Annotated in this window: 49 protein-coding genes (2 of these 49 only partly in view); 25 read left to right on the forward strand and 24 right to left on the reverse strand. The window is 72.4% G+C overall.

Annotated features, from left to right (window positions below; translation table 11 throughout):
• Positions 1–336 carry the 5' portion of a PIG-L deacetylase family protein gene (locus AB0J76_RS10970; RefSeq protein WP_352323889.1) on the reverse strand. It extends 384 nt beyond the left edge of the window, so the window shows 336 of its 720 coding nt (coding positions 1–336); its start codon is at positions 334–336; its stop codon lies off the left edge, out of view.
• Between the two features lie 125 nt (positions 337–461).
• On the opposite strand from AB0J76_RS10970, the gene pcrA reads away from it, so the two are divergent.
• Complete coding sequence (gene pcrA, locus AB0J76_RS10975) at positions 462–2687, forward strand: DNA helicase PcrA (protein ID WP_352323913.1); 2226 nt, start codon at positions 462–464, stop codon at positions 2685–2687.
• Between the two features lie 121 nt (positions 2688–2808).
• Here pcrA and AB0J76_RS10980 read toward each other — a convergent pair whose 3' ends face one another.
• The 3 genes from AB0J76_RS10980 to AB0J76_RS10990 form a co-directional block, all read right to left on the reverse strand.
• Positions 2809–3699 (reverse strand): L,D-transpeptidase, encoded by an 891-nt coding sequence (locus tag AB0J76_RS10980; RefSeq protein WP_352323888.1) that lies wholly within the window; start codon positions 3697–3699, stop codon positions 2809–2811.
• Between the two features lie 176 nt (positions 3700–3875).
• The gene (locus tag AB0J76_RS10985; RefSeq protein WP_352323887.1) at positions 3876–4508 is read right to left on the reverse strand and encodes a response regulator transcription factor; all 633 of its coding nucleotides are present in this window, start codon (positions 4506–4508) and stop codon (positions 3876–3878) included.
• On the reverse strand, positions 4505–5713 hold the full coding sequence (locus tag AB0J76_RS10990) for a PspC domain-containing protein (RefSeq protein WP_352323886.1): 1209 nt from the start codon (positions 5711–5713) through the stop codon (positions 4505–4507). Before AB0J76_RS10990 ends, AB0J76_RS10985 begins: the two co-directional genes overlap by 4 nt.
• A gap of 114 nt (positions 5714–5827) precedes the next feature.
• Here AB0J76_RS10990 and AB0J76_RS10995 point away from each other — a divergent pair, with 114 nt between their 5' ends.
• From AB0J76_RS10995 to AB0J76_RS11030, 8 genes are all read left to right on the forward strand, one after another.
• Entirely contained in the window at positions 5828–7558 is a 1731-nt protein-coding gene (locus tag AB0J76_RS10995; protein WP_352323885.1) for a PspC domain-containing protein, read from the forward strand.
• Positions 7548–7751, forward strand: a complete 204-nt coding sequence (locus tag AB0J76_RS11000) for a hypothetical protein (protein ID WP_352323884.1) — start codon at positions 7548–7550, stop codon at positions 7749–7751. Before AB0J76_RS10995 ends, AB0J76_RS11000 begins: the two co-directional genes overlap by 11 nt.
• Before the next feature lie 71 nt (positions 7752–7822).
• Complete coding sequence (locus AB0J76_RS11005) at positions 7823–8305, forward strand: (2Fe-2S)-binding protein (protein ID WP_352323883.1); 483 nt, start codon at positions 7823–7825, stop codon at positions 8303–8305.
• 50 nt (positions 8306–8355) lie between these two features.
• A complete protein-coding gene (locus AB0J76_RS11010) occupies positions 8356–10701 on the forward strand; it encodes a xanthine dehydrogenase family protein molybdopterin-binding subunit (protein ID WP_352323912.1) in 2346 nt (781 codons plus the stop codon).
• Complete coding sequence (locus tag AB0J76_RS11015) at positions 10698–11552, forward strand: xanthine dehydrogenase family protein subunit M (protein WP_352323882.1); 855 nt, start codon at positions 10698–10700, stop codon at positions 11550–11552. Before AB0J76_RS11010 ends, AB0J76_RS11015 begins: the two co-directional genes overlap by 4 nt.
• A gap of 75 nt (positions 11553–11627) precedes the next feature.
• Positions 11628–12323: an SRPBCC family protein gene (locus AB0J76_RS11020; RefSeq protein WP_352318783.1), complete on the forward strand. Its 696-nt coding sequence runs from the start codon at positions 11628–11630 to the stop codon at positions 12321–12323.
• 89 nt (positions 12324–12412) lie between these two features.
• On the forward strand, positions 12413–15046 hold the full coding sequence (locus AB0J76_RS11025) for a CDP-glycerol glycerophosphotransferase family protein (RefSeq protein WP_352318782.1): 2634 nt from the start codon (positions 12413–12415) through the stop codon (positions 15044–15046).
• Positions 15043–16104 carry a glycosyltransferase gene (locus AB0J76_RS11030; protein WP_352318781.1) on the forward strand — a complete coding sequence of 354 codons (1062 nt, stop codon included), beginning with the start codon at positions 15043–15045 and terminating at the stop codon, positions 16102–16104. Before AB0J76_RS11025 ends, AB0J76_RS11030 begins: the two co-directional genes overlap by 4 nt.
• On the opposite strand, the gene AB0J76_RS11035 is transcribed toward AB0J76_RS11030, so the two are convergent.
• The 3 genes from AB0J76_RS11035 to AB0J76_RS11045 are packed head-to-tail and all read right to left on the reverse strand — an operon-like array spanning position 16101 to position 19517.
• Positions 16101–17132 carry a sulfotransferase gene (locus tag AB0J76_RS11035; RefSeq protein ID WP_352318779.1) on the reverse strand — a complete coding sequence of 344 codons (1032 nt, stop codon included), beginning with the start codon at positions 17130–17132 and terminating at the stop codon, positions 16101–16103. The genes AB0J76_RS11030 and AB0J76_RS11035 overlap by 4 nt on opposite strands.
• 21 nt (positions 17133–17153) lie before the next feature.
• Positions 17154–18011: a CDP-alcohol phosphatidyltransferase family protein gene (locus tag AB0J76_RS11040; protein ID WP_352318778.1), complete on the reverse strand. Its 858-nt coding sequence runs from the start codon at positions 18009–18011 to the stop codon at positions 17154–17156.
• Positions 18012–18059: 48 nt separating this feature from the next.
• Positions 18060–19517, reverse strand: coding sequence for a glycosyltransferase (locus tag AB0J76_RS11045; protein ID WP_352318776.1), 1458 nt, complete (start codon positions 19515–19517; stop codon positions 18060–18062).
• Positions 19518–19656: 139 nt separating this feature from the next.
• Between AB0J76_RS11045 and AB0J76_RS11050 the strand changes: the two genes are divergently transcribed.
• Together AB0J76_RS11050 and pseI are read left to right on the forward strand one after the other, a co-directional pair.
• Complete coding sequence (locus AB0J76_RS11050; protein WP_364389307.1) at positions 19657–20166, forward strand: GNAT family N-acetyltransferase; 510 nt, start codon at positions 19657–19659, stop codon at positions 20164–20166.
• Positions 20163–21206, forward strand: a complete 1044-nt coding sequence (gene pseI / locus AB0J76_RS11055) for a pseudaminic acid synthase (protein ID WP_352318772.1) — start codon at positions 20163–20165, stop codon at positions 21204–21206. The genes AB0J76_RS11050 and pseI overlap by 4 nt, the downstream gene beginning before the upstream one ends.
• On the opposite strand, the gene AB0J76_RS11060 is transcribed toward pseI, so the two are convergent.
• Positions 21199–22173 (reverse strand): hypothetical protein, encoded by a 975-nt coding sequence (locus tag AB0J76_RS11060; protein ID WP_352318770.1) that lies wholly within the window; start codon positions 22171–22173, stop codon positions 21199–21201. The two genes, pseI and AB0J76_RS11060, sit on opposite strands and share 8 nt — an antisense overlap.
• Entirely contained in the window at positions 22170–22925 is a 756-nt protein-coding gene (locus tag AB0J76_RS11065) for a glycosyltransferase family protein (RefSeq protein ID WP_364389310.1), read from the reverse strand. Before AB0J76_RS11065 ends, AB0J76_RS11060 begins: the two co-directional genes overlap by 4 nt.
• A 78-nt stretch (positions 22926–23003) precedes the next feature.
• Here AB0J76_RS11065 and pseB point away from each other — a divergent pair, with 78 nt between their 5' ends.
• A complete protein-coding gene (gene pseB, locus AB0J76_RS11070) occupies positions 23004–23981 on the forward strand; it encodes a UDP-N-acetylglucosamine 4,6-dehydratase (inverting) (protein ID WP_352318767.1) in 978 nt (325 codons plus the stop codon).
• Complete coding sequence (locus AB0J76_RS11075; protein ID WP_352318765.1) at positions 23981–25108, forward strand: aminotransferase class V-fold PLP-dependent enzyme; 1128 nt, start codon at positions 23981–23983, stop codon at positions 25106–25108. The genes pseB and AB0J76_RS11075 overlap by 1 nt, the downstream gene beginning before the upstream one ends.
• A gap of 9 nt (positions 25109–25117) precedes the next feature.
• Here AB0J76_RS11075 and AB0J76_RS11080 read toward each other — a convergent pair whose 3' ends face one another.
• The 3 genes from AB0J76_RS11080 to AB0J76_RS11090 are packed head-to-tail and all read right to left on the reverse strand — an operon-like array spanning position 25118 to position 29597.
• Positions 25118–26998: a glycosyltransferase family 2 protein gene (locus AB0J76_RS11080; RefSeq protein WP_352318763.1), complete on the reverse strand. Its 1881-nt coding sequence runs from the start codon at positions 26996–26998 to the stop codon at positions 25118–25120.
• A 29-nt stretch (positions 26999–27027) separates the two neighbouring features.
• Entirely contained in the window at positions 27028–28665 is a 1638-nt protein-coding gene (locus tag AB0J76_RS11085; protein WP_352318761.1) for a hypothetical protein, read from the reverse strand.
• Positions 28662–29597, reverse strand: a complete 936-nt coding sequence (locus AB0J76_RS11090; RefSeq protein WP_352318760.1) for a hypothetical protein — start codon at positions 29595–29597, stop codon at positions 28662–28664. Before AB0J76_RS11090 ends, AB0J76_RS11085 begins: the two co-directional genes overlap by 4 nt.
• Before the next feature lie 162 nt (positions 29598–29759).
• Here AB0J76_RS11090 and AB0J76_RS11095 point away from each other — a divergent pair, with 162 nt between their 5' ends.
• The 10 genes from AB0J76_RS11095 (at position 29760) to AB0J76_RS11140 (ending at position 41084) form a co-directional block, all read left to right on the forward strand.
• Complete coding sequence (locus tag AB0J76_RS11095) at positions 29760–30008, forward strand: acyl carrier protein (protein ID WP_352318758.1); 249 nt, start codon at positions 29760–29762, stop codon at positions 30006–30008.
• Positions 29983–30741 carry an SDR family oxidoreductase gene (locus AB0J76_RS11100; protein WP_352318756.1) on the forward strand — a complete coding sequence of 253 codons (759 nt, stop codon included), beginning with the start codon at positions 29983–29985 and terminating at the stop codon, positions 30739–30741. The genes AB0J76_RS11095 and AB0J76_RS11100 overlap by 26 nt, the downstream gene beginning before the upstream one ends.
• Entirely contained in the window at positions 30741–32054 is a 1314-nt protein-coding gene (locus tag AB0J76_RS11105; RefSeq protein ID WP_352318754.1) for an AMP-binding protein, read from the forward strand. Before AB0J76_RS11100 ends, AB0J76_RS11105 begins: the two co-directional genes overlap by 1 nt.
• Positions 32051–33079 carry an acyl-protein synthetase gene (locus tag AB0J76_RS11110; protein WP_352318753.1) on the forward strand — a complete coding sequence of 343 codons (1029 nt, stop codon included), beginning with the start codon at positions 32051–32053 and terminating at the stop codon, positions 33077–33079. The genes AB0J76_RS11105 and AB0J76_RS11110 overlap by 4 nt, the downstream gene beginning before the upstream one ends.
• The gene (locus tag AB0J76_RS11115; protein ID WP_352318751.1) at positions 33079–34347 is read left to right on the forward strand and encodes an acyl-CoA reductase; all 1269 of its coding nucleotides are present in this window, start codon (positions 33079–33081) and stop codon (positions 34345–34347) included. Before AB0J76_RS11110 ends, AB0J76_RS11115 begins: the two co-directional genes overlap by 1 nt.
• A 198-nt stretch (positions 34348–34545) precedes the next feature.
• Positions 34546–36720 (forward strand): hypothetical protein, encoded by a 2175-nt coding sequence (locus AB0J76_RS11120; RefSeq protein WP_352318750.1) that lies wholly within the window; start codon positions 34546–34548, stop codon positions 36718–36720.
• Between the two features lie 105 nt (positions 36721–36825).
• Positions 36826–38076, forward strand: a complete 1251-nt coding sequence (locus AB0J76_RS11125) for a glycosyltransferase (protein WP_352318748.1) — start codon at positions 36826–36828, stop codon at positions 38074–38076.
• A complete protein-coding gene (locus tag AB0J76_RS11130) occupies positions 38063–38761 on the forward strand; it encodes a class I SAM-dependent methyltransferase (protein WP_352318746.1) in 699 nt (232 codons plus the stop codon). Before AB0J76_RS11125 ends, AB0J76_RS11130 begins: the two co-directional genes overlap by 14 nt.
• An 84-nt stretch (positions 38762–38845) precedes the next feature.
• Positions 38846–39520, forward strand: coding sequence for a polysaccharide deacetylase family protein (locus AB0J76_RS11135; protein ID WP_352318744.1), 675 nt, complete (start codon positions 38846–38848; stop codon positions 39518–39520).
• A 28-nt stretch (positions 39521–39548) separates the two neighbouring features.
• Positions 39549–41084, forward strand: a complete 1536-nt coding sequence (locus AB0J76_RS11140; protein WP_352318743.1) for a hypothetical protein — start codon at positions 39549–39551, stop codon at positions 41082–41084.
• Here the strand turns inward: AB0J76_RS11140 and AB0J76_RS11145 are convergent.
• The 4 genes from AB0J76_RS11145 to guaA all read right to left on the reverse strand — a co-directional run bounded on the left by AB0J76_RS11145 (position 41081) and on the right by guaA (position 46175).
• Positions 41081–41545 (reverse strand): response regulator, encoded by a 465-nt coding sequence (locus AB0J76_RS11145; RefSeq protein ID WP_352318742.1) that lies wholly within the window; start codon positions 41543–41545, stop codon positions 41081–41083. The genes AB0J76_RS11140 and AB0J76_RS11145 overlap by 4 nt on opposite strands.
• A complete protein-coding gene (locus AB0J76_RS11150) occupies positions 41542–43164 on the reverse strand; it encodes a CHASE3 domain-containing protein (RefSeq protein ID WP_352318740.1) in 1623 nt (540 codons plus the stop codon). The genes AB0J76_RS11145 and AB0J76_RS11150 overlap by 4 nt, the downstream gene beginning before the upstream one ends.
• The gene (locus AB0J76_RS11155) at positions 43161–44339 is read right to left on the reverse strand and encodes a fused response regulator/phosphatase (RefSeq protein ID WP_352318738.1); all 1179 of its coding nucleotides are present in this window, start codon (positions 44337–44339) and stop codon (positions 43161–43163) included. Before AB0J76_RS11155 ends, AB0J76_RS11150 begins: the two co-directional genes overlap by 4 nt.
• Positions 44340–44627: 288 nt before the next feature.
• Positions 44628–46175: a glutamine-hydrolyzing GMP synthase gene (gene guaA / locus AB0J76_RS11160; RefSeq protein ID WP_352318736.1), complete on the reverse strand. Its 1548-nt coding sequence runs from the start codon at positions 46173–46175 to the stop codon at positions 44628–44630.
• A gap of 97 nt (positions 46176–46272) precedes the next feature.
• On the opposite strand from guaA, the gene AB0J76_RS11165 reads away from it, so the two are divergent.
• Complete coding sequence (locus tag AB0J76_RS11165; protein ID WP_352318734.1) at positions 46273–47226, forward strand: hypothetical protein; 954 nt, start codon at positions 46273–46275, stop codon at positions 47224–47226.
• On the opposite strand, the gene AB0J76_RS11170 is transcribed toward AB0J76_RS11165, so the two are convergent.
• The 4 genes from AB0J76_RS11170 to AB0J76_RS11185 form a co-directional block, all read right to left on the reverse strand.
• A complete protein-coding gene (locus AB0J76_RS11170) occupies positions 47171–48055 on the reverse strand; it encodes an SDR family NAD(P)-dependent oxidoreductase (protein ID WP_352318733.1) in 885 nt (294 codons plus the stop codon). The two genes, AB0J76_RS11165 and AB0J76_RS11170, sit on opposite strands and share 56 nt — an antisense overlap.
• Positions 48056–48094: 39 nt before the next feature.
• Entirely contained in the window at positions 48095–49585 is a 1491-nt protein-coding gene (locus tag AB0J76_RS11175) for a DUF885 family protein (protein ID WP_352318731.1), read from the reverse strand.
• A 10-nt stretch (positions 49586–49595) separates the two neighbouring features.
• Positions 49596–50837: an MFS transporter gene (locus AB0J76_RS11180; RefSeq protein ID WP_352318729.1), complete on the reverse strand. Its 1242-nt coding sequence runs from the start codon at positions 50835–50837 to the stop codon at positions 49596–49598.
• 117 nt (positions 50838–50954) lie between these two features.
• Positions 50955–51953, reverse strand: a complete 999-nt coding sequence (locus tag AB0J76_RS11185; protein WP_352318727.1) for a LacI family DNA-binding transcriptional regulator — start codon at positions 51951–51953, stop codon at positions 50955–50957.
• Positions 51954–52003: 50 nt separating this feature from the next.
• On the opposite strand from AB0J76_RS11185, the gene AB0J76_RS11190 reads away from it, so the two are divergent.
• Positions 52004–52717, forward strand: coding sequence for an alpha/beta fold hydrolase (locus AB0J76_RS11190; protein ID WP_352318725.1), 714 nt, complete (start codon positions 52004–52006; stop codon positions 52715–52717).
• Here the strand turns inward: AB0J76_RS11190 and AB0J76_RS11195 are convergent.
• The 4 genes in view from AB0J76_RS11195 to AB0J76_RS11210 are tightly spaced (at most 23 nt apart) and all read right to left on the reverse strand, a layout consistent with a single transcriptional unit that may run on beyond the window.
• Positions 52692–53678: a pyridoxal-phosphate dependent enzyme gene (locus AB0J76_RS11195; protein ID WP_352318723.1), complete on the reverse strand. Its 987-nt coding sequence runs from the start codon at positions 53676–53678 to the stop codon at positions 52692–52694. The two genes, AB0J76_RS11190 and AB0J76_RS11195, sit on opposite strands and share 26 nt — an antisense overlap.
• A 23-nt stretch (positions 53679–53701) precedes the next feature.
• The gene (locus AB0J76_RS11200; protein ID WP_352318722.1) at positions 53702–54442 is read right to left on the reverse strand and encodes an MBL fold metallo-hydrolase; all 741 of its coding nucleotides are present in this window, start codon (positions 54440–54442) and stop codon (positions 53702–53704) included.
• Positions 54443–54447: 5 nt separating this feature from the next.
• A complete protein-coding gene (locus tag AB0J76_RS11205; RefSeq protein WP_352318720.1) occupies positions 54448–55053 on the reverse strand; it encodes a TetR/AcrR family transcriptional regulator in 606 nt (201 codons plus the stop codon).
• Between the two features lie 2 nt (positions 55054–55055).
• On the reverse strand, positions 55056–56683 hold the 3' portion of the coding sequence (locus AB0J76_RS11210; RefSeq protein WP_352318718.1) for a GMC family oxidoreductase. It continues 31 nt past the right edge of the window; only the last 1628 of its 1659 coding nucleotides appear in the window; its start codon lies beyond the right edge, outside the window; the stop codon is at positions 55056–55058.

Consider the following 56683-nt stretch of genomic DNA (forward strand, 5'->3'; position numbering starts at 1 on the left):
GACCAGGTCGGGGCGTACCTGGCGGATCACCCGCGCGATGTCGCGCCGGAGGTCGAGCGAGGGCACCACCCGGCCGTCGGAGTAGCCGAGGAAGCGCACGTCCGTCACGCCGACGGCCTTGGCCGCGGCGAGCTGCTCGGTCCTGCGGAGCTCGGCCATGCCGGAGTTGTCCAGGGTGCGCTCGTTGCCGCCGGCGTCGCCGTCGGTGACGAGCAGGTACGTGACCTCCACGCCCCGCTCCACGAACAGCGCCACGCTTCCCGCCGCCGCGAAGTCGACGTCGTCGGGATGCGCGGTGACGACAAGTACCCGGTTGATCTCGGCTTCCGGCAGCATGGCTTCCCTTCCTGGACCCTGTACGGAGGACAACCGGCACCCCGCCGGAGTCATTCCGGGCGCCGTTTGTCGGTGGCGCGTCTTAACCTAGGTGGGTGCCGACCCAAGTCTCTGTTGACCACCCCTTGCTCGACGGCCTCAACCCCCAGCAGCGCGAGGCCGTGATCCATCATGGCAGCCCCCTGCTCATCGTGGCGGGGGCGGGGTCGGGGAAGACGCGGGTGCTCACCCACCGCATCGCCTACCTGCTGGCCGAGCGCAACGCCCATCCGGGCGAGATCCTGGCCATCACCTTCACCAACAAGGCCGCCCGCGAGATGAAGGAGCGCATCGACAAGCTCGTCGGGCCGCGTTCCAAGGCGATGTGGGTGATGACGTTCCACAGCGCCTGCATGCGCATCCTGCGGCGCGAGGCCAAGCGGCTGGGCTTCCCGTCCAGCTTCTCGATCTACGACCAGGCCGACTCGCAGCGGCTGATGGCGATGGTCTGCAGGGAGATGGAGCTCGACCCGAAGCGCTACCCGCCGCGTTCGTTCTCGGCGCAGGTCAGCAACTTCAAGAACGAGCTGGTCGACTACGAGACCGCGCTCGACCGGGCGGGCTCGCACCTGGAGAAGACGCTCGCGCAGGCGTACAAGGCCTATCAGCTCAAGCTGACCGAGGCCGGCGCGATGGACTTCGACGACATCATCATGAACACGGTGACGTTGTTCCAGCTCTTCCCCGAGGTGGCCGAGCACTACCGGATGCGGTTCAGGCACGTGCTGGTCGACGAGTACCAGGACACCAACCACGCCCAGTACATCCTGATCCGCGAGCTGGTCGGCCATCCCGAGGTGCGCACCGCCGACGGCGACGTCGTGCGTCCGGGCGCCGACATGTCCGAGTTGTGCGTGGTGGGCGACGCCGACCAGTCGATCTACGCCTTCCGCGGCGCGACGATCCGCAACATCCTGGAGTTCGAGCGCGACTACCCCGACGCCCGCACGATCCTGCTGGAGCAGAACTACCGCTCCACCCAGAACATCCTGGCCGCGGCCAACGCGGTGATCGCGCGCAACGAGGGCCGCAAGCCGAAGAACCTCTGGTCCGACCAGGGCGACGGCCCCAAGATCGTGGGCTACGTCGCCGACAACGAGCACGACGAGGCCATGTTCGTGGCCCAGGAGGTCGACCGGCTCAGCGACGAGGAGGGCGTCAAGCCGAGCGAGGTCGCGGTGTTCTACCGCACCAACGCCGCCTCCCGGGTGTTCGAGGAGATCTTCATCCGCACCGGGCTGCCGTACAAGGTGGTCGGGGGCGTGCGCTTCTACGAGCGCAAAGAGGTCAAGGACCTGCTGGCCTACCTGCGGGTGCTGGCCAACCCGGCCGACGTCGTGTCGATGCGGCGCATCCTCAACGTGCCCAAGCGCGGCATCGGCGAGCGGGCCGAGGCCATGATCGAGGCGCTGTCCTCGCGCGAGCGCATCTCGTTCTGGGACGCGCTGCGGCGGGCCGACGAGGCCTACGGCATGGCGACGCGCTCGCTCAACGCGGTGCGCGAGTTCGTGGCGATGCTGGAGGAGCTGATCGCCAAGGCCGAGGGCGTGCCGCCGTCGACGCTGGCCGAGGAGATCCTGGTGGCCACCGGCTACCGCGCCGAGCTGGAGGCCTCAGAAGACCCCCAGGACGAGTCCCGCCTGGAGAACCTCAACGAGCTGATCTCGGTGGCCTCGGAGTTCGAGGAGGCCAACCCCGAGGGCACGCTGGTGGAGTTCCTGGAGCAGGTGTCGCTGGTCGCCGACGCCGACCAGATCCCCGACGCCGACGGCGGGCAGGGCGTCGTCACGCTCATGACGTTGCACACGGCCAAGGGCCTGGAGTTCCCGGTCGTCTTCCTGACCGCGATGGAGGACGGCGTGTTCCCGCACGTCCGGTCGCTGGGCGAGCCGAAGGAGCTGGAGGAGGAGCGGCGGCTGGCCTACGTCGGCATCACCCGGGCGCAGAAGCGGCTCTACCTCACGCGGGCGGCGGTGCGCAGCTCGTGGGGGTCGCCGTCGTTCAATCCGGCCTCGCGGTTCGTCAACGAGGTGCCGGGGCAGCTCATCGACTGGCGTACCGACCCCGAGAAGTCGGCCTGGAGCGCGGCGACGCGGCGGGAACCGGCCGCGCGGCCGGCGCCCAGGAGCGGCGGCGGGTCGCGGCAGATGTTGTCGCTGACGCCCGGCGATCGGGTGACGCACGACAAGTGGGGGCTCGGCACGGTGGTGGCCGTGGACGGGATGGCGGAGAAGACCAAGGTCAAGATCGACTTCGGCGCCGACGGCGAGAAGACGCTGCTGCTGGCGTACGCCCCGCTGGAGAAGCTCTGACCCTGGGCGTCAACGGGCGCCCACCCTCGACGGAGGCCGGGCGCCCGACGACGGCACCTGGTTTGCGGTGTTCAGGAGCGGGCAGGGCGCTTGGCGGCGGCCCTGCCGGTCCGCTGCGGGGTCAGGGCTTGAGGGCGCTGCCCTGCTTCCACTGGGTCCAGTTGAGCTGCCAGTAGCTCCAGCCGTTGCGCCAGTCGAGCTTGCGCTTGGTCCCGGTGATCTTGACGACGTCACCCCGCTGGGCGATGCCGTAGAACCACTTGGCGCCCTGCGGCGTGGCGCGCACGCAGCCGTGGCTCTGGTTGGAGCGGCCGAGGTACTGGTAGTAGCCGGCGCTCTGGTGCACGTACTCGCCGCTGTCGGAGATGCGCACCGCCCAAGGGATCTCCTCCTTGTAGTAGCGCGGGTCCTTGGGGTCGGTCACCCCCATCCAGGACGACGTCATCGTCTCGACGGACTTCTTGCCCATGGTGAGGTGCGTGCCGCTGGTGGTGAGGTAGACGTCCACGCCGTTGCGCATCAGGCCGCCGCGGCCGGCGCTGATCGCGATCTTCTTGGCGATCTTGCCGTCCCGGTAGACCTTCATCTGGTGCCTGCGGGTGTCGACGACCGAGATGTTCGCGTTGCCGACCGCGAAGCGGCGGGTGACGTCCTTGGCCTTGTTGCCGGGCAGCTGGCTGAGGCGCGCGGTGAACAGCACCTTCTGGTGCGGCTTCCAGTACGTCTTCGTCCGGTAGATGACCTTGCGGGCCGACACCCAGCGCCAGGCGCCCTCGACCGGTTTGTCGGCCTGGACCTCCAGCAGCGCCTCCACGGCGGCCTTGTCCTTCACGTCCCGGTCGAACGTGACGATGATCGGGAAACCGACGCCGACTTTCTCCGCCGTCTCCGCCATGGGCGTGATGTCGGCGATGTCTAGCTTGACCTTCTTGGCCGGGGCCGCGACGTGGGCAGCCGCGGCGACGCCCACGGCGGCGGTCGTCCGGACCGCCGGGGCCTGCGAGGCTGGCACGCCTTCTGCCGAACAGGCCGCAGCCGAGACCAGTGCGACCATGGCAAGCAACCGGGGGACGCGATTCAAGGGGGTTACTCCTGGATTATGTGCTTCTCCTTCCATGTGTGACTACTGAGACGCCTGATTCGTCTACGGATCGCCGTAACGACCTTGTAACGGTCCAGAGAGCAGGGTCAGACGAGGCGGCGCGCGGTGGCCCAGCGGGACAGCTCGTGCCGGTTGGAGAGCTGGAGCTTGCGCAGCACGGACGACACGTGCGTCTCCACGGTCTTGACCGAGATGAACAGCTCCTTGGCGATCTCCTTGTACGCGTAGCCGCGGGCGATCAGCCGCAGCACCTCGCGCTCGCGCTGGGTCAGCGAGTCGAGCTCGGGATCGATCGAGGGCGCCTCGGAGGAGGCGAAGGCGTCGAGGACGAACCCGGCCAGCCGCGGCGAGAAGACCGCGTCGCCGTCGGCCACCCGGCGGATGGCGTCGGTGAGCTCCTTGCCGCTGATGTTCTTGGTGACGTAGCCGCGCGCGCCGCCCCGGATGACGCCGATGACGTCCTCGGCGGCGTCGGAGACCGACAGCGCGAGGAAGCGCACCTGCGAGCCCGTGCTGAGGACGCGGCGCAGCACCTCCTGGCCGCCGCCGCCGGGCATGTGCACGTCGAGCAGGACCACGTCGGGCTGGTGCTCGGCGATGGCCTTGACCGCCGTCTCGACGTCCTCCGCCTCGCCCACGACCTCGATCGAGTCGCCCAGCTCCGCGCGCACGCCGGATCTGAACAGCCGGTGGTCGTCGACGATCAACACGCGTGTCATTGCTTGTCCACCTTCATCGTCAGCATCACTTCCGTGCCCTCGCCGGGCTCGGTGCGGACCCTGGCCGTGCCGCCGTGACGTTCCATTCTCCCGATGATGGACTCCCTGATGCCCATTCTGTCGAGGGGCACCGCCTCAAGGTCGAAGCCCTTGCCGCGGTCCTTCACGAAGATGGTCACCTCCAAGCCCTCCACCTCCGCGTACACGGAGATGGCCGGGCTCTCAGAATATTTGGCCGCGTTGACCATCGCCTGCCTGGACGCCTTGAGCATCGCCGCCAGCTTGCCCTGCGCGTCGAGGTCGATGTCGCCGACGCAGACGACCTCGATGGGCACGCCGTGCGAGTCCTCCTCCTCGGCCGCGATCCGGCGGACGGCGGCGGCCACGGTGGCGTCGGCGTCCTGGGCGGGCTGGTAGAGCCAGTTGCGCAGCTCGCGCTCCTGGGAGCGGGCCAGCCGGGTGACCTCGCGGGGGTCGTGGGAGACGCGCTGGATGAGGGTGAGGGTGTGCAGCACCGAGTCGTGCACCATGGCGGCCACCTCGGCGCGCTCCTCCTGCCGGATGCGCTCGCGCCGTTCGAGCTGCAGCTCCTTCCACAGGCCGGCCAGCCAGGGCGCGGCGATGACCGCGATGCCGCCGACCACGACGACGGTGAACAGCAGACCGGGCCTGGCCTGGGCCAGCTCGCCCTGGGCGTACAGGAAACCGGCCGCGCCGATGACGACCAGCGTCACGCCGAGCAGTGTGCGCACCCGGTTGGTGCGGATGCTCTTGGTGGCGCCGCTGACCCAGTTCTTGCGGCGTTCGGGGTCGGCCTGCTGCCACAGGATGAGCGCGCCGATGCCGCCGACGGCGAACGGCAACATGCCGATCCCGCCCTTCGAGGCCCCGGTCAGCCAGCCGAAGGCGGCCAGCGCCACGCCGATCGCGCTGAACGCGGCGAGCTGGCTCCAGTCGCGCTGCGGCGGCGGCCCCTCGTACGGCTCCCGCGGAGTGATCATCCACAGCACGGCGTACGCCACCATGCCGACCCCGTCCACGACGCTGAGCAGCACGAACATCAGCCTGATCACGACGGGATCGAGGGAGAGCTGCGCCGCCAGCCCCTGGGCCACGCCGCCGAGCAGGCGGCCCTCCATGGGGCGGAGCATCCGGCGATAGGGTCGATCGCCGGCGGGCTCGGCAAGTGTCTTCTGGTCTGCCATAACATCGCCATCGTCACATGTCGCGGGCACTTCGGGCATCAGGGAACAACCCCCAGGGTCGAGTCAGGGGTCTCCCGGATGCGGCCACCCCGCCCGACGGTCCACGATGGTTCCATGACAGAAGCTCCGCCCAGGCAACCCGCCGCCCCGCCCCGGGAGCTGCGACGCAGCAGCGAGGGGCGCTTCCTCATGGGCGTCTGCGCCGGTCTCGGGCGGCACACCGGCATCGACCCCGTGGTGTTCCGCGTGGCGTTCGCCGTGCTCCTGCTCGGTTCGGGCATCGGGATCTTCCTGTACATCGCGGCGTTCCTGCTCATGAAGGAGCCCAACGGCGGGCCGGGCATCATCGAGCAGTGGACCCGCCGCGACCTCGACGCCGAGGCCGTGATGGCGCTGCTGACGGCGGTGCTCGGGTTCGGCCTCGCGCTCAACCTCGCGACCGTCTGGCTCGACACCGGCACGCTGGTGGTCGGCGTGCTGCTGGCCGTCTCGCTGCTGGCGGCCCACTCCAGAGGCGTCGACCTGCTGGGCCTGGCCCGCTCGATGCCCGAGCGGCTCGGTCGCCGGCGCTCCCCCGACGCGGAGCCGCCCGCGCCGCCCTACGCGCCGCCCGTGTCCACGCCTCGGGTGCGTCCCGCCGAACCCGGCTGGTCCGGCCTCGGCGACACCGTGACGGCTCACCCTGAATCCCCGGCCCCGGCCCCCAGGCCGACGGCCGCCGCGCACGCCGAGGCCGTGGCCGCGCGGCTGCGGGCGATGTCCGCCGGCCGGCAGGCCGAGACGCCGCGTACGGACCGGCCCGAAACCCCTGCGGCGGGACAGGCGGAGGCCGGCCGGACGGAGATGTCGAAGATCGAGGCCGCGCAGGCGTTGGAGGCCGCCGGCGCCGTGACGGCGGAGCACCAGCTCCCCGACGACGCGACCCGCCAGGCGCAGACGCCCGGCACGGAGACGCCCGGCACAGGGGTCCACGGCACGGAGGCCCCCGGCACAGGGACCCCTGACGCTGAGGCCGCGCAGCCGCGGCCGCAGGCTCAGGCGGCGTCGCGGCAGGAGCCGCCCGCCTACCGCCCTCAGCCCAGGACCGCGATCGACTACAGCGGCTACGGCGAGCCCTTCGCCCCGAAGGGCCCCTACCGCCCGCTCGACCCGGCCAGGCGGGCCGGCCAGTCGCCCTACGACCCCGCCCTGTACGGCCGCCCGGCCCCCGCCCCGGCACCGCAGAAACGACGCCCCGCGTCGTTCATCGGGGTCATCACCATCTTGCTCGCGATCATAGTGGGAGGGATCGTCGTGGCGGTCCAGGCCAGGTCGGCCGCGGGCGTGAGCCCGACCATCGTCGGCGGCGCGGTGCTCATCACCATCGGCGCCGGCCTGCTCATCGCCGCCTGGTGGGGCCGCGGCGCCGGTCTCGTCGCGGCGGGCACCACGGTCGCGCTGCTGATCGGCGTGGGGCTGATGCTGGGCGGCCTGCCGCGCAACTTCGGCGACTCCACCTGGTACCTGACCAAGCCCGCGGAGGCGGGCAAGGTCTACGACGTCGGCGTCGGCGACGGCCGGCTGGACCTGACGGAGCTGAAGGCGCTGCCGGGGACGAGCCTGACGTTCGACGCCCGGGTCTCCGTGGGCGAGCTGACGGTGATCGTGCCGCCGACGGCCAGGGTCGAGGTGCACGCGATGAACAAGGTCGGCGACATCAAGGTCGACCAGTCGATCAGGGGCGGCGTGGACGTCAAGTTCGACAAGGTGCTGGAGCCCGAGGTCGGGTCCGGGGACGAGGAGTTCACGATCGTGCTGAACCTGCGCGGCGGCCTCGGCGACATGGAGGTGCGGCGTGGCGCGTGACGTCGAGCGGGTCCGGCGCCTGCACCGGACCGACTGGATGGCCCTGCTGAGCGGCACGTTGTTCGTGGTGCTCGGCATCCTGGTGGTGACCCGCGTGCTCACGGACGCGCTGGTCGTGGTCGGGCTGACCGTGGTGGGGCTGGCCTTCGCGGGGGTGGTGGCGATCATCGCTCGGGTGGTCCGCGGCAAGTAACCCTTGACCGGGAAAAACACCGGCGTAGTTTCGGGTGTGTCCGCCTTTCCCCTGCTCCTGAGGGAGGACGTATGCCCCGAATCGCCGTCACCGTCGACGGGATCAAGTACGAGGAGGACGTCGAGCCGCGGCTCCTCCTCGTCCATCTACTACGTGAGCGGCTCGGCAGGACCGGCACCCCGGTCGGCTGCGACACCAGCAACTGCGGCGCGTGCACGGTGCTGCTCGACGGCAAGAGCGTGAAGAGTTGCTCCGTGCTGGCCGTGCAGGCCGACGGCGGCGACGTCGTCACCGTCGAGGGCCTGGGCGCGAACGGGTCGATGCACCCGATGCAGCGGGCTTTCCACGAAGAGCACGCGTTGCAGTGCGGCTACTGCACCCCCGGCATGGTCATGGCCGCGATCGACCTGGTCCGGGAGGACCCGGAGCCGTCGGAGGAGTCGATCAGGCACGGGCTGGAGGGCAACCTGTGCCGCTGCACGGGTTACTGCAACATCGTGCGCGCGGTGAAGCGCGGCGCGCAGGAGATGGGGCAGGCGGTGAGGACGCAGTGAGCGAGCTGAGCCCCGAGGCCGTCGCCGGGCAGATCGACGGCAGCGGCCAGATCAACGAGCCGGCCGGCGTGCACGAGGTGGGCCGGCCGCGCCGGCGCAAGGAGGACGCCAGGCTGCTGACGGGGCGTACGCGCTGGACGGACAACCTCTCCAGGCCCGGCACGCTGCACGTGATGTTCCTGCGCAGCCCGATGGCCCACGCCCGGATCACCCGGGTGGACGTGTCGGCGGCCCGCGGCCTGCCCGGCGTGGTGGCCGCGTTCAGCGGCCAGGACTTCGCCGCCGAGCAGGGCAGCCTGCCGTGCGCGTGGCCGGTGACCGACGACGTCGTCATCCCCGACCACCCGCCGATGGCCACCTCCGAGGTGCGGTACGTCGGCGAGGCCGTGGCCTGCGTGGTCGCGACCGACCGGTACCTGGCGGCCGACGCGCTGGAGGCCGTCGAGGTCGACTACGAGCCGCTGCCCGCGGTGCTCGACATGACCGAGGCGTTGTCGCCGGACAGCCCGAAGGTGCACGAGGCGGGCAACCAGGCGTTCTCCATGAAGATCACCTCGGGGGACCTCGACGCCGCGTTCGAGGGCGCCGCCGTCGTCGTCGACCGGACGTACGTGCAGCAGCGGCTCATCCCGACGGCCATGGAGCCGCGGGCGGTGCTCGTGGACACCGACGGCGACTCGTTCACGATGTGGACCTCCACCCAGATCCCGCACATCCTGCGCGTCATGCTCGCGGTGGTGACCGGCATCCCCGAGCACGACCTGCGGGTGATCGCCCCCGACGTGGGCGGCGGGTTCGGCTCGAAGTTGCAGGTCACCGCCGAGGAGGTGCTCTGCCTGCTGATCGCGCGCCGGCTGGGCCGGCCGGTCAAGTGGACGGAGTCCCGCTCCGAGGGCAACCTGACCGTGCACCACGGCCGCGACCAGCTCCAGCACATCCGGCTCGCGGCCGACGCCGACGGACGCATCCGGGGGCTCCAGGTCGACCTGCTGGCCGACATGGGCGCGTACCTGATGCTGGTGACGCCGGGGGTGCCGCTGCTCGGGGCGTCCATGTTCAACGCGATCTACAAGATGGACGCCTACGAGTTCGGCTGCCGGGGCGTGTTCACCACCAAGATGCCGACGGACGCCTACCGGGGCGCGGGCCGTCCCGAGGCGACGTTCGGCATCGAGCGGACGATGGACGAGCTCGCCGCCGAGCTGGGCCTGGACCCCCTGGAGGTGCGCCGGCGCAACTGGATCAGGCACGAGGAGTTCCCGTACACGACGATCTCGGGGCTGACCTACGACTCGGGCAACTACGAGGCGGCCACGGAGCGGGCGCTGTCGTTGTTCGGCTACGACAAGCTGCGGGCCGAGCAGGCCGACCGGCGGGACCGGGGGGATCCGGTGCAGCTCGGGATCGGGGTCAGCACGTACACGGAGATGTGCGGGCTGGCGCCGTCGAGGCTGCTCGGGGCGGCCAGGTTCGGGGCGGGCGGCTGGGAGCACGGCTCGGTGCGCATGTTGCCCACCGGCAAGGTCGAGGTCATCACCGGCACGTCCCCGCACGGCCAGGGGCACGTGACGGCGTGGAGCCAGATCGTGGCCGACGCGCTGGGCGTGCCGTTCGAGGACGTGCGCGTGCTGCACGGCGACACGGCCGTCGCGCACAAGGGCATGGACACCTACGGCTCGCGCTCGCTGGTCGTGGGCGGCATGGCCGTGCTGCGGGCGTGCGAGAAGGTCAGGGAGAAGGCCAGGAGGCTGGCCGCCCACATGCTGGAGTGCTCGCCGGACGACGTGGAGTTCGACGGCGGCGTGTTCAAGGTGCGCGGCACCGGGTCGGGCCGCACGATCCAGGAGCTGGCCTACGCCGCGTTCCAGGCGCACGACCTGCCCGACGGCGTGGAGGCGCGGCTGGACTCCGACGCCACCTTCGACCCGGACAACTACTCCTTCCCGCACGGCACCCACCTGTGCGCGATGGAGGTGGACACCGAGACGGGCATGACCCGGATCCGCTCGTACGTCGCCGTGGACGACGTCGGCAAGGTGGTCAACCCGCTGATCGTCGAGGGCCAGGTGCACGGCGGCATCGCGCAGGGCGTGGCCCAGGCGCTGTTCGAGGAGGCCGTCTACGACTCCGAGGGCAACCTGCTGACCGCGACCATGGCCGACTACCTGCTGCCGTCGGCGGCGGACCTGCCGTCGTTCACGACGGACCGCACCGAGACCCCCGCGACCGGCAACCCGCTGGGCGTCAAGGGCGTCGGCGAGGCGGGCACGATCGCCTCCACCCCGGCGGTGGTGAACGCGATCGTGGACGCGCTGCGGCCCTACGGCGTCGGCGACATCCGGATGCCGTGCACGCCCGAGCGTGTCTGGCGAGCGCTGGAAGGAGCGCGGCGATGATCCCCGCACCGTTCGACTACGTGCGTCCCGACTCGCTCTCGGCGGCCTGCGCGGAGCTCGCCGCCGACGAGGACGCCAAGGCGCTGGCCGGCGGGCAGTCGTTGCTGCCGTTGTTGCGGTTGCGGCTGGCGTATCCGTCCAAGCTGGTGGACATCGGGCGGCTGCCCGGCCTGAACGGCGTGCACGACCGGGGCGACCACGTCTTCATCGGCGCGCTGGCCACGCACGACGAGGTCATGCGCTCGCCGGTGGTGAACGCCGGCGCCCCGCTGGTGGCGCTGGCCACGGCCAGGGTGGCCGACCCCGCGATCAGGCACCGGGGCACGTTCGGCGGCTCGCTGGCGCACGCCGACCCGGCGGGTGACCTGCCGGCCGTGGTGCTGGCGCTGGACGGCGTGATCGTGGCCGCGTCGGCGCAGGGCGAACGGGAGATCCCGGCCGCCGAGTTCTTCGCCGACTATCTGGAGACGTCTCTGCGCGCCGGGGAGATCCTGGTCGGCGTGAAGGTGCCGAAACTGGGCGAGGGCTGGGGCTTCCACTACGAGAAGTTCCACCGGACCGCGCAGTCGTGGGCGATCGTCGGCGTGGCGGCCGCGGTCAGGCGGGCCAACGGCTCGATCGCCGAGGCCAGGGTCGCGCTGACGAACATGGGCCCGACCCCGGTGCGCGCCCGCGCGACCGAGGACGCGTTGCGCGGCGTCGAGCTCGGCGACCGGGTGCGGCAGGCGTGCGAGGAGGCGGCGGAGGGCACCTCGCCCCCCGCCGACCTGCACGCCCAGCCCGACTACCGCCGTCACCTGGCCCGGGTGCTGACCCATCGGGCAGTGCGCACGGCCGCCGGGACCCCCTGAGTGAGGCGGGGGCGCCTCTTCCGGGCGCCCCCGCCTCGACGTAGTGTCGCAACCAACCTCGGAAGGAGCGGATCGATGGCGATGCGGTTCGAGCACGAGTTCACTGTCCCGGTTCCGGTCGAGCAGGCGTGGGCGGTGCTGCTCGACGTCGAACGGGTCGCGCCGTGCCTGCCCGGGGCGACGCTCGACATCTTCGAGGGCGACGAGTTCACCGGCCGGATGAAGGTCAAGGTCGGCCCGATCACCGTCACCTACCGGGGCTCGGCCAGGTTCGAGGACGTCGACAAAGACGCCCACACGCTCGCCATCCAGGCGTCGGGCAAGGAGGCCAGGGGCTCCGGCACGGCCTCGGCCACGGTCAGGGCGCGCATGACGCCGGCCGAGGGGGGCACGTCGGTGGCCGTGGAGACGACGTTCAACGTGACCGGGCGGCCGGCGCAGTTCGGGCGCGGGGTCATGGCCGAGGTCGGGGCCAAGCTGATCGACAGGTTCGCCGGCAACCTGGCCCAGCTCCTCTCCGAGCCCATGGTGGAGCCGGTCGCACCCCAGGAACAGCCCCAGGAGGAGGAGCGGCACCTGAGCGCGGTGACCGTCCCCGAGCCGGACGTGCGGCCCGCGGGCACGCTGCGGACCTCGCGCACGCCCGACGAGGAGGCGCTCGACCTGATGGAGATCGCCGGGCAGCCGCTGCTCAGGCGGCTGGCGCCGATCGCGGGCGGCCTGCTGGCGCTCACGATCCTCATCTGGGTGGTTCGTCGCCTTATGCGCTGATTTTCAGCAAAAACAGCATAAAGTCCGGTCACTTCCCGCTATCGGGGGGAAGTGCCATTCCCGCAGGTCATTTCTGGGGGGACATGGGCATGCCGGACTGCAGCGTCGTCGTGATCTCGTACAACGACGCGGCCCGCCTGCCCAGGGCCGTGCGCTCGGTGCTGCGGCAGACGTTGCGCGACCTGGAAGTGATCATCTCCGACGACGCGAGCACGGACGGCACGCCCGAGGTGGCCGCGCGGCTCATGGCCGAGGACCCGCGGGTGCGCTACCTGCGCAGGCAGAGCAACAGCGGCGGCTGCGGAGCTCCCCGCAACGACGGCATCGACGCGGCCAGGGCGCCGTACGCCATGTTCCTCGACAGCGACGACGAGCTGCCCAGACACGCGTGCAAGAGCCTGCTCACCGAGATCGAGCGCACCGGCGCCGACTTCGTGTCGGGGCAGATCTCCCGGCTGTTCGAGCGGGACGGACGGCTGCGCCCGTACTATCCGTCGTTGTTCGCCCGGCGGCGGGTGGTCGAGGGCATCCGCGCGGAGCCCGAGCTCTTCCTCGACTCCTTCAGCACCAACAAGCTCTACGACGTCGCCTGGCTGCGCGACAACGTGCTGCGCTTCCCCGAGGACATCCACTACGAGGACCACGTCTTCGCCACCGAGCTGTACGCGCTGGCCCGCCGGTTCGCGATCGTCCCGTGGGTGGTCTACCACTGGCACCGGGCGAGCTCGAACGAGTCGATCTCCCTGAGCATCGACGAGATGGACAACGTGCGGCAGCGGGTGATCGCGGCCCGGCTGAGCGACGACATCCTGCGCGGCTACGGCGCGCACGACCTGGTGCCGCACCGGCAGTACCGGTTCCTGCGGCAGGACCTGCGGGTCTACCTCAACCCGCTGCCCGCCCGCGACCTGGTGTGGGTCAAGGAGTTCGCCTCGGTCGTGCGGCCGTACCTGGAGGAGATCCCCGGCGCGGTGTTCGACCGCATCGAGCCGATGGACCGGGTCTGCTGCCGGCTCATCCTGGACGACCGGATCGAGGACCTGCGCGTGGCGGCCGGCTCGCTGACCGGCCCCCGGGCCGCGCCGCGGGCGGCCGTACAGGTGGACGGGCGCACGTACTGGGGGACCACGGCCGCGCCGGGGCTGGACATCACCGCGCTGCGCCTGGCCGAGCTGCCCTACACCGACTCCCGGCTGCGGCACGAGGTGACCGGCCTGGCCACGAACGGCGAGCGGGTGCGGATGACCGTGCGCACCTACGACCCGTTCGGCGTGCTGCCGGCCGAGTGGGACGCCTTCCTGGAGGCGGGCCGGGAACGGGTGCCGATCCAGCCGGTCCCCTCGGGCGAGGGCGGCTACGTCAGCGAGGTCGTCTTCGCGCCCTGCGGCAGGAGCGACCCGCGCATCGGCTTCCGGCGCCGCTCCGACGGCCACGTCACCACCGACCGGCTGATCGTGGACCCCAACCTGGAGCCGATCGAGCTGCCCGGCTGCACGGTGAAGGCCGAGGGTTACGCCGCCTACCTTTGCGTGCGCACGCATTCGCGCACCCGCTCGGCGCTGCGGCGGGCGCGGCGGCTGCTGCTCAGGAAGCTCAACACGCCGGGCGTCAAGCTGCGCGCGTACAAGCTGCTGATCAGGGTGGTGCCGCGGCGCGACGACCTCGCCCTGTTCGAGTCGGACGTCGGCAAGGGCTACAACGGCAGCCCCCGCGCCATCTACGAGGAGGTGCGGCGGCGCGGCCTGCCGATCGAGGCGGTCTGGTCGGTCGCCAAGGGCCGCAAGAACTTCCCCGCCGACGTGCGGCTGGTCCGCCGGGGAAGCTGGCGCTACCTGTGGACGATGGCCCGCGCCGGGATCTGGGTGGACAGCCACGGCTTCCCGCTGGACTATCCGAAGCCGCCCGGCACCCGCTACCTGCAGACCTGGCACGGGCAGGGCATCAAGTCGATCGGCTTCGACGCGCCCGACCTGCGCGGCGACTTCGACCGGCCGCGCGAGCAGTGGCGGGCCGCCGTCGCCCGGTGGGACGCGCTGGTCTCGCCGAGCGCCGAGTTCTCGCGGGTGTTCCTGCCCTCCAACGGCTACGACGGCAAGGTCTACCGGTGCGGCACCCCGCGCTGCGACGCGCTGGTGCGGGCGGAGGCGGCCGGCGACGTGCGGGCCCGGCTGGAGATCCCGCCGGGGCGCAAGGTCCTGCTCTACGCGCCCACCTACCGCGACCGGGACAAGATGAGCGGCCGTTCGGTACGCGCCGACCTGGACCTCATGGCCAGGGAGCTGGCCGGCGAGTGGGTGGTGGTGCTGCGCACGCACCCGGTCGAGAAGTACGACCCGCCCGAGCGGCTCAGGCACTTCGTGCGGCCGGCCGCGTCCTACCCGGAGATCAACGACCTGATGCTGGCCTCCGACGCGCTGCTGACCGACTACTCGTCCGTGATGTGCGACTACGCGGTGACCGGCCGGCCGATGGTGTTCCTCATCGACGACTGGGACGACTACCGGCTCTCCGAGCGCGGCGTCTACCACGACCTGCCCGCCATCGCCCCGGGCCCGTGCGTGACGACCACGGCGGAGCTGGTGGACGTGCTGCGCAACCTGCCCGAGGTGCACGCCGCCTTCGCCGCCAAGTACGCCGCCTTCCGCGCCCTGTGGTGCGCCGACGAGCACGGGGACGCCTCCGCCCGCATCGTGGACGACTTCTTCGAGGGGCGCACGCGATGACCGTCGTCTTCGCCTGCCTGGAGGCCGACACGCTCGGCGGCGTCCAGCAGGTCACCCACACCCTGGCCCAGGGCCTGGCGGAACGCGGCCACGAGGTGCACGTCGTCGGCCTGCACCGCGCCGCCGCGCCGTTCCACTACGTGGACCGGCCGCTCTACCGGCAGCACGTCGTGGGCGGGCCGCTCGGCGAGCAGGGCCCGCTGGCCAGGCGGCTGGCCGACCGCAGGGTGAAGGAGCTGCTGCGCGGCGTCCGTCCCGGGTACGCGGTGCTGACGTCGCCGTCGGTGGTGACCAGGCTGTCGGGGCTGCTGCCCGCCGGGTTCCGCTCGATCGGGCAGTACCACGGCTCCTACGACCACGCCCGCGACTGCTGGCACCTGGCCTCGATCAAGAAGCACTACCCCGACCTCGATCAGGCGCTCTTCCTCAGCGACGACGACGCCTGGGCCTTCTCCGAGCACGCCTTGCTGCCCAACGCCTGGACGCTGCCCAACCCGCTGGGCGCCTGGCCGCGGGAGACGTCGGCGCTGGACGTGCCGCGGGTGCTGGGCGTCGGGCGGCTGGAGGGCGTCAAGCGGTTCGACCGGCTGATCAGCGCGTTCGCGCGGGCGCAGGCGCCGCCGTCCTGGGAGTTGCACCTGATCGGCGACGGCGCCGAACGCGAGCGGCTGCGGGCGCACGCGGCCCGGGAGGGCGTCGCGGACCGGGTGGTCTTCCGCGGCCTGGTGCCCGCTCACCGGATGGGCGAGGAGTACCTGAACGCCTCGCTGGTGGCGCTGACCAGCGAGCACGAGGGCCTGCCGGTCGTGCTGCTGGAGGCGTGCGCCCACGGGGTGCCGTCAGTGGCCTTCGACGTGTCGGGCGGCGTGCGCTCGGCGGGCCCGGTACGGGTGCCGCCGGGGGACGTGGACGCGTTCGCCGCCGAGCTGGCCGCGCTGATGGGGTCGGCGCGGGAGCGGCGGCGGCTGGGGGCCGCCGCCCGCGCACGGGCCGAGGCGTTCCGCCTCGACCACGTGCTGGACCGCTGGGAGCGGCTGTTCGCGCACATCCAGCGCTAGACGGTCACCTCGGGACGCTGCTGCGGGATGCCGGCCAGCGACTTCTGCGTGGAGGTGAGCAGCGCGCCGACCGGGCTGGGCTCGCGCAGCCGGTTGAAGCGGTCGCGCATGGCCTTGCGCGACCGGCTGGCCTTGCGCTTCTGCATGGTCTTCTGGCAGGCCGTCACGTGCTCCTTGGCCGGCCTGGGCGCGCCGGTCAGCTCGTAGCCGTTGGCCTGGAGGCGCTCGGCGAGGACGTGCTCGCAGAGCGCGATCTCCCAGTCGTCCAGGCGGTTGGCCCAGCTGCCGACCCGGCTGCGGGTGACCTCGCGGTGGGTGTTGCTGTGCCAGACCTTGTGCTGCGGGACGGCCTGGACGGCGGCCTCGCGCGGGGAGATCATCGACGGCGCGAAGTCCTCCTCCAGGAAGTGGCAGAGCTTCTTCATCTCGGTCATCGGGTCGTCGGTGAGGTCTTCGTAGCGCAGCTCGTAGTAGGTGTCGTCGGGCAGCGTGCGCCGCAGCCGCTGGCCGGCGTCGATGGCCTCGGCCCAGGTGGAGATCGCGTGGAAGGAGTCCAGCGTGTACCAGGGCATCTCCTTCAGCGAGGCCACGCAGTCGCGGCCGTCCCTGATCAGGTGGATGAACTGGGCGTCGGGGAACAGGCGCAGCAGCAGGTCGGTCTGCTTGACGTAGCTGGGCCTCTTGTCGCCCCAGCGGGCCTTGTCGAAGCGGTCGGCGTACATGCGGAAGGCGGTGCCGATGACCGAGCCGAGCGAGCCCGGCCCCTCCACGGCCTGCCGGATGAACTCGTCCTTGTCGATCTTGAGTTCGCGGAACTTCGTGCTGCGGTCGGTCGCGATCCACTGCGCCAGTGCCTTGCGCCGCTGAGGGACCCGCAGGTCGCCCCATGTGCGGCGCCGGTAATAAGCGGGAACGAGGAAGCGCGTCTCCGGCGGCACCGCCATGCGCGGGTGCGAGTGGAGCATGAGCTGGAGCATCGTGGTGCCGGACCGCGGGCATCCAATGACGAAGACTGGCCGGTCGGACATTTCGTACTAACCCCCGAAAACTTAGACGAGAACGTGCTCTCGGCTCTCCTGGGAGGGCACGCTGTGCCTGCGCGTGAAGAGCCACATCCGGTAGACAAGGAAGATCTCGTTGGCGAGGAGCAGGAGACCGGCGGCCATGGCGAGCGGGATCAGCGCCCACGCCCCCGCGAGCGGCGCCACCACGAAGACCGCGGCATGGAACTCGATGCCGCTGATCAGGTGCGAACGCACCCGGTGCCTGGCCAGGAACCTGTTGAGGCGCCTGAAGAAGGAAGGCAGCCGCCGCCTGCGACCGCCGGGGCGCGGACCGCGGTCCACGAGCAGGTGCAGGTCGAGGTCCGCGGGCGCGCACTCCAGCGGGACGGTGTCCTCGCCGGGCAGCTCCGGCTCGCCCCGCTCCTCCCTGACCGCCTCGCGCACCCGCTTCATCTGCGGAGCGTTGACGTACCTGAACAGGTCGAGCACGGCCACCGCCGCGCCGAGCAGCACGTAGCGGACATCGTCCGTCAGGACGTACTGCCCGTACGCCAGTCCCCCGGCACACAGGACGACCCTGACCCGGTCCCCCACGTAGTCCAGCCAGAGGCCGAAGGGCGTCCCCGTGCCCTTGAGCCGGGCTATCTTGCCGTCCACGCAGTCGATGGTGAAGCTCAGGTAGAACATCAGGGCGCCGGCGACGAGCTGGTCCAGCGCGAAGCAGGCCGCTGACACCATGCCGAGGACCAGCGAGAACACCGTGAGCCCGTTGGGCGTGATCCGGGTGCGGTTGGCGACGGGAAGGGCGACCCGGCAGGCGACCGGATCCACGAAATACACGGTCCACCAGGAGTCTCTCCGCTTGCGTGTCTCGTAGACGTCATCCAGCGAATAGGTCCTCATGGATCCCAGCATGGCTACGGAACGCCGTCTGACGATTACTGTCTGGAACTACTGGGGGATGTCCATGCCGCTTCTTGACCAACCCTGCAGGGAAAACCGCCACGCACCGTGCGCGTCTCCATCCCTGAACGAGCCCTTGAGCACGAGCCCGCGGGTCTCGGCCTTGACCAGGAGCCGCCAGGTCGGGCCGCCGCCTTCGAGCGCCCTGGGGTCGATGTCGGCCACCACGCCGTACCGTCCGGTGCGCCGGACCTCCAGGGGCACCCGGCGGCGGCCGTCGCTCAGCCACATGTTGACCTTGCCCACCTTGCGCTCGACCCGGTGGATGGCCACCTCGCCGCGCAGGCGGTACGCGGCGCCCGTCCAGGAGCAGTCGTCCACCCTGGCGATCAGCCTGAGCTCGTCGCGGGCGTCGTAGACGTCGTCGGGGATGCCGAGCCGCCGTCGCCGCCGGAAGTAGGGGTAGTCGCCGTACCAGTTGACGGTGCGGAAGCCGCGGGGGCGCACCCGGGTGCCGTCCACGCGGCTGCGGCGGAAGTCGCGGACCGCGCGCAGCTCGTCGATCATGCCGCGCCTGACCAGGTGCAGCTCCAGGCGGCGCAGCGAGGGCGCGCCGGCCAGCGCGCGCGGGCTCAGCTCGTCCAGCCAGGCGTCGGCCAGCCCCAGCAGCGGCACCAGGTCCTCGCCCGCCTCCCGCGCCGACTCCAGCGCCTGGAACAGGAAGACGATGTCCTTCTCCAGCACTAGGGCGTCGAACTCGGGCAGCAGCTCCGGCGCGCCGTCGTCCAGGAAGGCGCGCACCGCGCGGATGGCGGCCAGGCGCTCGTGCAGGTTGGGCAGCTGCGAACGGCGTTGCGTGATCGAGGTCTCCCCCTCCTCACGCCGGCGCCAGTGGTAGACGACGTCGTCCACCATGTCGACGCTGGTGGCCAGGACGTGGGCCTGCATGGCGACCGGCACGTCCTCGTAGATGCCGGCGGGGAAGCGCAGGCCGTGCCGCCGCCAGAAGTCGGCGCGGTAGACCTTGTTCCACACCGTACGGTCCCTGACCAGCACCTTCTTGTCGGTGATGTGGGTGCACAACACCGGCCGCCGGAAGACGCGCTCGTGCAGGATCGACTCCTCCAGCACGCCGTCCACCATGCGCCTGACCGCGCCGCACGCCAGGTCGGAGCCGGTCTCGCCGAGCTTGGCGATCAGCACCTCGTACGCGTGCGGCGGCACGACGTCGTCGCTGTCGGCGAAGGCCAGGTAGGTGCCCCTGGCCCGCCTGACGCCCTCGTTGCGGGCCGGCCCCGGGCCCATGTTCTGCTGTTCGACCAGGGTGAAGCGGGGATCTCGGGCCACGAAGTCGTCGGCCAGCCGCCGGCTGCCGTCGATCGAGCCGTCGTCGACCATGATGACCTCGAAGTCCTCCATGGTCTGGGCGGCCAGCGACTTCAGGCACTCCGTCAGGTACGGCTCCACGTTGTGGACCGGTACGACGACACTGAGCAGGGGGATCATGACGCTCCTTGGCTTTCGTGGAAGGCGGTCGAGGGCAGCATGCCGTGGCCGCCTCGCCTGTTCCGCGTTCGATGCCCGTCCCTGATGAGCTCTTTACCCGGCATCGAATCCGCTACGTTGTGCAATGAGTCGAGCACGAATGGTAGGGGGAGCGGTGCTGAGACGCGTCCGGGACGATGATCTGCCCGTTATGCGCCACTGGCGCAACCATCCGAGAGTGCGCGCCGCCAGCTTCACCGGCCACGAGATCTCCGAGGACGAGCACGCCCGCTGGTGGGCCGCCGTCCGCGCGGACGCGACCAGGCAGGTGCTGATCTACGACCACGCCGGGGCCCGCGCCGGGGTGGTGACGTACTCGGAGCTCGGCGGCGACAGCGCCTACTGGGGCTTCTACCTCGACCTCGACGGCCTCGAACGGTCCGGCGCGGTGCTGAGGGCGTGGGTGGGCCTGGAGCGGGCCGCCATCGACCACGCGTTCGGCCCGCTCGGCCTGACGACCCTGCGCGGCGAGGTGCTGGCCGACAACGAGCCGGTACGGCGGCTGCACAGGCGCTTCGGGTTCGCCGAGGTCGCGACCTACCGGATGCCGGTCGACGGGGTGCCGCGCGAGGTCGTCGCCGTCCAGCTGACCAAGGAGGAACGAGGATGATGTCCATCGCAGGGCGGGCGATCGGGGCCGACCGGCCGCCGTTCGTGATCGCCGAGATGTCCGGCAACCACAACGGCAGCCTGGAACGGGCCCTGGCCATCGTCGACGCGGCGGCGGCCGGCGGGGCGCACGCGCTGAAGCTGCAGACCTACCGGCCCGACACGATCACCGTGGACGCCGACGGCCCCGCCTTCCGCGTGGGCGACGGGCACGAGCTGTGGGGCGGCGAGAACCTCTACCGCCTGTTCGAACGCGCCCACACCCCCTGGGAGTGGCACGAGCCGATCTTCGAGCGGGCCCGCGAGCACGGCCTCCTGGCCTTCTCCGCCCCCTTCGACCCCACGGCCGTGGAGCTGCTGGAGAAGCTCGACACGCCGGCGTACAAGATCGCGTCGTCGGAGATCGTCGACCTGCCGCTGATCAGGCTGGCCGCCTCCACCGGCAAGCCGCTGATCATCTCCACCGGCATGGCCACGGCGGGCGAGATCGAGGCGGCGGTGACGGCGGCCCGCGCGGCGGGCTGCACGCAGCTCGCCGTGCTCTCCTGCACCGCCTCCTACCCCGCCTCCCCCGCCGAGAGCAACCTGCGCTCGTTGCCGCTGCTGGCCGCGCTCACCGGCGCCGAGGTCGGCGTCTCCGACCACACCCCCGGCATCGGGGCCGCGCTGGCGGCGGTCGCGCTGGGCGCGTGCCTGATCGAGAAGCACGTGACGTTGTCGCGGGCCGACGGCGGCGTCGACGCGGCCTTCTCGCTGGAGCCGCCCGAGCTGGCGGCGCTGGTGGAGGAGAGCGAGCGCGCGTGGCAGTCGCTGGGCCGGCCGGTGCTGGGGCCGCGCGAGTCCGAGCGCGAGGGCCTGCGCTTTCGCCGCTCGCTCTACGTGGTGCGCGACGTACGCGCGGGCGAGGCGGTGACCAGGGAGAACGTGCGGTCGATCCGCCCCGCCGGCGGCCTGCCCCCCGACGCCCTCGACGAGGTGACCGGCCGCCGCTTCACCCGCGACGCGCCCCTCGGCACGCCGCTGACCTGGGACCTCATCTGATCCACAGGTCGAGGAAGGCGTCGGCGACGCGTTCCCTGCCCTTGCCGTCGACCAGCCCGCCGCCCCGCCTGCCGTGCTCCTCCCGCAGCGCGGGGTCGGCGAGCAGCCGGGCGAGCACGCCGACGGCCTCGGCGTCGGCCGCCCGGCCCAGCCCGGCGGCCACCCCCCGGCCGACCAGCGCCCGGTAGCCGACGAGCTGGTTGTCGGCCACCCAGCTCAGCGCCGTGGGCACGCCGAGGTGCAGCAGCTCCCAGATGGCCGACCCCGCGGCGGTGATCACGAGGTCGGCGGCCGCCATCAGCTCGGGCAGGCGGTCGGTGGGCGGGATGACGGTGATGCCCTCGCCCGCCTCGAACGGCTCCGGGCTGACCAGCGTCGCCTGGAACGGCACGCCCGTGCAGGCCAGGGCCTCCGCCCAGGCGGGGGCCACGCCAGCGCTGTCGGTGCCGCCGAAGAAGCAGAGCACCCGCGGCACCGGCCCCGGCTGCCGCACCCTGCGCCGCCCCCGGACGCTGTCGCGCAGCAGCGCGTACCGGGTGCCGGCCAGCCGCCAGGAGTCGCGCGGCAGCGGGAAGGGCCGGTCCTCGGCGCCGAGGTTCTGGTCGAGGTAGAGGTCGGCCTCCTGGCCCAGCGGGTCGCCGTCGACGATCGCCAGCACCGGGAAGCCCGCCCCCCGCAGCGCCCCGCCGGTGCCCTCGGCCAGCTCGTAGCTGTCCAGCACGACGGCGTCGAGCCGCAGCTCGCACGCCAGCGCGGCGAGCCGGTCGGGCCGCCCGGGGGCGGCCACCAGCGGCAGGCCGCGGCTCCTGAGCTGGTCCATGGCCCATTCCGAACCGGAGACCGCGCCGAGGAAGACCACCTCGACGCCCCGCCCGCACAGCTCCTCGGCCAGCGCCACGCACCGCACCAGATGTCCGGCCCCGCTCCCCGCCGCGGCGTCGCAGCGCACGCCCACCCGCCCGCTCATGCGTCCTGCAGCTCCTTCTGGCGCACGTGGGCGTTGAGCTGGCAGACCTCGGGCCGGGCCCGCAGCCAGCTCACCAGCGTGCGCACCGGGACGCAGGCGTCGCCCAGCTCCTCGACCACGCGGGCGATGAGCCGCCAGTCGTCGTCGGTGTCGAGGGTGACCCGCAGGTCGTCGGCGGCGGGCTGGTGGGCGAGGCCGAGCAGCCGCGACTCGCCCGGGTGCGCGTAGACGTAGGAGGTCACGTGGGTGCGGTGGAATCCGGTGGCCTCGGCGTCGGCGCGCTCCAGGGCCGCCCGGCCGACGATCTCCACGTCGAGCCCGCGCGGCAGCGTCCTGGCCAGGCTCGTGCTGAGATAGTCGAGGCCCGGGACCGCGCGGAAGACCAGCGCCGCCTCCCTGATCACGACGGGGTCGAGCAGCGGGCAGTCGGCCGTGAACCGCATCACCGCCTCCGCCTCCCGGCCGGCCAGCGCCTGCACGAACCGGGTGAGCACGTCGTCGACGGGCCCGCGATGGCAGGCCACGCCGAGCCGGTCGCACTCGGCCGCCACCGCGTCGTCGGCGGCCTGCGTCGTCGTGGCCACCACGAGGTCGTCGAGCGCCCGCGACTCGCGCGCGGCGCGCACGACCCAGCCCAGGACGGACCGCCCCCCGAGGTCGCGCAGCACCTTCCCGGGCAGCCGAGTGGAGCCCATCCGAGCCTGGATGATTCCGACAATACGCATCAAAACCACATTCCCCCGTGTGACCATACGTGGTTGATCGATCGCGCTATGCTACCGGCCAGCTCTAACGACCACAGTTCGTCAGCGCGATTTTCAGGGGGCCGCGTGAGCATTCTCAGTGGATCGTCCATTCTGATCACCGGAGGCACGGGCTCGTTCGGGAAGGCGTTCATCCGCCACGCGCTCGACTCGCTCGGGGTGCGCCGCCTGGTGGTCTTCTCCCGCGACGAGCTCAAGCAGTACGAGCTCAAGCAGCTCTTCCCCGACGACGACCGGCTGCGCTGGTTCATCGGCGACGTGCGCGACCGCGACCGGCTCACCCGCGCCATGCACGGCGTCGACCACGTCGTCCACGCCGCCGCGCTCAAGCAGGTCGACACCGCCGAGTACAACCCGTTCGAGTACGTCCGCACCAACGTCGCCGGGTCCCAGAACGTGGTCGAGGCGGCCATCGACTGCGGCGTGCGCAAGGTCGTCGCCCTGTCCACCGACAAGGCGTCCAGCCCGATCAACCTCTACGGCGCCACCAAGCTGGTCGCCGACAAGCTGTTCGTCTCGGCCAACCACTACGCCGCCGCCCACGAGACCCGCTTCGCCGTCGTCCGCTACGGCAACGTCGTGGGCAGCAGGGGCTCGGTGGTGCCGTTCTTCCTGCGGCTGGCCGAGCAGGGCGGCAGCCTGCCGATCACCGACAAGCGCATGACCCGGTTCTGGATCACCCTCGACCAGGCCGTGCGGTTCGTGGTCGACTCCTTCGACCTCATGCAGGGCGGCGAGCTCTACGTGCCGCGCATCCCCAGCATGCGCATCACCGACCTGGCCGAGGCGCTGGCCCCCGACAGCCCGGTCTACGAGATCGGCATCAGGCCGGGCGAGAAGCTGCACGAGGAGATGATCGGCCCCGACGACGGCCGCCGCACCCTCCGCCTGGCCGACCGCTACGTCGTCCAGCCCACGATCGCGACCTGGGGCTACCAGGCGCCGCAGACCGGCGAGCTGCTGCCCGAGGGCTTCTCCTACCGTTCCGACACCAACGACCGGTGGTTGTCCGTGCGCGACCTGCGTGACATGGTGGCCGGCTGATGCTGCCCTACGGACGGCAGTCCATCATCGAGTCCGACATCGAGGCGGTGGCTGAGGTGCTGCGCGGCGACTGGCTGACCACGGGCCCCGCGGTCCGGCTGTTCGAGGACGAGCTGGCCCGCTGGACCGGCGGCGTGCCCTGCGTGTCGGTCACGTCCGGCACGGCCGCGCTGCACGTCGCCTACGTGGCGGCCGGCGTCGGCCAGGGCGACGAGGTGATCACCTCCCCGCTCACGTTCGTCGCCACGGCGGCCACGGCCGTGCTGCGCGGCGCGCGGGTGGCCTTCGCCGACGTCCAGCCCGACACCGGCAACATCGACCCCGACTCGGTCGCCGCGCTGGTCACCCACCGCACGAAGGCCGTCACCGGCGTCGACTACGCCGGCCATCCCGCCGACTACGACGAGCTGCGCACGGTCGCCGAGCGGGCCGGCGCGGTGCTGGTGGCCGACGCGGCCCACTCGATCGGCGCGTCGTACAAGGACCGGCCGGTGGGCTCGGTGGCCGACCTGACGACGTTCTCGTTCTTCCCGACCAAGACCGTCACGACCGCCGAGGGCGGCGCGGTGGCGGTGGCCGACCCCGGCCGCTTCGAGCGGGCCGCCCGCTTCCGCAACCACGGCCTGGTCCGCGACCCGGCCGAGCAGCGCGACCCCGGCCACGGCGGCTGGCACCAGGAGGTGCACGAGTTCGGCCTCAACTACCGGCTGCCCGACGTGCTCTGCGCGCTGGGCGTCAGCCAGCTGCGCCGCCTCGAACGGTTCCGCGCCCGCCGCGCCGAGCTGGTCGCCCGGTACGACACGCTGCTGCGCGACGTGCCCGGCCTCACGCTGCCCGGCCGGCGGGCCTACGTCACGCCGAGCTGGCACCTCTACCCGGTCCGGGTGCGCGACGGCCGCCGCCGGGAGGTCTACGAGCGCATGCGCGCCGCGGGCATCGGCGTGCAGGTCAACTACATCCCGGCGTACTGGCACCCGGTGTTCGAGGACCTCGGCTACCGGCGTGGGCTGTGCCCGCGCGCGGAGGCGTACTACGCCGAGCAGCTGTCGCTGCCGCTGTTCGCCGACCTGACCGACGGCGAGCAGGACCTCGTCGTCGAGACCCTCACCTCGATCCTCGGCCGGTGAGCCCGGCGCTCAGCGTTCGGCCAGCAGCAGGCAGCCGTCCTCACTGCGGTCGATGAGGAAGCGCCGGTCGTCCACGGTGGCGACCTGGCGCTCGGCCCGCCGCACCAGCGGGCGGATGGGCCGGCCCTGGTCGATGACCACCTCCCACCACGACTCGCGGCCGACGCTCTCGTCGATGCCGGCCAGCGGCACCCGCGCCGAGAAGTCCTGGCCGGTCAGCGCGACAGGGAAGTACATCTCCTCGCCGTCGCTCTTGCGCCGCAGTCGCACCACCGGCTCGCCGTCGCCGAGGTCGTCGATCCGGCCGGAGAACACCAGGTCGCCGTCGTCCACGCGGCACTCGCCGATGAGCGCCTGGGCGTTGCGCAGCCGCAGCCCCCACCCGCCCTTGGAGCCGCGCGCCGGCACCAGCCACACGCCTGACCTGCGGCGCGGCGCGGGAACCTGCGGCGGCAGCCAGCGCGGCCCGGCCACCCTGGCGTCGAGCCTCAGCCCGTGGCCCCTGAGCTGCACGCGCAGGTCCCAGTGGCCGCGCCGGGCGAGCTGGGCGGGCGTGAACACCGCGGGATCGACCGCGAAGGCGAACGGGAAGGCGTGCTCGGGCGCCTCGACGCCCTCCTCCAGCTCGACGGTCTCCCAGACGGGGGCGCTCTGCTCGTCCGACAGGCGGATGATCTCGCCGGTCGCGCGCTCGGCCAGACAGGCGCGCAGGCGCACCCGGCGCAGCGCGCCGGCGTCGAAGCGGCCCAGCGCGGCCCGGCCCGCGCCGGTCAGCACGCCGTCGCGCCACTCCAGCGACACCAGGCGGGCGGTCAGGGCCAGCTCCTCGGAGACCTCCGACAGCTGCGCCGGGATCGCCGGGTGGCGGCCGTACCAGCGCCTGCGCAGCAGGCCCGCCGGTCTGACGCGGGGTTGCAGCCGGCCCTCGCGGGCCTGCTCGTGCACCCCGGCCAGCTCCTGCAGCCGCCGCCGGTGCAGCAGGTGCACCTGGATCCGGTGCTCGAACGGGACGCTCAGCCACGACTCGCGGGACACGCCGTCGAGGTAGCGGACCATCAGGTCGAGCAGCTCGGGCCGCATCCCCGTGGTGGCGGCCGCCTCGACCGCCACCGTCATGTCGATGTCCAGCGTGTCGCGGTCGAAGTCGGGCTTGAGCCCCGGCGCGTCGCGGGCCAGCAGGTCGGCGGTCTGCAGCACCGACAACATGCGGTCGCGCAGGTTGCCCGGCTCCAGGCGGCGCTGGGTGATCGAGGAGCCAGGCTCGTCGCGCTGCCGCCAGTGGTAGACGACCTTGGACAGCACGTCCACCGAGCGGGCGCCCACGTGAGCGGCCATGGCGACGGGCTGGTCCTCGTACATGCGCTCGGGGAAGCTCAGGCCCAGCCGGTCCCAGAAGGACCGGCGGTAGACCTTGTTCCACAACATGCGGTCGCGGATCAGCAGCGGGTGGCGGGTGATGTGGGTACGCCTCATCGGCGTCGCGAACGCCTCCCGATGGGCCCAGGAGGGGATGAGCAGGTTGCGGTAGAGCCGCATGACGTTGCCGCAGGCCAGGTCGGAGCCCGTGGACTCCAGCGAGGACACCAGCCGCTTGAACGCCTCCCGCGGCACGGTGTCGTCGCCGTCGACGAAGGCCAGGTAGCGGCCGGTGGCCTGGGTCAGGCCGACGTTGCGGGCCTTTCCGACGCCCTGGTTGGGCTGCCTGATGAGACGGATCCGGGGATCGGCCGCCTGCCTGGACTCGACCTCGGCGCAACCGTCGTCGCGGCTGCCGTCGTCGACGCAGATGACCTCCAGGTCGGACATCGTCTGGCCGGAGATGGAGTCCAGGCAGGGGCCGATGTACTTCTCGACGTTGTGGAACGGGACGATCACCGAAAGAACCGGCACATGCACTCCTCAGCGTTGTCGTCGGCTCGTCAGCCGGACAGCAGTCGGAAGACCCGGCGGGCGACCTTGCGCGGACGGGCCAGACGGCGGGAGAGGCGGTACCCGAGCGTGCGCCGGTAGGCGGCGGTCTTGCGCTGGGTCCTGCGCAGCTTGGACCTGGCCCGCACCAGCTCGCGCTCGCGGTAGGAGAGCTTGGTCTCCAGCCGGGAGATCCTGGCCAGGGCGGCGGTGAGCTGGTCGGCCAGGCGGTCGCGGGCGCCGAGCAGGTCACGGTAGGCGGGCGGGTCGGCGTGCTCGGCCGGGTGGCCCAGCTCGGCGTCGAACTTGCGGGCCAGGTCGAGGTCGCCCTGGTCGCAGGGACGCCCGGCCATGCCGCAGAGGGTCAGCGTGAGCTGGTCGGCCTCCAGCGGCCACGGCCACGGATGGTGGTGGCCGGCCGCGAGCAGCCGTACGGCGAACCGCCACAGGACCCGGCACAGCACCACGCGCGGCTCGGGCGGCACGGCCGGCGCGGCGGTCTGGACGATGGCGGCGAACCGCTCGCCGTCGTGGACCAGGCCGTCGGCGGTCACGCAGGGGCCGCCGTCGGCCTCCAGCCAGTCGGCCAGCGCCGACAGCAGCTCGCGCACGGCCCTGGTGTCCTCACGCGCGCACGCCTCGACCAGGATCTCCTCGACCACCCGGCCGGCCGGGACCGGACGCTCGGCGCCGTCGGGCAACCGCCGCATGCCGCCCCTGGTCAGCTCATGGACGACGGCCCCCTCCTCGATCAGGCCGAGCGGCAGCTCGACCGCGCCCTCCGCCCCTTCCGCGCCCGGCGTGTGCGGGGGCGACGGCGGCCGGGTGGCGACGGCGAGCCACAGCGGGGCCAGCTCCTCCCCCAGCCGGTGGCGGAACACCAGCCGGGTCAGCCGCAGCGGGTCGGCCACCAGCAGGCGGTCGCCGCCCTTGGCGCTCAGCGGGAACGTGATCGCCTCCGGCAGGTCGAAGGCGAGCGCCTCGCGCGCCAGCAACGCCCGGGGGGCCTGCCGCCCCGGATAGGCCGCGTAGCAGCGCTCGACGCTCAGCCCCGCCCCCTCAAGGGCGCCGTCGAGCGCGCCGGGCCCGCTCGGATGGCTCGGGTCGAAGCCGTGCGGGGCCCACTGGTCGTCGCCGCCCTCCCGGTCGGCGGGCCTGGCCTCGATGAACCGGTCGACGCCCAGGTCGTTGCGCACGCCCAGCACCAGCCGGCCGCCGGGCGCGACGAGGGCCGACAGCGCGTGCAGCGAATCGATCCACGCCGCCGCCGGCGCCTCGGCCGAGTGCGTGCGCAGCAGCCCGTCGAGCGCCAGCACCAGCTCGTACGGCTCGTCGGCGTCGAACAGGTCGAGCCGCCCGCAGTGGACGGCGAGCCGCGGGTGCCGTTCGCCGAGGGCGCAGGCGTCGGGGTAGGAGCGCAGCAGCACGGCCGTCTCGCCGGCCCGGTCCACCACGTCGTCGACCAGCGCCTGCGGGTGCGGCCCGACCAGCAGCACCCGGCCGGTCGCCGGGATCATGCGGCCGACCAGCTCCAGGGCCGCGCCGCGCCAGTCGGTGACGCCGGCCACGTTGGACAGGTCGGACCACAGCAGCATCTCGCCGCCGATCAGGCGCACGTTCGCGGGCGCCTCGCTCACGCGCTCGCTCATGACGTCACCCCGTGGAGCGTGCCCGGCCGCCCGGCGGCGGTCGCCCTCACCCAGGGCCCGGGACGTCCGGCTCCCGCCGCGCCTCCTCCTGCCGGCGTTCCCCCGGGCACCCGCTTCCATCCGAACATTCGCCGTAGCTCCTCCGGTGTCGCCTGATATTCGAATCCCAGCTCCTGCCGCGCCACCTCGGCGGCCAGCTCGGGATCGACGTGCGTGCCGTGCAGCTCGGGCCAGAGCCGCATGCGGCGCGCCGTGCCGCCGTACTCGGGGCGCTCGTCCTCGTACTGCATCGGGTCTCCGTAGACGGCGACCTCGCAGCCGACGGAGGCGCCGTAGAACAGCGCGCTGCCGAGCCGGTTGGAGGCCACCCTGCGGTGGCGCCGCAACTGGATCAGCTGCCGGCGCAGGAAGTCGCGCCCCTTGCTCTCCCACCGGGAACCGCGCTCGCCGTGACAGATGACCTTGAATCCCCTCGATTCGTACGCCTGCCGAATGTCCGGATTTGCATATTCCAGCCAGTAAAGACAGACGGTTACCGGTTCGGTCTCGACATTTCGGATTTCGTCGGCGAGAAGGGCATGGTCCCCGGTCACGGACGACTTCTCCCAGCCATGAAAGGGATACCAGATCGTACCCTTGCGTTCGGAGACCACGCCGAGCTCAGGCTCCAGGTGAAGCAGGTAGACCCAGGGCGCGCCGATGAGGTAGTGGCCGCGCCTGCCCATCGACCAGCCCCGGCGACGAAGCACGTCAGACCAGATGAAACGGGGATACCCGGGACTACACCAATGGTCGTTCGGGGGAAATCCGTGGAGATAGTTCCATCCGTGTTGAAGGAAGCCCTGGATTCGCTTCGGCGTCTCGTCCGGCAGCTCGCAGTACCTGCCCAGAATGCGCGAGTGCCCGTACCAGTGATTGGATTCGTCCATCATTCCCCCTGTAGCGGTTGGCGCGCCCCTTGGGACATTCCCAGCCCCGAACGACGGCCACGCGCCGTTATACGTTTCCATTACTCACGTCGGGGGTTTGGTTTCTCCTGCCGCCGCGATCCCCGCTACACTGCGTCGTGGCTTGAGGACAGAGAGTGAGACATCATGAGTCATCTCGACCGCCTGCGGGCCGTCTTCCGCACGGCGCTCAACCTGCCGGCCGACGCACACGTCGACGGTCTCGAATACCGCGGCATCCCCCAGTGGGACTCCCTGGCCCACATGGCGTTGATCGCGGCGATGGAGGACGAGTTCTCCATCATGATCGACACCGACGACATGATCGACATGAGCTCGTTCGCCAAGGCGGGCGAGCTGCTGGAGAAGCATGGAATCGGCGCAGGCGCGCTCTGAGGCCCGCGTCGCCCTGGTCACGGGGTCGACGAGGGGCATCGGCCGGGCCGTCGCCACCACCCTGGCCGCCGCCGGCCACACCGTCGTCCTGCACGGCCGCGACGCCGAGCTGGCCGAGAAGGCCGCCTCCGAGGTGGCCGCGGCGACCGGCGGCCGCACGTGGTCCGTCCACGGCGACGTCGCCGACCGGGCCACGGTCGCCCGCCACATGCGCGAGATCGGCCAGCGCCACGAGCGGCTCGACGCCCTGGTGGTCAACGCCGGCGTCTACGCCTCCGGCCCGCTGGCCATGACCCGCGCCGAGACCCTCGACGAGCTCTACCGCACCAACGCCCTGGCCCCGGCCCACACGCTCCAGCTGGCCTTCCGGCTGCTGCTGCGCGGGCAGGACCCCGCCGTCGTGCTGGTCTCCTCGCTCATGGGCCGCGCGGGCGGCGCCAACCAGGCGGCCTACTCCGCGACCAAGGCGTCCGTCATCGGCCTCGCCGTGGCCGCCGCCAGGGAGATGGGCCCGGCGGGCATCAGGGTCAACGCCGTGGCCCCCGGCTACGTCGAGACCGACATGCTGAAGACGCTGCGGCCCGACGACCGCGAGGCGGCGATCTCGGCGACCCCGCTGCGGCGCATCGGCCGGCCCGACGACGTCGCCCAGGCGGTGGCGTTCCTGCTCTCGCCCGGCGCGTCGTACATCACCGGCCAGGTGCTCGGGGTCGACGGCGGGCTGGTGCCGTGATGTTCCCATCCCGGCAGGCCGGGCTCGTCGTCGCCGGCGACCAGGAGGGGCTGGCCGGCGACGAGCTGGCCCGGCGCGTCGCCCGCGTGGCCGAGGCCCTGTCCCGGCTGCGGCCGGGGCCGCTGTTCTGCGGCATGCGCAACAACCTGGCGTCCGTGCTGCGCTACCTCGCCGCCTGGCAGACCGGCAGGCCGATCGCGCTGCTCGACCCCGACCTGTCGGCCGCGGCCCTGGCCGACCTGGTGAGCCGGTTCCGGCCCGCGGCGCTGGTGGGGTTCACCCACGCGCCCGACGGGCCGCCGGGCCCCCGCGGCCAGGCCCCCGACCCGCATCCCGACCTGGCCGTGCTCCTGGCCACCTCGGGCTCGACGGGCAACCCCAAGCTGGTGCGGCTGTCCCGCGAGGCGGTCGCGGCCAACGCCGCCGCCATCGCCTCGGCGCTGTCGATCATGCCCGGCGAGATCGCGCCCACCAGCCTGCCGCTGCACTACAGCTACGGCCTGTCGGTGCTCAACAGCCACCTGCACGCGGGGGCGACGGTCGTCCTGACCGAGGCGGGGCTGCTCGAACGGTCCTTCTGGACCCACCTCGACGAGCACAAGTGCACCTCGCTCGCGGCCGTCCCCTACCAGTACGAGATGCTGCGCAGGCTGCGCTTCGACCGGGCCGAGCATCCCACGATCCGCACGCTCACCCAGGCCGGCGGCCGGCTCAGCCCCGAGCTGGTGTCGCTGTTCGCCGCCCAGGCCGACCGCTTCTTCGTCATGTACGGGCAGACGGAGGCCACGGCCCGCATCGCCGTCCTGCCGCCCGACCGGCTCGCCGACAAGCCGGGCTCGGCCGGGCAGGCCGTCCCCGGCGGGCGGCTGACGATCGACGGCGGCGAGGTCGTCTACCACGGGCCCAACGTGATGATGGGCTACGCCGAGACCGCCGCCGACCTGGCCAGGCCCGACGACCTGGGCGGGGTGCTGCGCACCGGCGACCTCGGCCGGCTCGACGACGAGGGCTTCCTCTACGTCACCGGCCGGCTCCGGCGCATCGCCAAGATCTTCGGCGTACGGGTCAGCCTCGACGACGTCGAGCAGCTGCTGCGCGACACCGTGCCGGTCGCGGCGACCAGCGGCGACGACCGGGTCACGGTGTGGGCCGAAGGGCTCGACGCGGCCGGGTGCCGCAACCTGGCCCGCCGGCTGGGCGCCGAGCTGCGGCTCCACTGGAGCGGCTTCGACGTGCGCGCCGTCGAACGGCTGCCGCTGCTGCCCACCGGCAAGATCGACTACCGGGCGCTGGAGTCGGAGGCCGGGCGGTGAGCGTGTTCACGCTCGACGCGGCCGCCCGGGAGGAGGTGCTGGCCGGGGAGCTGGCGGCGCTGACCGAGCGGCACCGGCGGGCGTGCCCGCCCTACCGGCGGATCCTCGACGCGATCGGCGCCCGCCCGCCCTACGAGCGGGTGGCCGACCTGCCATGGCTGCCGGTGCGGCTGTTCAAGACCCACGAGCTGCGCAGCGTCCCGGCCGAGGCGGTGTTCCGGGTCCTGACCTCCAGCGGCACCACCGGGCAGCGGCCGAGCCGGGTCTACCTCGACCGGGAGGCGGCCGCCGCGCAGCCGCGCATGCTGGCCGCGACCCTGCGGGCGGTGCTGGGCGAGCGGCGGCTGCCCATGCTGATCGTCGACGGCCGCTCGGTCGTCCGCGGCCCGGCCCTGAGCGCCCGGGGGGCCGGGGTGCTCGGGATGATGAACTTCGGCAGAGACCACACCTTCGTCCTCGACGAGCAGGGCGAGGTCGACAAGGCGGCCGTCGAGGCGTTCCTGGCCCGCCACGGCGGCGAGCCGTTCCTGGTCTTCGGGTTCACCTTCATGGTCTGGCTCCACCTGCTCGGCCTCGGGGCCGACCTGTCCCGGGGCGTGCTGATCCACTCGGGCGGCTGGAAGCGGCTGGCCGAGCAGGCCGTCGACAACGACGCCTTCCGCCGGCGGCTGGCGGCCGAGTGCGGGCTGACCAGGGTCCACAACTTCTACGGCATGGTCGAGCAGATCGGCACGGTCTTCCTGGAGGGCCCCGACGGCGACGGGCTCTACTGCCCCGACTTCGCCGACGTCGTCATCCGCGACCCCGGCACCTGGCGGGAGGCCCCGCCCGGCGAGCCGGGGCTGATCGAGGTGGTCAGCACCCTGCCCACCTCCTATCCCGGCCACGCGCTGCTGACCGAAGACCTCGGCGTGGTGCACGGCGTCGACGACGGCCACTGGCCGGGCAAGCGGTTCACCGTGCTGGGCAGGTTGCCGCGGGCCGAGGCGCGCGGCTGCAGCGACACGTTCGGGCAGGGCGGCTGATGAGCGATCGATCGATCACCACCCGGATCCCGCGAGTGGGCGACGCGGGCGGGGTCGAGGTGCGCTTTCCTCCCGGCGGCTCGCCCGTCCCCGTGGAGGAGCTGGTCGCGCAGGTGCGGCAGGGCGCGCCCCTTGAGGTGGGCGACGAGCGGGTGCGCGGGTTCCTGGCGGCGTTCGGCAAGCGGCTGCTGCGGCCCGCGCTGGCCCGCCGCCATCCCGAGCTGGGCTCGCTGGGGTTCTTCCTGCGGCCCAGCGAGCTGGCCCGCACCCTCGAAGAGCTGCGCACCCCGCACGTACGCGTGCCGCGCGGCCTGGTCTTCCACCTCCCGCCGGCGAACGTCGACACCGTCTTCGTCTACTCCTGGGCCCTGTCGGCCCTGATGGGCAACCGCAACGTCGTCCGCCTGTCGCCGCGCGCGGGGGCGGTCGCCGAGGTCGTCCTCGACACGCTCCGGGAGGCGCTGGCCGACGCCGATCCGGTGGTGACGGCCACGCAGCGCATCGTCTCCTACGACCGGCGGGCCGAGGCGGTCACCGCCGCCCTGTCGGCGGCCTGCGACCTGCGGGTGATCTGGGGCGGCGACGACACCGTACGCGAGGTGCGCCGCCATCCGCTCGCGCCGCACGCCCGCGACCTGACCTTCCCCGACCGCTCGTCGTTCGCGGTGGTGAACGCGGCGGCCTGGCTGTGCGCGCCGCGCGCGGCCAGGGTGGCGGCGGCCGAGGGGTTCGTCAACGACAGCTACTGGTTCGACCAGGCCGCCTGCTCCTCGCCCCGCACCGTGTTCTGGGTGGGGGCCGACGACGCCTGCGAGGCGGCGCGGGCCGACTTCACCGAGCAGGTGTCGCGGGTGCTGGCCGGGCGCGGCTGGGACGTCGACGCGGCGATGGCGGTGGAGAAGCGGGTCTCGGTCTACGGGCTGGCCGCCGACGGGCTGGTCGATCTGATCGAGTTCCGGGGCAACGCGCTGGCCAACGTGACGCTGGCGGCGGCGGCCGCGATGCCGCGGCGGTGGCTGGGCGCTGGCACGTTCGCGCACGCGCGGGTGCGTACCCTGGCGGAGCTGATCCCGCTGGTCGAGCGCAAGGACCAGACGCTGACCCACTTCGGCTTCTCGCTGGGCGAGCTGGAGGAGCTGGCCCGGGAGCTCGCCGGGCGCGGGGTCGATCGCATGGTGCCGGTGGGCAGCGCGCTGAGCTTCCACCGGGTGTGGGACGGCGTCGACCTGCCGGGCGAGTTCACGCGGCTGGTGACCGTGGTCAGATGAGCCCTCATTGGACGAACCGGCCGCGCACGGGGCCGCAGCACCGATGACGACCGTTCCTCCGCGGGCCATCGCGCCGCCGGGCGATGATCCGGGACGAGAGGCACCCGCCCCCCTGGCGCTCTCCTTCGTGGTCGTGCGGGCCGGAGAGGGCCCGCCGTCCCTGGTCGGGGCTCGGGGGCGTGAGGGGGTGGCTTCGGGATGACGGCTGTGGTGGCGGAGCCCGCGGTCAAGGGGCCACGGGCATCGGAATGGGTGCGGCGGCTGCTCGGCGGGTGGCTGCCGGCCGGGACGGTGCTGGGCGCGGCGGCCTGGGTGTTGCTCTGGTGCGGCGTTCCGGCAGTCGATCTGGCGGCCTTCGGCGCGTACGTCGTGCTCGGGGTGGCGCTGCCCGGGACGTTGCTCTGGCGGGCCCTCACCGGCGGCGGCCGGTCGTTCGCCGAGGACGTGGCCGCCGGGCTGGCCCTCGGGTACGCGGTCGAGGTCCTGGTCTACATCCCCGCCCGCGCGGCCGGCCTGCCGCTGCTCGTCCTGGGCTGGCCGGTCGCCGCCGTCGCGGCGTTCCTCGCGGTGCCGCGGTTGCGGCGTCACTGGCGGGGCCGGGCCGATCCCGAACGGATGCCCTGGTGGTGCGCCTGGTCGCTGGCGGGGGTCGCCGGTTACCTGCTGGCCTTCTGCGCCCGCTCGCTCTACCGCGTGCCGATCACCGACGCGTACGTCGACATGCCCTACCACCTGGCCCTGCTCGGCGAGGTCAGGAACCACGTGCCGCCCACGGTGCCGTCGGTGCTGGGCGAGCGGCTGTCCTACCACTGGTTCGTCTACGCCGAGATGGCGGCCACGAGCTGGGTCACCGGGATCGAGCCGGTGACGCTGGTCTACCGGCTGTCCACGTTGCCGATGACGTTCGCGATGGTCGTGCTGGTGGCGGTGCTCGGGCGGCGGCTCGGCGGGCGGTGGGGGGCGGGGGTGGCGGCGGTCGGCGTCACGTACTTCCTGTTCGCCCCGGTGTTGCAGGAGGGCGTGGTGTTCACCTCGCGGTCGATGTTCACCGCGTGGGCCAGCCCGACGCAGACGTTCGGCGCGTTGTTGTTCGCGCCCGTGATGCTGGTGCTCACCGCCATGCGGCCGAGAGGGTGGGCGGCGGTGGCCGTGCTGCTGCTGGCGCTGACGGGGGCGAAGGCGACGTTCCTGCCGTTGCTGCTGGCCGGGCTGGTGTTCGTGCTGGTCGTGCGGTTGCCGGTGGAGCGGCGGCTGCCGCGGGAGTGGGCGGTGCCGGCGGCGATCACGTTCGGCTGCCTGCTGATCGCGCAGTTCGTGGTGTTCGGGCGGGGGGCGCAGGGCACGGTGGTGGCGCCGTTCGCCACGATGCGCACGTTGTGGGGGGTGGTGGCGGACGTGCAGCCGCCCGCGCTGGCCGCCGAGCCGTGGGGGCCGGTGCTGGTGTTCGCCGGTGTGCACCTGTTCTGCCTGTCGTGCGTGTGGGGCGGCGTGGCGGCGCTGAAGGCCCGGCTGCTGGACCCGGCGGTGCTGCTGCCGGTCGGCGTCGGGCTGGCGGGCATCGGCGCGATCATGGTGCTCGGCCATCCGTCCGACGCGCAGCTCTACTTCCTGGAGGGGGTGCGGCCGTACCTGTCGGTGGCCGCGGTGTGCGGGGTGGCGGCGGCCGTGGAGCGGCGGCGGGTGCCGTGGGCGGTGGTCGCGGGCCTGGCCGAGGCGGGGGCGGGCGTGGCCGTCGCGGCCTCGCGGCTGGTGCCGCCGGGCGCGGCGCTGGTGCGGGTGCTGGTGCCGTACCTGGTGCTCGCGGGGGTGGCCGTGGTGGTGCTGGCGTTCCGGCGCAGGGGGTTCTCGCTGGCGGTGGTGGCGCTGCTGGCGGGGTACGCGGCGCCGGCCTCGCTGCGGGAGGTGGTCGTGCACGTCGCGCCCGAGCCGTGGGAGCGCGAGCGGCTGATCCCGGCCGGGGCGCTGGAGGCCGGACGGTGGCTGCGCGATCATTCCTCGCCCGGCGACGTGGTGGCCACCGACCTCCACTGCCGCAACCCGGCGCCCCGCCGTACGTGCGACAGCAGGCACTTCTGGGTCTCGGGGTTCACCGAGCGCCGGGTGCTGATCGAGGGCTGGGCGTACGCCGAGAGCACGCTGTCGCGCGCCGAGATGTTCGTGACCCCCTACCTCCAGGTGCCGTTCGCCGACCAGGCCAGGCTGGCGGACAACGACGCGGCCTTCCGCGAGCCGTCGGCGGCGAACGTCGGCAGGCTCCGGTGGAAATACGGCGTCAAATGGCTGTTCACCAGTAATGATCCGGCGTTGGAGAAATACGCCGAACTGCGCTTTCGCAACGCCGACGTCTCCGTGTACGAGCTCACGACCGGGTAAAGCTTGTGCCCGTTCATGGAATGGTGACAAGAAACGGCACGCGCCCCGCTGGACGCCCCCAGCACCATTTCCGTGAACCTACCGCCGCAAGCGATCAGGAATTCTATGGACACGCGCGCCGCCATGGACCCGAGCCCCAACGTCCTGGACACCTCGGCCGGCCTGGCGACCGTCGACATCGTCATCCCGGTGCTCAACGAGGAGCGGGCGCTGCCGGGCTGCGTGCGCACGCTGACCGGGTTCCTGGAGGACAGGTTCCCGCTGCCGTGGCGCATCACGGTCGTGGACAACGGCAGCACCGACGACACCTGGCCCATCGCCACCCGGCTGGCCGCCGAGCACGACCGGGTGCACGCCCGCCGGCTCGACATCCGGGGCCGCGGAGCCGCGCTCAAGGCGGCCTGGCGGGAGAGCCCGGCCGACATCGTCGCGTACATGGACGTCGATCTGTCCACCGACCTCGGCGCGCTGTTCCCGCTGGTCGCCGCGGTGGCGAGCGGGCATTCCGAGATCGCCATCGGCACCCGGCTCGCGCACAGCGCCCGCACCCTGCGCTCGATCCGCCGCGAGGTGGTCTCGCGCAGCTACAACGCGCTGCTCAGGTACGGCTTCGGGGTCAGGTTCAGCGACGCCCAGTGCGGCTTCAAGGCGGCCAGGACGGACGTGGTCCGGCCGCTCATGGACAAGATCGAGGACGACGCCTGGTTCTTCGACACCGAGCTGCTGCTGCTGGCCGAGCACAACGGCCTGCGCGTGCACGAGGTGCCGGTCGACTGGATCGAGGACACCGACTCGCGCGTCCGCGTGGTCAGGACGGCGATCGACGACCTGAAGGGCCTGGCCAGGGTCGCCTGGTCGATGTCGACGGGCCGGGCCGACGTCGAGGTGGCGCGTGCGGAGCTCACGCCCACGCATCCCGACGCGGTGGTCGCCCGGCCGAGGGCGGTGACGCTGGCGAAGTTCGCCTCGTTCGCCGCGATCGGCGTGTTCTCCGTCCTGCTGTACGCGCTCATCTACCTGCCGTTGCGCGGCGTCTGGGCGCCCGCGCCGGCCAACCTGGGCGCGCTGGTGCTCACCGGGTTCGTCAACACCGAGGCGAACCGGCGCTGGACGTTCAACCGGCTGGGCGGACGGCGTACCGCGATGCACCTCCGGGCGGCGCTGCTCTTCCTGGCGAACTACCTCCTGACCACCTCCGCCGTGCTCGGCCTGCGCAGCGTGTCCCCGGGGGCCGGGCGGCTGATGGAGATGAGCGCGGTGGTCGCCACGTACGGACTGCTCACCCTGATCCGCTTCACCGCTCTGGACCGCTGGGTCTTCTCCCGCACAAGGAACCAACCACATGGAAACCACTGAGATCCGCCGGCTGCTCGAACTCGAGGACACCCACTGGTGGTACCGGGAGCGCCGGGCGATCCTGCGCAGGGAGCTGCGCGAGCTGGGCCGTCCCGGGCGGGCGCTGGACGTCGGCGCGGCCGGCGGCGGGAACACCCGGGTGCTGGTCGAGGCGGGCTGGGACGCCACCGCGACGGACTACTGCGAGACGGCGGTCGAGGTGGCCAGGGAACGCGGGCTCAAGGCCGTGCACGCCGACGCGCGGGCGCTGCCGTTCGAGTCGTCGAGCATGGACCTGGTGACCGCGTTCGACGTGCTCGAACACATCCACGAGGACCACCTGGTCACCGAGGAGATCGCCCGGGTGCTGGCGCCCGGCGGGCACGCGCTGATCGCCGTCCCGTGCGACATGGCGCTGTGGTCGGCGCACGACGACGCCGTGGGCCACGTACGCCGCTACGGCCGGGACACGCTGACCGTCGTGGTGGAGAAGGCCGGGCTGAAGGTGGACCGGCTGTGGAGCTGGAACGTGCTGCTGCGTCCGCTGGTGGCCCGGCACCGGCGGCGGTCGAGGGGCAGCGACCTGCAGCGGACGCCCGCGGTGGTGAACGCGGGCCTGTCGATGGTGGTGCGCGCCGAGCGCTACCTGCCGGTCAGGTCGTTGAAGGGCGTGACGCTGTTCCTGCGGGCCAGACTGGGCAGGTGACGGGTTCCGGACCACAGGCCGGGGTCAGATCTCAAGTCGATGTCCGGTGCGCGGGCGGGCCCGGATGGTTCTAGGCTGTCGCGTGTGGTGATTCACGCCCTCCTCGCGGCCACCCTGGCCCTGACCGCCACGCCCGCGGCCGCCGCCCCGAAGATCGACTGTGCCCGGCTCAAGTGCCTGGCGCTGACCTTCGACGACGGCCCGAGCGAGCACACGGCGACGCTGCTCAAGACACTCAAGAAGGAGGGGGCCAAGGCCACCTTCTTCCTCGTCGGCAAGCAGGTCGAGCGCCGCCCGGCGCTGGCCCGGCAGCAGGCCGCGGAGGGGCACGCGATCGGCGACCACACCTACTCCCACCCCTCGCTGCCGACGCTGGCCGACAACGCCATCATCGAAGAGCTGCGCACCACCCAGGCCCTCATCCAGGACGCCACGGGCCGCCGGCCGACGATGTACCGCCCGCCCTACGGGCACACCGACGAACGCGTGCTGCGCATGGCCGACCAGCAGGACCTCGCCGAGATCCTGTGGACGGGCACCACTCTCGACTGGAAGCTGCGCGACGCCAGGAAGATCAAGGCGACCGTGCTCAAGCTGGCCAAGCGCGACGGCGTCATCCTCATGCACGACACGGTCCCGCAGACCGTCAAGGCGATGCCCGAGATCCTCAAGGAGCTCAAGAAGCAGGGCTACACCCTCGTCACCGTCCCCACGCTGCTACGCGGCAAGGGGCCCGACTCCGGAGTGAGCTACTTCTGAGCACGTCCCCCTCCTGAGTGCCGGAACCATGGAGAGTGTCAGCCCCGCCGCCGCACGTCCCAGGCCGTGGGCCGCCCTCGTCACCTTCCTGATCATTCAGGCGGTGCTCGCCTGCTGGTGGGCGGCCTTCTACCCCGGGCTGTTCAGCCGCGACTCGGTGCTCTATCTCAGCCACACGATCGTCGGGCCCTGGGTGAGCGATCATTCGGTGGCCTACGACGCGCTGTTGTGGCTGAGCTTCACCAGGACGGGTGACCTCGGGGCGGTCACGTTCGCGCAGACCACGGCGATGGCCGGGGCGCTGACGTACCTGGCGCGGTCGCTCGGGGCGCTGGGCGCGCCGCGGTGGGCCACGACGCTGGTGGCGGTGCTGGCTCCCCTGACGCCGACCGTGGGGGCGTTCACGGTCACGTTGTGGAAGGACGTGCCGTTCACGATCTGCGCGATCATGATCGCGGGGGTCTGCGCGCGCATGGCCGCGCGCCGGCGGGTCTCCCTGGCCGGGCTCGGCGTGCTCATGACGCTGCTCGGGCTGTTCCGCGCGAACGGCTTCCTGGTGGTGGGCATCGCCGTCGTCGTCCTGCTGGTGGTCGTCGCCACGCGGCGGGTACGGCTCGCGCTCGTCGGCACGGTGGCCGCCGCCGTGCCGCTGCTGCTCACGAACCTGCTGTTCCCGCGGTTCGGCATCACGCCGCCGTCCAGCACGTACGTCTACCACACGGCCTTCGCCGACGTGGCGGTGGCGTTCAGGGAGCGTCCTGAGCTGTTCACCGAGCGGGACAAGGCGCTGATGGCCTCGGTCGCGCCGCTCAGCAGGTGGTGGGAGGGCGGCACCTGCGCCACGGTCAACCTGCTGATCTGGCGCCGCGACTTCAGCTGGCCGGCCGCCGACGCGCACGCGGGCGAGCTGCTCGGCCTGTGGGAACGGCTGCTGGCCGACGATCCCGGGATGATCGTCGGCACCCGCCTGTGCCGGGGTGCGATCGCGTGGAGCCCGGTCCAGGACCCGTACGTGGTGGGCGGGATGACCTACCGGTTCTCGCGGCGGCCCACCGCCGACACCTACGTGGGGCCCGGCAAGGTGCCGGACTTCGCCGGGCGGGGGGTGTTCTCGCTCCGCCCGTTGTCGGCCGAGCTGAACCAGGTGGCCGAGCCCTGGCTGACGGGGGCGTTGCTCCCGCAGTGGGACTGGGTGTTGTGGCGGGGGGCCTCGTGGGCCTACCTGTCGTACGCGGCGGTGGCGCTGGGGGCGCTGGCCCTGCGCAACCGCTACGTGGTCGGGGTGGCGGCGGTCGTGGCCGGGCAGCAGCTCGCCGTGCTGGCCAACATCTCGGCCCAGGACTTCCGGTACATGGCCGCGCCGATCTTCGTCGGGCTGCTGCTGGTGCCGCTGCTCCTGGCGAGCGCCGGGCGGCTGCTGCTCGCCGCGGCCCGGTCGGCGCGGCGCGCACTGCGCCGGCCGGCCCCGCCCGCCGCCGGGACCAAGCCCGCCGCCGAGACCGGGCCGGACGACCAGGCCGAACGACCAGGCCAGGCGACCGGGACGGACGACCAGGCCGACTAGGCCAGGCCCTGGCCGTCGGGCAGCCGGGTACGGCCCGGCAGCCGCACCACGGTGACGAAGAACTCGTCGATCTGCCGGATGACGGCCATGAACTGCTCAAGGTCGACCGGCTTGGTCACGTACGCGTTGGCGAACAGCTTGTAGCTGCGCAGGATGTCCTCCTCGGCCGAGGAGGTGGTCAGGACGACGACCGGGATCGCCCGCAGCTCCGGATCGCCCTTGATCTTCTCCAGCACCTGCCGCCCGTCGTACTTGGGCAGGTTGAGGTCGAGCAGGACGAGGTCGGGCCGCGGCGCACCCACGTGCGCCCCGCGCTGGTAGATGAAGTCGAGCGCCTCCAGGCCGTCGCGCACGACGTGGAGGTTGTTGCGGATCTTGTTGTCCTCGAACGCCTCGCGGGTGATGAGCTCGTCACCGGGATCGTCCTCGACCAGGAGCACTTCGATGGGCTGGACGGTCATGCGGTTGCTCCTTCGTCGGTGACGGCGGGCAGGGTGAAGCTGATCCGGGCTCCCTCGGTGTGGCCGGTGTCGAGCCAGATCGTACCGCCGTGGTTCTCCACGATCTTCTTGCACATCGCCAGGCCGATGCCGGTGCCGCTGTAGGCCTCCCGGCTGTGCAGGCGCTGGAAGATGATGAAGATCTTATCGGCGAACTCGGCCTCCACGCCGATGCCGTTGTCGGTGACCGAGAACAGCCACTCGTTCTCCCGCTGCTCGCAGGTGATCCGGATGCGGGGGGCGCGGTCGGGGGCGCGGAACTTCAGCGCGTTGCCGACGAGGTTCTGCCAGAGCATGCCGAGCATGGTGGGGTCGCCGATCACGTTGGGCAGCGGGTCGGGCCGCTCGATCTCGGCGCCGGTCTCCTCGATCACCGCCGACAGGTCCACCAGCGCCTTGTCGAGCGACTCCGCCAGGTCGACCGGCTTGCGGTCGTCGTACAGGCGGCCGACGCGGGAGAAGGTGAGCAGGTCGTTGATCAGGACCTGCATGCGGGTGGCGCCGTCCACGGCGAAGTGGATGTACTGGACGCCGCGCTCGTCGAGCACGTCGCCGTAGCGCTTCTGGAGGAGCTGGCAGAACGTGGCGATCTTGCGCAGCGGCTCCTGGAGGTCGTGCGAGGCGACGTAGGCGAACTGCTCCAGCTCGGCGTTCGACCGCCGCAGCTCCTCGGCCTGGGCGTCGAGGCCGGCCGCCTGCTCGCGCAGCACGACGTGCTGCTTGCGGAACTCCTCGAGGGCGAAGACGATCTTCGTGCGCATCGACTCCACGTCCCGGGCGACCTCGCGGATGTCGGCCGGCCCGCTGGCGGGGATGGCCCGGTCGAAGTCGCCGGCGGCGATGTCACGGGCGGCCTCGCGCAGCTCGTCGAGCGGCCGTCCGACCGCCCGCCGCAGCAGCACCGCCATCGCGACGCCGGCCGCCAGGAACAGGATCAGCATGACGAGGAAGGCGATGTTCCGGACCTGCTCGACCTGTCGCAGCTCGTCCTGGGCGCGCTGCCGGGCGTCGGCCAGCCGGTCGTCCTGCCGGTCGAGCAGCGCCCTGATCTGGTCGAAGGCGTGTTTGCCGTCCTCGATGCGGGCGGCGGAGATGACCCCGTCGGCCCGCTTGTCGGCGGTGAGCGGCTCGGCGTAGTCGCGCCGCCAGGTGGCCGCCGCGTCCCTGACCGCGTTCAGCTCGCCGACCAGCTCCGGACGGTCGCCGATGAGCGTGGCGATGCGTTCGCGGCTGCGCAGCTCGGCCGCCACGCCCGCCGTGTACGGCTGGAGGAAGTCCTCGTTGCCGGTCAGCAGGAAGCCGCGTACGCCGGTCTCCTGGTCGATCAGCGTGCTGCGCAACTGGGCGGCTTCGATCCTGGCCGGCGAGATGCGCAGGATGACCTGGTCGGACAGCCGCGCGGTGCGGTCGAGCATCACGGTGGCGACCACGACGCAGGTGACCACCAGGACCGAAACAGCCGCGATCATCAGCACGAACCAGCCGTGGACGGTCAGCCGCCGCCAGCCCTGCTCGCCGCCACGCGTACGGGAAACCTTCTGCACGGACTGCCTCTCCAGCACGGACGCCTGTTCGCTCACGATTCGTCTTTCCAGCGCAGGTGCACGACGGCGACGTCGTCGGCCGCCGCGTCGTGGACGGCGGCCGCCTCGACGTCGGCGAGGATCGCGTCGAGCAGTTCCTCGCTGCCCAGGCCCGTCCAGCGGGAGGACAGCTCCAGCAGGCCCTCCTCGCCCAGCCACCGCGGCGGGTCGCCCGGCAGCCGGCGCTCGAAGAGGCCGTCGGTGTAGAGCGTCACGCCGCCGCCCTCGGGCAGCTCCAGCAGGTCCTCCTCCCAGTCGGCCTCGATGGGCAGGCCGAGCGCGGGCCCCTGCCGCGGGTCGGCGAGGACCACCGAGTCGGCCGTGTGCACCAGCAGGCCGGGATGCCCGGCGCGCCAGACGCGCATCGTGTGCCGGTCGGGCTCCAGGACGACCGTGGACATCGTGACGAAGACCTCCGAGCCGGCCCGCTCGGCCCGCAGGATACGTTCGAGCTGGCGCAGCAGCGGGACGCCGGTCATGCCGTTGAGCACCAGCGCCCGCCAGGCGATGCGCAGGCAGACGCCGAGCGCCGCCTCGTCGGGCCCGTGGCCGCAGACGTCGCCGATCACCGCGTGCACGACCTTGTCGTCGGTCTCGACCACGTCGAAGAAGTCGCCGCCGAGCGTGGCCGAGCCGCGGCTGGCCCGGTAGCGGGAGGCGACCTCCAGGGGCATCTCCTGCAGCAGCGGCGTCGGCAGCAGGCCGCGCTCCAGGCGGGCGTTCTCCTTGGCGCGCACACGTGCGGTGTGCAGCGCCACGGCCGCCTGCTCGGCCTGCTTGCGCTGCATGGCGTAGCGCAGCGTGCGGCCCAGCCATTCGGCCTCGACCCGGCCTTTGACCAGGTAGTCCTGGGCTCCGGCGGTCACCGCGGCGAGGCCCGCGCTCTCCTCGGCCAGGCCGGTCAGCACGACGACCGCGGCGTCCCCGGCCTCCTCCAGCACCGACGACAGCGCGGAGAACTCGTAGGCGTCGGGCAGGCCGAGGTCGAGCAGCACGCACTGGGGACGCAGGCGGGCCAGCGCCCTGCGGGCCTCGTCCACCGAACGCGCCCACTCCAGCCGGACGGCAAGGCCGCTGTCCTCCAGCAGCTCCTGGACGATCAGCGCATCCTGCGGATCGTCCTCCACGAGCAACACCAACGGCTGCCGGACATCCTCACTCGCATGGGCCATGTTGGCAATTGCACCCTTCGTCACCGGCACCGAGCTCTAACGAATCGACGCCTCAGGTGCCCCACTGCCCACTACGGCCAAGAAGTGGCCCAAACGCACACACTTTTCCCAAGAAACTTTGCGGTATGCGTCCACGAGCTGAGCAATCGTAACGGGCCGGGGTCGAGGGGGTCTGGCGAATCGACCTCCTTCCACCATAACCAACGCCCTGACCTGCCTTAACCGCTCATGGCCGGACATGCGAACGGCCCGGAACCGTCAACCGGTCCGGGCCGTTCGCACACGGCGCTATTCCCACTCGATGGTGCCCGGGGGCTTGCTCGTGACGTCGACCACCACCCGGTTGACCTCGCGCACCTCGTTGGTGATGCGAGTGGAGATGCGCGACAGGACGTCGTAGGGCACCCGGGCCCAGTCGGCCGTCATCGCGTCCTCGGACGTCACCGGCCGGAGCACGACCGGGTGGCCGTAGGTGCGGCCGTCGCCCTGCACGCCCACCGAGCGCACGTCGGCCAGCAGCACCACCGGGCACTGCCAGATCTGCCGGTCGAGGCCGGCGCGGGAGAGCTCTTCGCGGGCGATGGCGTCGGCCTCGCGCAGCAGCGCCAGGCGGTCGCGGGTGACTTCGCCGACGATGCGGATGCCGAGGCCGGGGCCCGGGAACGGCTGCCGCCAGACCATGGCGGGCGGCAGGCCGAGCTCTTCGCCGGCCCTGCGGACCTCGTCCTTGAACAGCGCGCGCAGCGGCTCGACCAGCTTGAACTGGAGGTCTTCCGGCAGGCCGCCGACGTTGTGGTGGGACTTGATGTTGGCGGTGCCCGTGCCGCCGCCGGACTCGACGACGTCGGGGTAGAGGGTGCCCTGGACCAGGAAGTCGACCGGGCCGTCGGCCATGATGGCGCGCTGCTCGTCCTCGAAGACGCGGATGAACTCGCGGCCGATGATCTTCCGCTTCTCCTCCGGGTCGGTGACGCCCTCCAGCGCCTTCAGGAAGCGGTCGGCGGCGTCGACGACGCGCAGCTTGACGCCCGTGACGGCCACGAAGTCGCGCTCGACCTGCTCGGCCTCGCCCTTGCGCAGCAGCCCGTGGTCGACGAAGACGCAGGTCAGCCGGTCGCCGATGGCCCGCTGGACGATCGCCGCGGCCACCGCGGAGTCGACGCCGCCCGACAGCGCGCAGATGGCCCGGCCGTCGCCGACCTGCCGGCGCACGGCCTCGACGGAGTCCTCGACGATGTTGAGCATGGTCCACGACGGACGGCAGCCGGCCGCGTCGAGGAAGTGCTTGAGCACGGCCTGACCGTGCTCGGAGTGGAGCACCTCGGGGTGGAACTGCACGCCGTACAGGCCGCGCTCGGGGTGCTCGAAGGCGGCGACCGGCGTCTCGCTCGTGGAGGCGGTGACCGCGAAGCCCTCGGGGGCCGCGGCCACGCTGTCGCCGTGGGACATCCAGACGGTCTGCGCGGCGGGCAGCCCCTGGAAGATGACGCCCTCGTTTAGCACCTCCAGCGCGGTGCCGCCGTATTCGGCGACGCCCGTGCGGGCGACCTCGCCGCCCAGCGCCTGGGCCATGGCCTGGAAGCCGTAACAGATGCCGAACGTGGGCACGCCGGTCGAGAACAGGCCGTGCGGCACGGGCGGCGCGCCCTCGGCGTAGACCGACGACGGGCCGCCGGACAGGATGATCGCCTTCGGCTTCTTGGCCATCATCTCCTCGACGGACATCGACGACGGCACGATCTCGGAGTAGACGTGGCACTCGCGCACCCGCCTGGCGATGAGCTGCGCGTACTGTGCGCCGAAGTCGACCACCAGCACTGTGTCGAATTCAGACACCGTGAGAACCCCCCAAAGGCGAAATGCGGTGCCTTCATTGTATCGGCCTCGGGTATTACGCCTGGCCTCACACCGTCACTCGTGCTAACACAGAACGGTGGATCTTGTCTGGCCGGCCTCGGCGTGGGCCCTGTGGTTCGCCGCGCTGGCCGCCGCGTTCGGGTTGACGACGCGCCGGGCCGCCGCGCCCCCGGCGGCCCCTGCTCCCCCGGCGCCGCCCGCCGTCGTCGAGCTCTTACGCGGGCTGCGGGCCGGCGAGGTCTTCCACGCCACGGTCTTCGAGCTGGCCAGACGCGGGTTCCTGACGATCCGGGACGACCGGCTCACCCTCTCCGCGACCGGCGAGGGGCAGGTGTGGCCGTACGAGCGATGGGTGCTCGACCGGGTGGCGGCGCGGATGGGCGGAGCGCCGCAGGCGCCGGTCGTCGCCCTGATGCCGGACAGCGGCGACCTCGACGCCGAGTTCGTGCCCCTGGTCCGGCAGAGCGCCATCGACCTGGGGCTGGCGCGGCGGCGCTGGCAGAGCATGCTCGTGCCGCTGCTGCTGGCCGCCGGGCTGGCCGTGCCCTGGTACGTCACCATCTCGCAGGCGGGCGTGTCGTGGCCCGGCTGGATCGCCACGGCGGGGGCGTTCGTGGCCGGGGCCGCGCTGCTGCTGGGCGGGCGCGGGTTCGTGCTGACGCCGCTCGGCCGCGAGGTGGCCGGGCCCGAGCCGGCTCCGGTGGACCCGCGGCAGGAGTGGATCTTCACCGGCGACGGGTGGCGCGGCGTCCTGGTCGAGCCCGCCGCGCGCGACGGCGGCGCGCCCAAACGGCAGGAGGTCGAGGGGCGGGTGGTCAAGCGCTGGATCGTGACCGAGCACGGCGAGGACCTGACCTCCTCGCGCACCTGTTACCTGGCGGTGCACGACGGCACGTCGGAGCGGGCGCCGGCGTACCGGGCCAAGGAGCGCGTCTACCAGGACGTGCTGCCGGGCGACTTCGTCCGGCTGCTGGTCAATCCGCGGCGCGGGAGCGTGGTGAGCGTGCTGGCCCACGAGCGCCGCTGGTAGCGCCGGGCAGTTCGCCGGCCAGCAGCAGCTCGGTCTGCCTGCGCAGCCGGTCGGCGAACTCGGGGTGGGTCAGCACGAGGAACCGTTCCTCGTGGATGGCCCGCACGACCAGGGCGGCGATCTCGGCGGGCTCGACGCCGCGCGCCATGGCCGCCCCGACGGCCTCGCGGGCGGCCCGTTCGTCGTCCGTCGGGGTGGTGACCAGGCCGGCCGGGCGGGACCGGGCCGAGTCGTCGATCCGCGTCCTGACCGCGCCGGGGCACAGCGCGGTCACGCGCAGCTTGGAGCCCACGGCGGCGAGGTCCTGGGCCAGCGACTGCGAGGCGGCCAGCGCGGCGTACTTGGTGAGCGCGTAACCGCCCGCGCCGGGCGCGGCGAGCAGCCCGGCCACGGACACGGTGTTGACGACGTGCCCCTCGGTGTCCTGTGCCATCATGCGCGGCACGAACGCGCGCACGCCGTGCAGCACGCCCCACAGGTTCACGCCGAGCAGCCAGGCGAAGTCCTCGGCGGTCCTGGTCCACAGGCGGCCGCCCTGATAGACGCCGGCGTTGTTGCACAGCACGTGCACCGCGCCCAGCTCGCCGAAGCTCCGGTCGGCCAGGTGCTGCACGGCCGCCGCGTCCGAGACGTCGGTGACCTGCGTGAGCACCTCACCCGGCCCGGCGGACGCCTTCCGCGCGAGCGCGGCCGTCTCGGCCAGCCCGCCGGGATCGACGTCGGCCAGCATCAACGCCATGCCCTCGGCGGCGAACCGGACGGCCAGGGCCCTGCCGATGCCGCTGGCCGCGCCCGTCACCACCGCGACCCTGCCGGACAGTTCACGCACCGCCTGAACCTCCCTAGCGCTCGCTCGGCTACCCCGACGCTACAGGATCGCGCCGATCAGGCCCAGGGGCGGCGAGCCGAGGTCGAACAGCGCCTTGTGGAAGCGCTGGAGCGTGAAGCCCGACCCCCACTGCGTGCGCGCCTGCTCGCGCAGGTCGAGGATGAGCAGCTTGCCCCAGGTGTAGCGGCCGTACGTCGGGTCGAAGGAGGCGCGGCGGGCCTCCGACAGCGCGGCCGGACCGGCCAGGTGGGTGTCGGACTCGAAGCGCCGCGCGCCCTCCTCGACCGTCATCTGACCGGTGTGCACGCCGATCGCGCAGGCCAGCCGGGTGACCCGGATCAGCGCCTCCACCCAGACGCCGATCTCGAAGCGCGGGTCGTCGGGCGCGTAGCCCTCCTCGACGCACAGCTCCTCGGCGTAGTGGGCCCAGCCCTCGACGAAGGCCATCGACTGCAGCAGCCGCCGCACGTCGGAGGGGGCCCGGCGGAGCGCGCGGCTGTGCGAGAAGTGGCCGGGGGCCACCTCGTGCACGTTGATCGCGGGCAGCGTGGTGGCGCTGAAGACCTCCAGCCACTCCTCCTGGTCCTGCTCGCTCCAGGACGCGTCCGGCGGCGTGATGTGGTACCAGGACGGCCCCTCGGGCTCGCCCGGCGAGTTCCACGCCATCATGGCCATGGCCCAGCGGCGCGACTCCGGCGCCAGCCCGACCAGGCACTCGCCGTCGTGGTAGGGCACGAGGTCCTTCTCGCGGGTGAAGGCGATGGCCCGTTCGGTGCCGATCCTGGCCGCCTCGATCACGCCGTCGGCGTCGGGGTGGTCCTTGACCAGCTCGCGCACGACGTCGAGGGGCCGCTCGGTACGTCCGAGCCTGGCGCAGGACTCGGCCAGCAGGCCCATGAGCCGGTCGCGTTCGGCGTCGGCGCGCTCGGCCAGCCTGCCCAGGTCGACCGGCAGGCCCTCGGCGCTGCTCATGAGCTTGACCAGGGCCGCGCCGCCGAGCGCGGCGTCGGGGTCGCCCTCGGCGGCGGCGCGCGACACGTGCGCCACGAGCCTGCCGTGGGCCTCGATCGCGGCCTCGTCGGTGATGCCCGCGGCCAGGCCCTTGACCGCGCCCAGCAGGGACGCGGCGACCGGGGCCGCGACCTGGTCCAGCGAAGCGATCGCGGCGTCCACGGCGGCCGGCCACTGCGCGAGGTGGGCCGCCCTGGCGGCGGCGCGCTCGGCCTCGGGGCCGTAATCGCGGTCGTAGCAGGCCAGGTCGAGGTTGGACAGGTGGATCAGGGGGTTCTTGCGGTGCAGCTCCAGCTCGCCGAACTGGGTGCGCATGGCCTCCTCGAAGATCTCCAGGTGCTCGGCGTCGTGCGGGTCGGCCGGCGCGTCGCCCTTGCCGAGGCGCGTCAGGCCGTCCCGCACGCCCTCGGGCGACAGGTCCTGGATCTGGCCGTCGTACTCGTGCCTGCCGCCCCCTTCGCGCGCCTCGGACACCATCAAATCGGTGATCGCACGCAATCTGGGGTCAAGTTCCGTCATGCCGCCGACGCTAGCGCACACCCCTGATCCTGAGGACCCCGACGGAGCCGACCAGCGAGATCACGATGCCCACGACGAACAGCGCCGAGTAGCCGCCCGTCCCCACCACGACGGCGGCGAGGGCGGGCGCCAGGATCTGCGGCCCGGCGTTGGCGATGTTGATGACGCCCATGTCCTTGCCCGCGTCGGCGGGGTCCGGCAGCACCTTCGTCACCAGGGCCATGTCCACGGCCAGGTAGACGCCGAACGCGATGCCGTGCGCGACGTTGTAGACGATCATGCCCCCGAACGTCGGCATCGCCAGCGGGATGCCCAGGAACACCGCCGAGGACAGCCCGGCGACGAGCGCGAACAGCCGGAAGCGGCCGAGGCGGTCGGAGATCGGGCCGATCACGAGCACCGCGAGCAGCGTGGCGGCCTGGCCGATGAGCATCAGCAGGCCCATCGTGGCGACCACCTCGCCCCTGGGGATCTTGATGAAGTCCTCAAGGAGGAAGAGGTTGAAGGTAAAGATGACGAAATATCCGAGCATGACGCCGAAACGCGACACGAAGGCCCAGGCGAAGTCCGGGGTCTTCAGCGGCCGCAGGAAGCCGGCCAGGAACGCGCCCAGCCCGAACGGCTCGCGCGCCGTCCCCGCCGAGGACGTGTCCGGCGTCGCGACGACGACCAGCACCGCCGCGACCAGCAGCAGCGCCATCGTCACGTAGTACGCCCCGCCGGCGGCCAGCTGCGGGAACACGATAAACATGATCGCCGCCGCGATCGTGGCCAGCGGCGTGCCGAGCCCGAACAGGCCGGAGTAGGTGCCGTACCGGCTCGGCGGGACCCGGTCGGGCAGGATCGCGGTCATGGCGGCCTGGTAGCCGTTCATGATGGTCTGCACGGCCGCCCAGCTGACGCCGAGCATGAGCACGCTGCCCGCGTTGGCCTGCGCGAACAGGGCGAGCACGCCGAGCAGGACGCAGCCGAGTATCCACGGCGAACGGCGGCCGAAGCGCGACCTGGTCCGGTCGGAGATCTGACCGAAGACCGGGTTGGCGAGGGTGGCCATGAGCGGGCCGATCGAGTTGGCCAGGCCGAGCGCGGCCACGTCGTTGACGCCGGTGATGCGCTGCACGTGAACGGGCAGGACGAACGCGCCCACACTCAGCCACAGGAACATGACGGCGACGTTGGCCAGCGGAAGCGTCAGGTAGAGCGGCCCTAGGCGCCGGGTGTCCCGGTGCGCGCCGCTCAGAACTTCAGCCATGGGGGGACCTTTCCGAGCAGTGATGATACGTATCACCGACGATTGCTCTGGACTGTAGGTCGCGCGGGAAGGGCTGACAAGGCGCGCGTCCAACTCGTTACGCGCCCGACGACGGCCTCAGGCGCTGGACCGGACCACCAGCCGGGGCTCGAACCGGGCGACGACCTCGCCCGCCGCGGACGGCCGCACGCCGCGGACGATCCCGTCGATCTCGCCCGCCAGATCGGCCGGGCTCGCGGTGGCGTCGAAGTGCACGGTGGTCAGCCGGGGCCGCATGAGCGTGCAGATCGGCAGGTCGTCGGCGCCGACCACGGCGACGTCGCCGGGGACCCGCAGACCGGCGTCCTGCAACGCGCTGATCAGCAGCATCGCGTACTCGTCGTTGTAGGCGAACACGCCGTCGGGCAGGTCGCCCGCGCGGACGATCCGGCCCGCCTCCTCCTCGGAGAAGGCCAGGTCGATGCGCGCGGCCCCGGGGACGACCTCCCGCACCCCCGCCAGCCGGGCCCGCCCCATGGCGTCGATGCCCTCCTCCCGGGGCACGACGGCCGCCAGCCGCCTGCTCCCCCGTGCGACCAGGTGGCGGGCGGCCACGGCGCCGAGGGCCCGGTGGTCGAACACCATGGCCGGCACCAGCGGCGAGGGCTGGTCGGACAGGCCGACGACGGCCCGGACGCCCGAGGCGTGCAGCAGGTCCACGGCGGGCCTGGTCAGCCGCGCGGCCTCGACGAGGACGGCCGAGGGCCGCAGGGCGAGCCAGCTCCTGGCCGCCGCCACGCCCCTGAGGGTGCGCTCGCCGTACTGGACGAGGGTGTAGCCGCGGGCCCTGAGCTCCTCCTCCAGCTCTTCGGACACCTGCTGCGCCAGCCGGCCCGTCCTGGCCCGCGACAGCGGCATGAGCACGATGTCGCTGCGGCCCGTACGCAGCGCGCGGGCGGCCGCGTCGGGGACGTAGCCGAGCCGGGCGGCGGCGTCGCGGACCCGCCTGCGGGTCTCCTCGCTCACCCGGGCGTGGGGGTTGTCGGTGAGCACGTAGGAGACCGTGGCCTGTGAGACTCCCGCGGCTCTGGCCACGTCGACGCTGGTCGGCGGGCGGTCCCCCCTTGTCGTGTTCACGGGGTGGATGGTATCAACTGCTTATACGTATAATCAGGAGAGGCTGCCGCATGAAGCTGCACACTCGTGAATGGGGTTCGGGCGACCGCGTGGCCGTCCTCGTCCACGGCATCATGGCCGACTCGCGATGCTGGTGGCGGGTGGGCCCCGAGCTGGCCGCGCGCGGCTACCGGGTCATCGCCGTCGATCTCCCCGGCCACGGCGAGAGCCCTCGCGCCGACGCCTACCCGCCCGAGCTGTTCGCCTCGTCGCTGGCGGAGTCGGTGCCCGCGCGCCCCGAGCTGGCCATCGGGCACTCCCTGGGCGGCCTCACGCTCGGCCTCGCCGTCGAACGGCTCATGCCCGGACGGGCGATCTACTCCGATCCGGCCTTCCGTCTGCCGACGCTGGAGAGCGGCGCCCTGGAGTCGATGGCCGGCTTCACCGACGAGACCGGCGAGCTGATCGCCGCCCTGCACCCCGGCTTCTCGGCCGAGGAGGTGGCGGTCGAGGTCGAGATGCTCGCGCGCTGGGACCGCGGGTCGGCGCTGTCGCTCGTCGAGGCGTCGGGCATGGACTTCACGCCCGCTCCCGTCGTGCCGTCGCTGGTGCAGGTGGCCGACCCGAGTTTCCTGGTGCCGCCGGCGTTCCAGGAGGAGTTGCGGGGCAAGGGATTCGAGGTGCGCGTGGTCACGGGGGCCGAGCACACGATCCACCGCCACCTGTTCGAGGACTTCCTGGCGGGGCTGGAAGGCTGGATCAGACCCGCTGCCGCAGCTCGGTGAGGCGGCCGGCGACGTCGAGGCCCTTGCCGGCGGCCCAGGCGTCGTCGTGGTACGTCGCCAGGTGCCGCTCGGCCGCGTCGCCCACCAGCGAGACGATCGTGCCGCGCTCGCCCCTGGCCCGCATGCGCCCGGCCAGTTCGAGCGCGGCCCACAGCGCGGTGCCGGACGAGCCGCCCACCGGCAGCCCGGTGACCTCCCTGAGGTGCCTGGCCGCCGCCACGCCGGCCGCGTCGGGCACCGGCACCACCAGATCGACCAGCTCCGGCCGGAACCCGGGCTCCACGCGCGGACGGCCGATGCCCTCGATCCGCGAGGGCATGCCGGTGGCGTAGTCGGGCACGTCGAGGGTCCAGCCCGGGAAGTAGGCGGAGTTGTCGGGATCGGCGACCGCCACCCGGCAGCCGTGCTCCCCGGCCGCGGCGCCGAGCGTGGCCGAGGTGGCGCCGGTGGCGGCGCCGGTCACCACCCAGTCGGGACGGACCTGGGCGAACAGCTCTTCGGCCAGGTCGTGCGGCGTGGCCCGGCCGAACTGGTCGAGGTAGTGGCCCCCGACCGCCCTGGCCGCCTCCTGGGCCGCGTCGTAGATGGCCAGGGGCGGCGTCACGAACCTGCACTCGCCGCCCAGCGCCTCGACCGGGCGGGCCCGCGCCGGGTCGGGCGCGCCCGGCATGATCACGACGTAGGGCAGGCCGAGCCGCCGGGCGAACCACGCCTGCGCGACCGCCGCGTTGCCGCCGGCGGCCTCGACCACGGTGGTGCCCTCGGTGATCGAGCCGTCGAGCACGGCCCGCCGGAACAGCGCCCTGGCGTGCCGGTGCCGCAGGCTGCCCGTGGGGTGGCCGGACTCGTCCTTCAGCAGCAGGCGCACGCCAGGGACCCGGACGGGGAAGTCGATCAGCCTGGTCGGCGGCCCGGCGGCCAGCGCGTCGAGCGCGTCGAGCGCGCGCGTGCTCCAGCTCACCGGACCACCATGTCAGGACGGGCTCAGGAAAGCTCCACCTGTTCGCCAGGGGCGAGCAGCACGAACCGCTCCCCGAGCCCCGCGAACGCCTTCTCCAGCGTGTCCCTGCCCTGCGTGAAGTGCGCCCACTGCTCGAAGTGCAGCGGGACGACGTGCCGCGCGCCCAGGATGTCGGCGGCGGTGACGGCGTCCTCGCTGGTCAGCGTCAGGAAGCCGGCCACGAGGGGGGTGCGCGCGCCGCCCGCGAACAGCAGCGCCACGTCGATCCGCGGGAACCTGGCGGCCACGGCCCGTACGACGTCGAGCGAGGCGTTGTCGCCGCTCACGTAGACGGTGGGCAGGCCCTCGCCGCTGAGCACGAACCCGGTGACCTCGCCCGTCAGGTGCTCGGTCCCGTCGGGGCCGTGCTGGGCGGGCACGCCGGTCACCCGCAGCGGGCCGACCTCGGTCTCGCTCCAGTTGGGCAGGGCGCGCACCGGCTCGCCGACGCGCTCGGCCGCCGAGGCGGTGGACAGCGCCAGCGGGGCCGTGGCGAGGAACGCGCGGCCGGCGTCGTCGAGGTTGTCGGGATGCTGGTCGTGCGAGAGCAGCACGGCGTCCACCGGGCCCACCTCGTCGGGGCCGAAGGCGGGGCCGGCCGTCTTCTTGAGCACCCTGGCGCCGACCGGGTGGTCGCCCGGCGCGTCGAAGGTGGGATCCACCAGCAGCCGGACGCCGCCCAGCTCGATGACGGCGGTCGGACCACCGGCGTAACGAATCTTCATGTCCGTCAAGGACACGGAGGGACAGAAGGTTTATTCCGTACGCCGTTGAGCACCCGGGTCACCGTGCGGTGGCACAGGGCGCGGAAGTCGGGCTCGGCCATGCTCATCCGGCCGCTCAGGTACTGCTGGACCAGGCCCTGGGTGCTCGACGTGACCGCGAGCGCGGTCTCCAGCGGGTCGTCCTCGCGCAGCACGCCCGCGCGCATGCCCTCCTCGGCCAGCGCCACCACCACGCTGAACGGTGGGCCCTCCCCGTCGCGGAAGTCGTCGGGGAAACGGCGGGCCCGCGCCCAGGCGTCGGAGGTCAGGAAGTTGTACAGGTGGGGGCTGCCGAGCGCGAAGTCGAGGAAGTCGTCGAGCGCCGCCATCATGCGCTCCTCCACGTCGCCCGTGCCGGGCCTGCGGGTCCACGCCTCGGCCAGCTCGCGGGCGGCGGCGTCGGCGACGGCGCGCAGCAGGGCCTCCCTGTTGGGGAAGTGCCGGTAGATGGCCATGGCGGTGACGCCCACGGCCTCGCCGACCCGCCGCATGCTGACGGCGTCGGCGCCCTCCTCCAGCAGGATCTGCCGGGCCACGGCCTCGATGCGGGCCGCCGTCCCTCGCTCGCTCATGTTTACAGTGTATACAGACGGAGCGCCCCCGGAGCCCGCTCCGGCACGGCGGGCCGGCGGGGCGCCACCGGAGGCAGCCGGACGTACGGCGAGCCCGTGGCGGGCCTGGGATCGGGGTCGCCGGCGTTGGGCCACAGGGACATGGCCCGCTCGGCCTGCGCGGTGATGGTGAGCGACGGGTTCACCCCGAGGTTGGCCGACACCGCCGAGCCGTCCACTACGTGCAGCCCCTCGTGGCCGTAGACGCGGTGGTAGGCGTCGATCACGCCGGTCTCGGGCGAGTCGCCGATCACGCAGCCGCCGAGGAAGTGGGCCGTCGTCGGGATGTCGAACAGGTCGAGCCAGGTGCCGCCGGGCACCCCGCCGATCTCGGCCGCCGCGTGCCGGACGGCCTCGTGCCCGGCCGGGATCCAGGTCGGGTTGGGCTCGCCGTGGCCGCGGGCCGACCGCAGGCCCCAGCGGGTGCGCCGGATGGTGATCGAGTTGTCCTTGGCCTGCATGACCAGCGCGATGACGGTCCGTTCCGACCAGCGGCGCAGGTCGAGCAGCCGCAGCGCCTCCAGGGGCCGCGCGGCGATCTCCCGGAACAGCGCCGGCCACCGCGGCTGGCCGCCGTCCACGAGCAGGGTGCGCAGCAGGCCCATGGCGTTGGAGCCGTCGCCGTAACGCACCGGCTCGATGTGGGTCTCGGCGTCGGGGTGGATGGAGGAGGTGATGGCCACGCCCTTGTTGAGCTTCTCGCCGCCCGCCGACGTGCGCTCGAAGCCGAGCAGGGCCTCGGAGTTGGTCCTGGTCAGCGTGCCGAGCCTGGGCGACAGGCGGGGCAGGTCGCCGGTGGCGCGCAGCTTGTGCAGCAGGCGCTGGGTGCCGTACGTGCCGGCCGCGAAGATCACCTGCTTGGCCGTGAACGAACGGCGGCGCAGCGCCGACCCCGTCCGGCGGGCGACGACCCGGTAGCCGCCGGAGGGCAGCGGGCGCACCGAGGTGACCGTGCACTCGGCGTAGACCCGGGCGCCCGCCCGCTCGGCCAGGTGGAGGTAGTTCTTGACCAGCGTGTTCTTGGCGCCGTGGCGGCAGCCGGTCATGCACTGCCCGCACTCGATGCAGCCGCGCCGCCGCGGCCCCGCGCCGCCGAAGTACGGGTCGACGCCGTCCTCGCCGAAGTAGACGCCGACCGGGGCCAGGTGGAAGGTGTCGCCCACGCCCATCTTCTCGGCGACCCGGCGCATGACGTCGTCGGCGCGGGTGACGGTGGGGTTCGTGACCGCGCCGAGCATGCGTCTGGCCTGGTCGTAGTGGGGGGCCAGCTCCGCCTTCCAGTCGGTGATGCCGGCCCACTGCGGGTCGCGGAAGAACGGGTCGAGCGGCTCGTAGAGGGTGTTGGCGTAGACCAGCGACCCGCCGCCCACCCCGGCTCCGGCCAGCACCATCACGCCGGTGCCGCGCTCTCCGCGCAGCACGTGGATGCGCTGGATGCCCTTCATGCCGAGCCAGGGCGCCCACAGGAAGTCGCGCAGCTTCCACGAGGTGGCCGGCAGCGTGGACTCGTCGAACCGGCGGCCCGCCTCCAGCACGCCGACCTTGTACCCCTTCTCGCTCAGCCGCAGCGCCGAGACGCTGCCGCCGAACC

Origin of the sequence: Nonomuraea sp. NPDC049624, from assembly GCF_040675255.1 — a bacterium.
In the GTDB taxonomy this organism is placed as follows: domain Bacteria; phylum Actinomycetota; class Actinomycetes; order Streptosporangiales; family Streptosporangiaceae; genus Nonomuraea.

What these genes read in the sequence shown, in the direction of transcription:
- AB0J76_RS11065 (WP_364389310.1), bottom strand. Translation starts at nt 22,925, where the DNA reads ATGGTCACACGGGGGAATGTGGTTTTGATGCGTATTGTCGGAATCATC.
- AB0J76_RS11115 (WP_352318751.1), top strand. Translation starts at nt 33,079, where the DNA reads ATGAGCGATCGATCGATCACCACCCGGATCCCGCGAGTGGGCGACGCG.
- AB0J76_RS11060 (WP_352318770.1), bottom strand. Translation starts at nt 22,173, where the DNA reads ATGAGCGGGCGGGTGGGCGTGCGCTGCGACGCCGCGGCGGGGAGCGGG.
- AB0J76_RS11020 (WP_352318783.1), top strand. Translation starts at nt 11,628, where the DNA reads ATGGCGATGCGGTTCGAGCACGAGTTCACTGTCCCGGTTCCGGTCGAG.
- AB0J76_RS11095 (WP_352318758.1), top strand. Translation starts at nt 29,760, where the DNA reads ATGAGTCATCTCGACCGCCTGCGGGCCGTCTTCCGCACGGCGCTCAAC.
- AB0J76_RS11050 (WP_364389307.1), top strand. Translation starts at nt 19,657, where the DNA reads ATGGTAGGGGGAGCGGTGCTGAGACGCGTCCGGGACGATGATCTGCCC.
- AB0J76_RS11190 (WP_352318725.1), top strand. Translation starts at nt 52,004, where the DNA reads ATGAAGCTGCACACTCGTGAATGGGGTTCGGGCGACCGCGTGGCCGTC.
- AB0J76_RS11155 (WP_352318738.1), bottom strand. Translation starts at nt 44,339, where the DNA reads ATGGCCCATGCGAGTGAGGATGTCCGGCAGCCGTTGGTGTTGCTCGTG.
- AB0J76_RS10985 (WP_352323887.1), bottom strand. Translation starts at nt 4,508, where the DNA reads ATGACACGCGTGTTGATCGTCGACGACCACCGGCTGTTCAGATCCGGC.
- AB0J76_RS11120 (WP_352318750.1), top strand. Translation starts at nt 34,546, where the DNA reads ATGACGGCTGTGGTGGCGGAGCCCGCGGTCAAGGGGCCACGGGCATCG.
- AB0J76_RS10990 (WP_352323886.1), bottom strand. Translation starts at nt 5,713, where the DNA reads ATGGCAGACCAGAAGACACTTGCCGAGCCCGCCGGCGATCGACCCTAT.
- AB0J76_RS11030 (WP_352318781.1), top strand. Translation starts at nt 15,043, where the DNA reads ATGACCGTCGTCTTCGCCTGCCTGGAGGCCGACACGCTCGGCGGCGTC.
- AB0J76_RS11100 (WP_352318756.1), top strand. Translation starts at nt 29,983, where the DNA reads ATGGAATCGGCGCAGGCGCGCTCTGAGGCCCGCGTCGCCCTGGTCACG.
- AB0J76_RS11040 (WP_352318778.1), bottom strand. Translation starts at nt 18,011, where the DNA reads ATGAGGACCTATTCGCTGGATGACGTCTACGAGACACGCAAGCGGAGA.
- AB0J76_RS11035 (WP_352318779.1), bottom strand. Translation starts at nt 17,132, where the DNA reads ATGTCCGACCGGCCAGTCTTCGTCATTGGATGCCCGCGGTCCGGCACC.
- AB0J76_RS11125 (WP_352318748.1), top strand. Translation starts at nt 36,826, where the DNA reads ATGGACACGCGCGCCGCCATGGACCCGAGCCCCAACGTCCTGGACACC.
- AB0J76_RS11015 (WP_352323882.1), top strand. Translation starts at nt 10,698, where the DNA reads ATGATCCCCGCACCGTTCGACTACGTGCGTCCCGACTCGCTCTCGGCG.
- AB0J76_RS11090 (WP_352318760.1), bottom strand. Translation starts at nt 29,597, where the DNA reads ATGATGGACGAATCCAATCACTGGTACGGGCACTCGCGCATTCTGGGC.
- AB0J76_RS11025 (WP_352318782.1), top strand. Translation starts at nt 12,413, where the DNA reads ATGCCGGACTGCAGCGTCGTCGTGATCTCGTACAACGACGCGGCCCGC.
- AB0J76_RS11145 (WP_352318742.1), bottom strand. Translation starts at nt 41,545, where the DNA reads ATGACCGTCCAGCCCATCGAAGTGCTCCTGGTCGAGGACGATCCCGGT.
- AB0J76_RS11140 (WP_352318743.1), top strand. Translation starts at nt 39,549, where the DNA reads ATGGAGAGTGTCAGCCCCGCCGCCGCACGTCCCAGGCCGTGGGCCGCC.
- AB0J76_RS11005 (WP_352323883.1), top strand. Translation starts at nt 7,823, where the DNA reads ATGCCCCGAATCGCCGTCACCGTCGACGGGATCAAGTACGAGGAGGAC.
- AB0J76_RS11045 (WP_352318776.1), bottom strand. Translation starts at nt 19,517, where the DNA reads ATGATCCCCCTGCTCAGTGTCGTCGTACCGGTCCACAACGTGGAGCCG.
- AB0J76_RS11130 (WP_352318746.1), top strand. Translation starts at nt 38,063, where the DNA reads ATGGAAACCACTGAGATCCGCCGGCTGCTCGAACTCGAGGACACCCAC.
- AB0J76_RS11075 (WP_352318765.1), top strand. Translation starts at nt 23,981, where the DNA reads ATGCTGCCCTACGGACGGCAGTCCATCATCGAGTCCGACATCGAGGCG.
- AB0J76_RS11200 (WP_352318722.1), bottom strand. Translation starts at nt 54,442, where the DNA reads ATGAAGATTCGTTACGCCGGTGGTCCGACCGCCGTCATCGAGCTGGGC.
- AB0J76_RS11180 (WP_352318729.1), bottom strand. Translation starts at nt 50,837, where the DNA reads ATGGCTGAAGTTCTGAGCGGCGCGCACCGGGACACCCGGCGCCTAGGG.
- AB0J76_RS11085 (WP_352318761.1), bottom strand. Translation starts at nt 28,665, where the DNA reads ATGAGCGAGCGCGTGAGCGAGGCGCCCGCGAACGTGCGCCTGATCGGC.
- AB0J76_RS10995 (WP_352323885.1), top strand. Translation starts at nt 5,828, where the DNA reads ATGACAGAAGCTCCGCCCAGGCAACCCGCCGCCCCGCCCCGGGAGCTG.
- AB0J76_RS11105 (WP_352318754.1), top strand. Translation starts at nt 30,741, where the DNA reads ATGTTCCCATCCCGGCAGGCCGGGCTCGTCGTCGCCGGCGACCAGGAG.
- AB0J76_RS11175 (WP_352318731.1), bottom strand. Translation starts at nt 49,585, where the DNA reads ATGACGGAACTTGACCCCAGATTGCGTGCGATCACCGATTTGATGGTG.
- AB0J76_RS11205 (WP_352318720.1), bottom strand. Translation starts at nt 55,053, where the DNA reads ATGAGCGAGCGAGGGACGGCGGCCCGCATCGAGGCCGTGGCCCGGCAG.
- pseI (WP_352318772.1), top strand. Translation starts at nt 20,163, where the DNA reads ATGATGTCCATCGCAGGGCGGGCGATCGGGGCCGACCGGCCGCCGTTC.